Origin of the sequence: Streptomyces sp. NPDC090077 (genome assembly GCF_044747545.1) — a bacterium.
Taxonomy (GTDB): domain Bacteria; phylum Actinomycetota; class Actinomycetes; order Streptomycetales; family Streptomycetaceae; genus Streptomyces.
The window spans coordinates 1-56,504 of the sequence record NZ_JBIVEG010000024.1; the positions used below are offsets into that span (position 1 = coordinate 1).

Genomic DNA, 56,504 nt, shown 5'->3' on the forward strand with positions numbered 1-56,504 from the left:
GGAAGTGCGCTCCGCGCACTCCAGCCCCGGCCGGCAACTCCAGCCTCGCCGGCGTTTGAGGCGCGGGGGTCTGGGGGCGGAGCCCCCAGGAGGGGTCCGGGGCAACGCCCCGGGGAACGGGCGAAGGGCGGGTAGGGGACCGCCCCGCGCAGCGGCCAAGCACCCGCACCCGGCACCCGGCACCCGGCACCGGCCAACCACCCCCGCCCGGCAGGCCCTACGTCGGGGGAAGGCCGGTCCAGGCCGGGTGGTGGGGGTCGTCGGCGCGGACCAGGACGTCGGCCGCCGCGGCCGGCTCCGTGTCCCGGGCGTAGCGGGCGAACGCCGGCAGGGTCCACCGCTCACCCGACGGCGTCCGCCGCGCCAGCGCCCCCGCGGAGAGGCTGACGTGCACGCTCAGGTCGAACGGGAACCAGTGCCCCAGCAGCAGCGGCCCGTGGACGATCACCACCCCGCCCGGCGGGAGTTCGACGTAGGGGCTGCGGGTGGCCCGGTCGGTGACCGGGTCCCACAGGTCGGGCAGCACCCGCCCGGTGCCGCCGGGGTCCGTCGGGCCGAACACCTCCCGCCACAGCGCGCCCGTGTCGTACCAGCCCCCGAGGTACGCGTCCACGTCCTCGCGCCCGTACTCGAACCGCAGCGACGCGGGCCGCAGGAACCCCCCGGCGGCCACGACGAGCACCGGCCGCCCGCGCGGGCGCAGCGCCCCGGCCAGTTCCTCCGCCAGGACCCCGGTGTCGGCCGCAGGGGCCCCGTCGATGCCCACCCGCTGCCAGGCGGTGCCGTCGTCCGCGGGCCCGTCGAGGTGGGCGGCGAGCCGCTCGGCCATGCGCTGCCAGGTGATCGCTTCCAGCTTCACCAGCCCATTGTCAGTGGTGCGCCCTAACGTTTTTCACGAGGGATCACCGGTGGAAAGGAGCCGGCGGCCCTGTTCTTGGGGAGGGGTCTGTCATGGCTCGGGAGACGACGTATCTGGAGCTGTCGCAGGAGGACGGCGCGGCGCACAAGTTCTACGAGGTGACCGTGGACGGCACCGCCGTCTCGGTGCGCTACGGCCGCATCGGCGCGGCCGGCCAGCTGCAGAGCTCGTCGTTCCCGACGGCCGAGAAGGCCCGCGCGGCCGCCGCCAAGAAGATCGGCGAGAAGGTCCGCAAGGGGTACGCGCCGGCGGTGCAGGGCGCGCGCGCCGCCCGCTCGGTGACCCGGCGGCAGGTGGCGTCGGCGCCGTCCACGGCCCGCGCGGTGGCACCGGTGCTGTGGCGGTTCCGCACCGGCTCCTCGGCCTTCGGCATCCACGTGGACGAGGACCGCTGCTGGGTGGGCAACCAGGCGGGGGACGTCTACACGGTGAGCCACGGCGGCGAGGTGCTGGCCCGCTACTCCCTGCCGGACGGGGTGAAGTGCCTGGTGGCGGACGAGTTCTGGATCTACGCGGGCTGTGACGACGGCACGGTGTACGACCTGTCCTCGAAGGTGCCGTTCGCGGCGTACGGGATAGCCGCGGACGTGGACATCTACTGGCTCGACATCCACGAGGGCGTGCTGAACGTCTCCGACGCCAACGGTGGTCTGACGGTCATCGACCACGAGGACGAGCACCAGTGGTCGCGGAAGTCCTCCGGTACCGGCGCCTGGATGGTCCGGGCGGACGAGCGGGCCGTGTACCACGGGCACGCCGCGGGCGTGACGGCCTACGCGGCCGACGGCACGGGCCAGTTGTGGCACACGTCGACGCCCGGCGGGGTGCTGTTCGGCTGGCAGGAGGAGCACGCCGTGTACGCGGGGACGGTGCGCAACACCGTGCAGCGCCTGTCGAAGGCGACGGGCCGGGTCGAGGCCTCGTACCCGTGCGACGCGGCGGTGTACTCGTGCGCGACCTCTCCGGACGGCCGTCACGTCTTCGCCGGTGACTCCTCCTCCTCGGTGTACTGCTTCGACGCGGACGGGCGCCGGCTGTGGAAGCTGGGCACCGGTGGGGGTTCCGCCCTGTCGATGCAGTACCTGGACGAGCGGCTGTACCTCGTCACGACGGACGGTTCGCTGGTGTGCGTGGACGCGAGCGAGGCGGCGATCGCCGCGGCGCAGCAGGGGTCCGTGCCGACCGCGGTGGACGTGAAGTCGGCGGCTGCGCTGCCGGTGTTCACCCCGGCGGCCTCCGCTTCGGCGGTGGCGACGGTCTCGGTGGCGGCGGCGCCGGCGGGCGGTGTGGTGGTGGAGTGCGTCCAGCAGGGCGGGCGGATGCGGGTGCAGGTGGTGTCGGACGGCTTCGAGCACGGCTGGAACGTGCAGTTCCCGCGCGGGATCCGGGAGGTGGGCGCCCGGTACGTGGTGGACGGGCTGCACGCGGCGAGCGGGGGCTTCTACCGGGTGCGCGGGGAGATACGCCGGCTGGTCTGAGCGGCGCACCGGGGGTCCTCGGGACAGTTGCAGGGTACGGCGCCGGGCGGGGCCGGGGCGGCCACGGACCAGGGGTCGTCCTCGGCGAGGGCGCAGGTGATCTGGAGGACGACGGGCCGGGTCCCGAGGTTGCGGCCGAGGTGGACGTGGCCGGCGCCGGCCGGTTCGACGAAGGTGGCCCCGGCGGGGTGCACCTCCACGGTGCCGTCGGACAGGAAGCGGGTCAGGGTCCCGGACTTGACCACCGCCATCAGCGGGACGTGGTGGTAGTGCCATCCCGTGCAGCCGCCGGGGGGTATGACGACCTCCCGGCCCGCGAGGCCCGAGGGTGCGGTCCGCCTCGGCGCTCCCGCGGGTCTGGGGCGCCGTACCGTCGCCTGTCGTCCACCCATGTGCTCCTCCTTGCCGGGGGCTCACGCTAGACGGACCTGATGACATCCAGTCGGATTTTATGAAAGACCAACAACCCTTCCGCCTCAGGTGATAGAGGGGCCCGCGGGCGGTATCACAACGGCATGAGTCTCGTCGTCTTCGAGTCGCAGAAGCCGATCCACTGCGCCGCCTGCCGGCGGGGGCCGCTGCGTCACCTCGTCCGCGAATCCGGTGTGCCCCGCTGCCTGGACTGCGCCGACCTCGGCCATCTCGTCTACCTGCCGCGCGGCGACGCGGCGCTCACCCGCCGCGCCCGGGAAGGCAGTTCGCTGCACGCCGTCGTGGTGCGCCGGCACCGGGGACGCCGCCGCTACGAACGCCAGGGGCTGCTGGTGGAGGACGCCGCGCTGGCCCGCGCCGAGCGCGCCTGCCTCGCCGACGCCGATGCCCGGGCCCGCCGCCGGGATCGGGACCGGCTGCGCCGCGCGGCCGAGGACGTCCGGTTCACCGCTGCCTTCGCGGCCGAGATACGGCGGCTGTTCCCGGGGATCCCGCCCGACCGCGCCCGGGCGATCGCCGCCCACGCCTCGGTGCGCGGCAGCGGCAGGGTCGGGCGTACCGCCGCCGGCCGGGCGCTCGACGAGCAGGCGGTGTCGGTCGCGGTACGGGCCGCGGTGCGACACACCGACACCGAGTACGACGCGCTGCTGATGGCGGGTGTGCCCCGGTTCGCGGCCCGGGCCCGGCTGGCGGCGCGGATCGACGCGATCCTCGACGGCTGGCGTACGGGGTCCGTCAGCTGAGGCGGAAGCGGCGGTAGAGGAGCGCCCCGCCGAGGAGCAGGGCTCCGCTGCCGGGCACCAGGTAGCCGAGCCCGTCGGAGCCGGTACGGGCCAGGGCCGAGGGGTCCCGCGGCGGGGTCCCCGGGGCGGGCGGGGTCACCGGCCGCTGGGTGACCGGCGGCTGCACGGCGGGCGGCTGCGCGGGCTTGCCCCCGGTCGGGGTCTCGCCGTTCACGGAGGTGTTCCCGTGGGAGCCGTTGCCGACGCCGACGACGTTGACCGAGTTGCCGCTGACGTTCAGCGGGAGGTCCACGGGGAGCTGGACGCCGTTGCCGGACAGCAGCCCGGGGGAATCCTTTCCGCTCCCCGCGGCGCTCGCCCCTCCCCCGTGGCCGGACCCCGGTTTCGAGGGATGGGAGGGCCCGCCGTCCGGATTGCCCCGGTCGGCAGTGGTGTTGGTACAGCGGTTGCCCGCCGCAGAGTTGAGCACCCCGACCACGCTCACCGTGTTCCCGCACACGTTCACCGGGGCGTGCACCGGCAGCTGGACCAGATTCCCGGACAGCAGTCCCGGGGAGCGCTCGGTCTGCCCGCCCGCTTCGGCGTCGGCGTACGCGAAGCCGCCCACCCCCGCGACCGCCAGTCCGCCACCCGCGACCATCGCCGCGATCAAGCCGTTCCGACGAGTGTGACGCATGAGATTTCCTGCCTTCCGGAGGGTTTCACGGGCATCGAGCCCGTACCGGAAACAACGCGGTAAACCCGTTCGGGTTATAGAGCCGGTAGGCATTTCACTCCATCGTGTACTGGGTAGTGCCTACTTCATGACTGAACGACCGCTCCTGCTGCTCGACGTGGACGGCCCGCTCAACCCGTTCCGGTCCCTCTTCGCAGGTCTGCGCGGCTACACGAGCCACCGGATGCGCCCGGACGTCTGGCTCTCCTACCGCGACCCGGAGTCCCGCAAGGCCCGGCGCGGCGTCCGGGTGCGCCTCCACCCCTCGCACGGCGCCCGGTTGCAGGCCCTGCCCTTCGAACTGGCCTGGGCCACGGCCTGGACGCACCAGGCCAACACCCTGATCTCCCCGCACATCGGGCTCCCCGGCGACCTGCCCGTGGTGGAGTGGCCGGAGCTCTTCGCCCGCGACCCGGACGGCCTCTCCTGGAAGACCCGCCCGCTGCTCGACTGGGCGGCCGGCCGGCCCTTCGCCTGGGTCGACGACATGATCACCCCGCAGGACCGGGCCTGGGTCGGCGCCCACCACCCGGCACCGAGCCTCCTGCTGCGCATCCACCCCCGCCACGGCCTGCGCGACCGGGACTTCGCGGCCCTGTCCTCCTGGGCGGGCGAGGTCAGCGCAGCAGGGCGGTGACCGGATCCGGGGACGGGGTGGCGGTGGGCCACCAGTCGTCGGCGTCCGGGCGGGACTCGTAGGCGTACCAGAGGCCCTCGCGGCTCAGCCGGAGCTGGCGGGTGCGGGCGGTGAGCCGGTTCCGCTCGGGACGGAAGGCGCCCTGGCCCGCGGCGAGCAGCGCGGGCCGGGCCCGGTCGAAGGGCCCGGCCGGGGGGTCCCAGGGCTCGTCGAGCACGGTGAGCGCGGGCAGGCCCCCCTGGCGCCAGGCCGCCGCGGCGCGCGCCAGGTCCGTGGTGCTGCGGCCCGTGGCGCGGGCCAGGTCCCGGTAGAGGGTCCGCGCGGTGCCGGTGAGGCCCGAGGTGGGGTGCGCCGACGCCAGCCGGACGGCGTCCTGCCAGAGGGTGAGGCCCCCGACGGGGTCCTCGCCCGTGCCCAGCAGGGCCAGCGCGCGGGCGGCCGCGTCGGTGGCGAGCTGCTCCAGCGCCAGCGGGTCGGGAGCGGCCGGATCGGCGGGGTAGGCGGGCGGCGGGCCCGCGGCGGCGGGTGCGGCGAGCAGGGCCGGCAGCGGCGGCAGGACGGTCCGGGCGAGCGCCGCCCGGGCCGGCACTCCGGGGAAGTCCGGTGCGGTACCGGGCTGTTCGCGGGCCGCGTGCGCGGCGTTGCGCCGGCCCAGCTCGTCGAGGAGCTCGCGCTCGCCACGGCCGCGCAGGAGCAGCAGGACGAAGGGGTCGGTGTCCAGGAGCCGGGCCGCCCGGTAGCAGAGGGCCGCCGCGTGCTTGCAGGGCGGCCGCACCGTGTCCGGGCAGGAGCAGCGGGCCTCCAGCTCGCCCGCGCCGGGCAGCACGGTCTCCGCGAGGGACTGCGGGACCTCCCGCTCCAGCAGCGCGGCGAGGGCCGCGGGGTCGGCGGCCAGCGCCTCCAGCAGGGCGGACCACTCGGCGTCCGCGAAGGCGGGCAGGGTGAGCTCGGTGCGGTAGGGGCGGGCCCGACCGCCCCGGACGTAGGCGACGATCCGGCCGGGGGTGACCGTGACCGCGTCGACGTGGCCTTCGGCGGCGTACGCCTGCCCGCGCCGCAGCCGGGCCGGGTCCTGCGCGCGCTCCTCCAGCGCGGCCACCCAGGCCCGGCCCCACCAGGTCGCGGCCTCCACCCCGGCGGGCACGGTCTCGAAGGTGCGGCGGCGGTCGTCCCGGGCGGTGATCACGCAGGCCTCCGCAGGGAGACGAGATCGGCCAGCTCGCGGTCCGTCAGCTCGGTCAGCGCGGCCTCGCCGGAGCCGAGCACGGCATCGGCCAGCGCCCGCTTGGCCTCCAGCAGTTCGGCGATGCGGTCCTCGACGGTGCCCTCGGCGATGATGCGGTGGACCTGGACGGGCTGGGTCTGGCCGATGCGGTAGGCGCGGTCGGTGGCCTGCTCCTCGACGGCCGGGTTCCACCAGCGGTCGTAGTGGACCACGTGTCCGGCGCGGGTGAGGTTGAGGCCCGTCCCCGCGGCCTTGAGGGACAGCAGGAAGACGGGGACCTCACCGGACTGGAAGCGGTCGACGAGCTCCTCGCGGCGGGGCACCGGGGTGCCCCCGTGCAGGAGCTGCGAGCGGATGCCCCGGGCGTCGAGGTGCCGCTCCAGGAGCCGGGCCATGGTCACGTACTGGGTGAAGACCAGGACCGAGCCGTCCTCGGCCAGGATCGTGTCCAGCAGCTCGTCCAGCAGGGCGAGCTTGCCCGAGCGGTGCGCGAGGCGGGGCTCCGCCTCCTTCAGGAACTGCGCCGGGTGGTTGCAGATCTGCTTGAGCGAGGCCAGCAGCTTCATGATCATGCCGCGCCGCTCGATGCCCTCGCTGCCCTCGATCACGGCCATCGCCTCGTCCACCGCGGCCTGGTAGAGGGAGACCTGCTCCCTGGTCAGGGACACCGGATGGTCCGTCTCCGTCTTCGGGGGCAGCTCGGGGGCGATGCCGGGGTCGGACTTCTTGCGGCGCAGCAGGAACGGCCGGACGAGCGCGGCCAGCCGGGCCACCGCCGCCTCGTTGCCCCCGTCCTCCTCCTGCTGGTGCTCGACCGGGCGGGCGTGCCGGGCGCGGAAGGTGGTGAGCGGGCCCAGCAGTCCCGGCGTCGTCCAGTCGAGGAGCGCCCACAGCTCGGAGAGGTTGTTCTCGACGGGGGTCCCGGTGAGGGCCACCCTGGCCGGGGACGGGATGGTGCGCAGCGCCTTCGCCGTCGCCGAGTGCGGGTTCTTGACGTGCTGGGCCTCGTCCGCGACGACCAGGCCCCAGCTCTGCCCGGCCAGCCGGGCGGCCGCCGCGCGCATGGTCCCGTACGTGGTGAGGACGAAGCCGCCGGCCAGCCCGTCGAGGCTGCGGCCGGCGCCGTGGAAGCGGCGCACGGGGGTGCCGGGGGCGAACTTCTCGATCTCCCGCTGCCAGTTGCCCAGCAGCGACGCCGGGCAGACCACGAGGGTGGGCTCGGGCCGGTCCCGGTGCAGGTGCAGGGCGATCAGGGTGACGGTCTTGCCCAGGCCCATGTCGTCGGCGAGGCAGCCGCCCAGTCCGAGCGAGGTCATCAGGTCGAGCCAGGCCAGCCCGCGCAGCTGGTAGTCCCGCAGGGTCGCCTTCAGGGCGGCGGGCGCCGCGACCGGGGGCAGGTCCCCGGTGAGCCGGTCCCGCAGGGCGGCCAGCGCCCCCACCGGAACCGCCGGCACCGCCTCCCCGCCGACCTCGGCCTCGCCCGTGAGTACGGTGGCCAGCGCGTCCACCGGGTCCAGCAGGCCCAGCTCCCGCTTGCGCGCCTTGCGCACCAGCTCGGGATCGACCCGCACCCACTGGTCGCGCAGCCGCACCACGGGCCGGTGGGCCTGGGCGAGCGCGTCCATCTCGCCCGGGGTGAGCCGGTCCCCTCCGAGGGCCAGTTCCCAGGAGAAGGAGAACAGGGAGGCCGCGTCGAAGAAGGCGGTGCCGTCGGTCGCGGAACCGGGGGCGGCCGGCCGTACGACCGCGGTCGCCGAGAGCGTACGGGCCAGCTCGCGCGGCCAGTGCACGAGGACTCCGGCCGCCGCCAGCCGGGTCGCGGCGGTGCCCAGCAGGTCCTCCAGCTCCGGGTCCGACAGGGCGAGGGCGTCGGGCACCGGCTGGTCGAGCAGGCGCAGCAGCGGCGGCCAGACCCGCGCCGCGCGGCGCAGCGCGAGCACGGCGTCGATCCGGGCGCGCGGGCCGAACCCGGCGGCCGCCGCCCCGGCCCACAGCAGCCCCGCGTCGGTGACCAGGGTGGGATCGGCCAGGCTGTGCACCTGGACCACGGCGGCCCCGGCGCGGCGGACGTCCTCCGGCTCGGCCTCGTCGAACAGGCGGAAGGAGGACAGGTCGAGCCGGAGCGAGATCCCCACCCCGGCATCGGCGCCGGCCGCGACCTGCGCCGCCCACTCCCGTATCCCCGGCACCCGCTGCGGCTCCGGGGCAGCGAACGGCCGCCCGGAGGCGAAGGGCGCCGCCGGAGTCCGCGGCAGCACGTCGGCGACGGCGTCGAGGAAGGCCCGGACCAGGACCTCGGGCTCGGGCAGGGCCGTCGGGCGGCGTCCGGCGAGCGGGGTGGCGTACCCCTCGTGCGGCAGGGCGGCCGCGACGGCGCGCAGGTACCCGACGTCCTCGGCGTCCAGCGGACCGGCACGCCAGGCGTCGACCCCGTCGGCGGTGAGCCCCGGCAGCAGGCGGCCCCGCGCGGCGAGGGACAGCGCCTGCGCGGCGGCGGTGCCCCAGGCGCGGGTGGCGGGATGCGCGGCCGGGCTGCGGGCGGCCCGCAGCAGCACGGGCAGGGCGGCGGCCACCGGCAGCGCCACGGCGGGCACCGTACGCGTGCGGACGCCGGCCCCGTGCGGCCGGACCACCTTCAGCGGGTGCGGGGTCCCCAGCTCGGGCAGCGGGTCCCCCTCGGGGCACCAGAACGCCACCCGCCCCTCCCGGGGTACGGCGGCCGGGAGGAACACGGCGGCGCGGCGCAGCAACGACGGCTGCGGCGGCTGCGGCTGCGCGCTCACGGGGTCCCCCCTTCCCTGCTGCCCGGCTCCGCCCGGTCATGGCGGATCCACTGCCGCCGAGTCTAGGCGGGCCCACTGACAACCGGCGCTGACCTGCGGATACGCCGGGCTGCCGAGGGGGGCGGTCAGCGCGCCCAGCGGCCCAGCTCCCCCGCGAAGCCGTACTCGGGCCGGCCCGTGGCGGCGCTGGTGCGCCAGGGCACCCCGTCGTCGTCCAGGCGCAGGGTTCCGGAGCCGGCGGGCCCGCTCCAGCGCAGTTCGAGGTACCAGTCGCAGTCGCAGCCCGTCGCGGCCGCCGTCACCCGGAGCACGACCGGGTCGGCCGCCGAGACGCGCAGCGGGAAGGCCGGCGCGGGGAGCCGGGTGCCGGAGTCGTTGCCCGCGACGGGCCGGGCCAGGGGCCTCGGCGCGTCCAGGTTCACGGCGAAGCCGGCCGGGGTGAGGCCCCCGCCGCAGCCCGGGGACATCTGGTAGACGTTCCAGGCGGGCGGGGTCCGCCGGCCGGCCACCCGCACCTCCAGCCCCTGGAGCACCACGGCCTGGTCCCCGGTGCCGTGCAGGGTGACCTCGACGGTCTGGGTCCCCGCGTGCACGGCCCGCTGCGCCCGCGCCCAGGCGGGCGCGTCCGCTTCCACGGGCGGCGCGGGGACGGTCTCCGGGGCCCGCTCGGAGAGGTAGGCATGGTCGCAGCCGGCGGCCCACACGTGGGACCGGACCGCCGCCTTGAGCGGTGTCGCCACCGGCCCCGCGGAGGGCGCCGGCGGAGGCGCGGACACCGCGGTACTCGCGCTCCCGGAGGGGGTCGGGGCGGAGGCAGCCGGAGACTCCGGCGGCGCGGTCGCCGAGCCGGTGGGGCCGCCCGGTACGGCCGCCGGTGCCGGGCCGGACGGACGCCCGGCGGGCGGCCCCGCCTGCGGGGACCGCGTCTCGGGCCCGGCCGCCGCGAGCACGGCGGCGGCCACGGCGGCCGCCACCACCCCGGCCACCCCCGCCCCGACCACCCTCCGCCGCTGCCACACCCCGCCGGGCCGCCGCACCACCCGCCCGGCTCCGCCCCCGGAAGCCGGTGCCGCGGGAACGCCCCCGGCCGAACCCCCGGAAGGGACCCCCGCGCCGGACCCGGACGCGGAGCCGCCCCCGGCCCCCGAGCCGACGCCGGCCCCGGACCCTGCCGAAGCCCCGGACCCACTTCCGGCACCCGCAACCGCACCCCGCTCGAACCCAACCCCAGGCCCAGCCCCGCCCCCGATGCCGCACTCAACCCCGGACCCGGCCGAAGCCCCGGACGGGGACCCCGACCCGGCTCCGGCTCCGGACCCGGCCGCAGGGCCGCCCACGGCCCCGGAGTCGACGCCGGGCACGAACCCGGGCCCGGCCGGAGCCCCGTCCCCAGCCCCGTACCCCGTGCCCTCACCCGGCTCGACCCCGGTACCGACGCCGGGCGCAGCCCCGGCCCCGGCCGAAGCCGCGAGCCCGCTCCCGCCCCGGGTCCCCGCACCCTGCCCCGGCTCGGCCCCAGCCCCGTTCCCGGTGCCGGCCCCGACCGCAGGACCGGACCCCGTTCCGCCCCCGGCGTCGGCGCCGGAGCCGGGCGCAGCCCCCGCCCCGGCCCCCGCCCCGGCACCCGGCACCGCGCCCGGGGCGGGGGGCGGCACCGACGGGCCGCGGGAGGACGCACGGCGGCGGGCGTCCGCCAGGAGCCAGGCGCGGTGCAGGTCCACCGCCTCCTCGCGCGCGGCCCCGCAGGCCCGGGCGAAGCGGTCCACCACGGCGAACTCGGCCGGCACCGCCTCCCCCGCGCAGTACCGGTGCAGCGTCGAGGTGCTCGTGTGCAGCCGCCGCGCGAGCACCCCGTAACTCAACCCCGCGCGCTCCTTCAGCTCCCGCATCAGACGCGCGAATTCCTCGGTCTCCGGCTCGGCCACGCCGCTCCCCCGTCCCGTGACGCCGTTCCACCCCGGGGGCGTTCCCCCAGGTGACAGTGCATACGGCCGTTCCAGTGTCCCGGTTCCGCGGCGATCCGTTCCCCAACGCACCGGACCGGGGCAGGCTGTTGGAGCGGTCACCCGACGACCGCACCGCAACCACGACCGCAAGCGCACCTGTTACGGGGAGACACCGTGTTCCGACGCACCGCCCACCGCACCTCGGCCCTCGCCGCCACCGCCCTGGCGGCGGCCGCCGCCCTCGCCCTGACCGCCTCCGGCACCGCCACCGCCGCGGCCACCGCCCCCGGTTTCCTGAACGGCACCGACCTGCCCCCGCACCCGTCCTCCCCCTGGTTCGCCGGCAAGGTCACCAAGGGGCTGCCCGAGGACGCCCCGTTCTGCCTGGACGGGGTGCTCCCGGCGGCCGGCAGCTGGCACCGCACCTTCGGCACCGAGCTCGACACCGGCGCCGTCCAGATCTCCGTGCGCGCCGCCTCCGACGCCGCCGCCGCGAAGCTCGCCTCCGCCCTGGAGCGCAAGGTCGCCGGCTGCGCCGCGGACTGGCTGCGCGCGAACCCGGGCGGCACCGCCTCCTGGCAGGACTACGGGAAGCTGGCCGTCGAGGAGGGCGCGCACGTCTACGGCGTCGGCGCCTCCATCCCGGAGTCCGAGCCGGGCGTGCACCTGTACGGGATCGGACGCGACGGCTCCACCGTGACCGTCGTGAAGTGGGGCCAGATGGGCAACCTGCCCGACGCCCCGGTGCCCGCCTTCAAGAAGACGACCACGACGGCCGTGAACAAGCTCAACCCCTGAGTCCCGGCCCCCGCGGCGGGCCCTCCGGTGGGACCATGGAACCGAGGCCTCCGAACAGGGTGAGGCGATGGCCATGCGTACCGGAAACGAGCCGGTGACCGCCCGCAGTCCGCTGCGGCTGCGGTTCTGGCTGAGTCTGTGGGGGCTGCTCTGGGCCGCCGCCGGGGCGGCCGCGTTCTCGCTGGCCGGCCGTCCCGGCTGGGCGGCCGCCTGCGCGGCGCTCGCGCTGGTGGCCGCCGTGGACCTGGCCGTCGTCGTACGGCACATCCACCAGGGCCCGCACTACCAGCCGGGCCCCGGCGTCCCCCCGTACGAGCCCCCGCACCGTGCCCGCTAGGCCGTCTCTTCAGAGACGGCCTAGCTCTCGAAGCGGGCCGCCTGCACGTACTCGGGCTGCGGGTCGAGGGCGGCGGCGAGGCGGAAGTGGCGGCGGGCCTGTTCCGGGCGGCCGGCCCGCTCGTGGGTGCGGGCGAGCGCGAAGTGGGCGAAGGCGTTGTCCGGTTCCCGCTCCAGCACCAGCTCGAACTCCAGCTGGGCGGGACGCAGCTGGGCCGCCGCGAAGAAGGCGCGGGCGCGCAGCAGCCGGGCCGCGGTGTTCTCGGGGTGCGCCGCTATGACGGAGTCCAGCAGGCGGACCGCGCCGCGCGGGTCCCGGGCGGCGAGGAGCTGCTCGGCGGCGCGGTAGTCGATGACGTGCGTCTCGGGGCTCGCGGAACCCGACGGCCCGGTGGGCCCGGATCCCGGTCCGGTGGACGGCGGCGGCGGGGGCGTGGTTTCGGACACGTTGTCTTTCCTTCCCTCTACGGGCGCGTTCAACGCCCTTGCCCGCCGCGCCTATTCCGCGCCCCTGACGGGTCTACCCGGCGGCCGTGCCCGCACCGGCCCGGGTCTTCAGTTCCTCCCAGACCTTGCGCACCTGGGGCTCCAGCGCCTCCAGCGGCCCGTCGTTGTCGATCACGAGCGTGGCCACGGCCAGCCGCTGCTCGCGCGTGGCCTGGGCGGCCATCCGGGCGCGGGCCTCCTCCTCGGCCATCCCGCGCCGTGCGGTCAGCCGGGCCAGCTGCGTCTCGGGGGCCGCGTCCACGACCACGACGAGGTCGTACAGGGGCGCGAGGCCGTTCTCGGTGAGGAGCGGTACGTCGTGCACCACGATCGCGTCGGGTCCCGCCGCGCCCTCCAGCTCGGCGGACCGGGCCCCGACGAGCGGGTGCACGATGGCGTTGAGGGTCCGGAGCTTCGCCGGGTCGCCGAAGACGATCGCCCCGAGCCCGGGGCGGTCCAGCCGCCCGTCGGCGGTGAGCACGGCCTCCCCGAAGGCCTCCACCACGGCCGCGAGTCCGGGCGTGCCCGGCTCCACGACCTCCCGCGCGATCCGGTCGGCGTCGACGACGACCGCCCCGTACCCCGCCAGCAGCCGCGAGACCTCGCTCTTGCCGGCACCGATTCCGCCTGTCAGGCCCACTTTCAGCATGGTCAGCACCCTAGGCGGTGTCCCCCTCCCGAGGAACACCGCCCGCTGGACGCCGTGGACCTAGCCCTCGCCCTCGCGCTCCGCCAGGAACCGCTCGAACTCGCGGCCGATCTCGTCCGCCGACGGGATCTCGGCCGGCTCGGCGATCATGTTGCCCCGGGTCTCGGCCCCGGCCGCGGCGTCGTACTGGTGCTCCAGACCCTGGACGAGGGCGACGAGCTCCTCGTCGCCCTCGCGGATCTGCCGGTCGATCTCCGTCTGGGTGCGGTGCGCCTCGGTGCGCAGGGCGTGCGCGACGGCCGGCAGGACCAGCCCGGTGGCGGCCGTGATGGCCTCCAGGGCGGTCAGTGCCGCGTCCGGGTACGGGGAGCGGGCGACGTAGTGCGGGACGTGCGCGGCGACGCCGAGCACGTCGTGTCCGGCCTGGGCGAGGCGGAACTCGACCAGGGATTCGGCGCTGCCGGGCACCTGGGCCTCGTCGAAGGGGCTGCGGTGGCCGGGCATCAGGTCGGTGCGGTTGCCGTGCGGGGTGATGCCGACGGGCCGGGTGTGCGGTACGCCCATGGGGATGCCGTGGAAGTTGACCGAGAGGCGGACCCCGAGCCGCTCCACGATCTGCCGGACGGCGACGGCGAAGCGCTCCCATTCCACGTCCGGCTCGGGGCCGGAGAGCAGCAGGAACGGCGCGCCGGTGGCGTCCTGGACCAGGAGCACCTCCAGGCGGGGCTCCTCGAACTCGGTCCAGTGGTCGCGCTGGAACGTCAGCAGCGGGCGGCGTGCCCGGTAGTCCACCAGCCGGTCCGCGTCGAAGCGGGCCACCACCTGGTGGGGCAGGGTGTCGAGGAGGCGCTCGACGATCTGCTCGCCGGTCTCGCCGGCGTCGATGTAGCCCTCGAAGTGGTACAGCATGACCAGTCCGGCCGAGTCCTGGGTCAGCGCCAGGTCCGCCACCGCCAGACCCTTGGCGTCCCATTCGTACAGACCCTGTGGATCAAGCACCGTCACCACTCCTCCCTCGCGCCGTGTTCCCTGCGAAGAACGTCCGGGACCGCGCGGCCATTCCCAGCCGGGCGGCTTTGACACAAACGCAATGCGACGGCGGACGGACCCACGGTGCCGGACGCGGCCGGCGCCGCGCGCCCCCGCACGGTCCGGGAACGCGGCGAGGCCCGCCCCCCGAAGGGGACGGGCCTCGTCGTTCAGCTCAGCTCAGCTCACACCGGGGTGTGATGCGCTGCGATCAGCTCTGGCCGCCGGCCAGCTTCTCGCGGAGCGCGGCCAGGGCCTCGTCCGACGCCAGGGCGCCGGAGGTCTCGTCCGCACCCTCGGAGGAGTACGAACCACCGGAGACGCCCGCACCGGCGTTGCCACCGGCGGCCGGGGCGGCAGCGCCCTCGGCGGCAGCGGCCTCGTCGGCCTCGCGGCTCTTGATGACCTGGGCCTGGTGCTGCTCGAAGCGGACCTGCGCCTCGGCGTACTGGCGCTCCCACGTCTCGCGCTGGGTCTCGTAGCCCTCGAGCCAGTCGTTGGTCTCGGGGTCGAAGCCCTCGGGGTAGATGTAGTTGCCCTGGTCGTCGTAGGACGCGGCCATGCCGTACAGGGTCGGGTCGAACTCGACCGACGCCGGGTCGGCACCGAAGGACTCGTTGGCCTGCTTGAGGGACAGCGAGATCCGGCGACGCTCGAGGTCGATGTCGATGACCTTGACGAAGATCTCGTCGTTGACCTGGACGACCTGCTCCGGGATCTCCACGTGGCGCTCGGCCAGCTCGGAGATGTGGACCAGACCCTCGATGCCCTCGTCCACGCGGACGAACGCACCGAACGGAACCAGCTTCGTGACCTTACCCGGGACGACCTGGCCGATCTGGTGGGTACGGGCGAACTGCTGCCACGGGTCTTCCTGCGTCGCCTTCAGCGACAGGGAGACGCGCTCGCGGTCCATGTCGACGTCGAGGACCTCGACGGTGACTTCCTGACCGACCTCGACGACCTCGGACGGGTGGTCGATGTGCTTCCAGGACAGCTCGGAGACGTGGACGAGACCGTCGACGCCGCCCAGGTCCACGAACGCACCGAAGTTGACGATCGAGGAGACGACGCCGGAGCGGACCTGACCCTTCTGCAGGGTGGTGAGGAACGTCTGGCGAACCTCGGACTGGGTCTGCTCGAGCCAGGCGCGGCGGGACAGGACCACGTTGTTGCGGTTCTTGTCCAGCTCGATGATCTTCGCCTCGAGCTCCTTGCCCACGTAGGGCTGGAGGTCGCGGACGCGACGCATCTCGACGAGGGAGGCCGGCAGGAAGCCACGGAGGCCGATGTCGAGGATGAGACCACCCTTGACGACCTCGATGACGGTACCGGTGACGATGCCGTCTTCTTCCTTGATCTTCTCGATCGTGCCCCAGGCACGCTCGTACTGAGCGCGCTTCTTGGACAGGATCAGGCGGCCTTCCTTGTCCTCCTTCTGGAGAACCAGGGCCTCGATCTCGTCGCCGACCTTGACGACCTCGTTCGGGTCGACGTCGTGCTTGATCGAGAGCTCGCGGCTCGGGATCACGCCTTCGGTCTTGTAACCGATGTCGAGCAGGACCTCGTCCCGGTCGACCTTCACGATGACGCCGTCGACGATGTCGCCGTCGTTGAAGTACTTGATCGTCTCGTCGATCGCGGCCAGGAAGGCTTCCGCGTTACCGATGTCGTTGACCGCTACCTGCGGAGGGGTGGTGGCGGTGGTCTCGGTGCTGCTCGTCATGTGGGAAAGGGCTCCGGTTACGGACAGAAAGTCGTAGGTACTGCTACGCCGGGAGCCCTTATCGGCACCTGCCGAAGAAGCCGGACAGCCAAAGAAGCCCCAAGATCCCCTGAAAGGGGGAAGGGCCTCGAAAACCGAGGGGACATTCAACAGATGCAAGCGCAGCCTGCTAGGTCTGAGGAGCACAGGCTCGCAGCGCAACTTGTAGCATACGGGGGCAGCCGGACAGGGTCAATGCGCGAAGGCGCACACCGCGGGCAGATCACCGCATAACCGGCACAATTCGTGGGCGGGAACGCGGTGATGAGCGCTCCGCACGAGTTTTCCCGGCCCCCGGACCACCGAGCCATCCGCAGACTACGACGACGGGCCCCATGAACCAAGAGGACTACGCCCCCGAAGACGCCTCCGAGGACGAGGACGGCGCCGAGGCCACCCGGCGGGACGCCGGGGAGGCGGAGAGCAGCCGGGCCAGCCGCGGCTGGTGGGACCGCAACGCCGACGAGTACCAGAGCGAGCACGGCGCCTTCCTCGGCGACGACCGCTTCGTCTGGGGCCCCGAGGGCCTCGACGAGGCCGAGGCCGCGCTGCTGGGCCCCGCCGCCTCCCTCAAGGGCAAGGACGTCCTGGAGATCGGCGCCGGCGCCGCCCAGTGCTCGCGCTGGCTCGCCGCGCAGGGCGCCCGCCCGGTGGCCCTGGACCTCTCCCACCGCCAGCTCCAGCACGCCCTGCGCATCGGCGGGGAGGTGCCGCTCGTCGAGGCCGACGCCGGCCGGCTGCCGTTCCGGGACGGGTCCTTCGACCTCGCCTGCTCCGCGTACGGGGCCGTCCCCTTCGTCGCCGACCCGGTCAACGTCATGCGGGAGGTGCACCGCGTGCTGCGCCCCGGCGGCCGCTGGGTCTTCTCCGTGACCCACCCGATCCGCTGGGCCTTCCCCGACGAGCCGGGCGCCGAGGGGCTCTCGGTCTCCGCGTCCTACTTCGACCGGACCCCGTACGTCGAGCAGGACGAGCAGGGCCGGGCCGTGTACGTCGAGCACCACCGCACGGTCGGCGACCGGGTCCGCGACGTGGTCGCGGGCGGCTTCCGGCTGCTGGACCTGGTGGAGCCGGAGTGGCCGGAGTGGAACGGCCAGGAGTGGGGCGGCTGGTCCCCGCTGCGCGGCAACCTGATCCCGGGCACCGCGGTCTTCGTGTGCGAGAGGGACTGATCCCTTGATCCGCCAGGCCGCCCTCGACTCCCTCCCCGTGCGGGAGGCCGTGCCCGCGCTCGTCTCGGCGCTGGACGGCCGCGGCACCGCCGTGCTGTGCGCACCGCCCGGGACCGGCAAGACCACGCTCGTGCCGCTCGTGCTCGCCGGACTGGTGGGCGGGGGCCCGCGGCGGCGGGTGGTCGTCGCCGAGCCCCGGCGGATCGCCGCCAGGGCGGCGGCGCGGCGCATGGCGTGGCTGCTGGGCGAGGCCGTCGGCGGCTCGGTGGGCTTCACGGTGCGCGGGGAGCGCGTCGCGGGCCGGGACACGGCCGTGGAGGTGGTGACCACCGGGGTGCTGCTCCAGCGGCTCCAGCGGGACCAGGAGCTGGCCGGCGTGGACGTGGTGGTGCTGGACGAGTGCCACGAGCGGCACCTGGACGCCGACACCGTCGCCGCGTTCCTGCTGGACGTACGGGAGAACCTGCGCCCGGAGCTGCGGCTGGTGGCCGCCTCGGCGACGACCGACGCGGCGGGCTGGGCCCGGCTGCTGGGGGACGCCCCGGTGGTGGAGGCCGCCGGGGTCGCGTACCCGGTGGAGACGGTGTGGGCGCCGCCGGCCCGGCCGGTGCGGCCGCCGCACGGCATGAGGGTGGATCCGGCGCAGCTGGCGCACGTGGCGGCGGTGGTCCGCCGGGCCCTGGCGGAACGTTCCGGCGACGTGCTGTGCTTCCTGCCCGGCGTCGGCGAGATCGCCCGGGTCGCCGGGCAGCTGGCCGGCGTGGACGCGGAGGTGCTCCAGGTACACGGGCGGGCGCCGGCCGCGGTGCAGGACGCGGCGCTGACCGCCGCGGAGCACCGCCGGGTGATCCTGTCGACCGCCGTCGCGGAGTCGAGCCTGACCGTGCCGGGGGTGCGGGTGGTCGTGGATTCGGGGCTGGCCCGCGAGCCCCGGGTGGACCACGCCCGGGGGCTGGGCGCGCTGACGACGGTACGGGCGTCCCGTGCGGCGGGCCGCCAGCGGGCGGGCCGGGCCGGGCGGGAGGCGCCGGGCGCGGTCTACCGGTGCTGGGCCGAGGCGGAGGACGGGCGGCTGCCGGCGTTCCCCTCGCCCGAGATCCGGATCGCGGACCTGGCGCCGTTCGCGCTCCAGGCGGCTTGCTGGGGCGACCCGGACGCGGCCGGGCTGGCGCTGCTGGACCCGCCGCCGGCCGGGGCGATGGCCGCGGCGCGGGAGGTGCTGGTGGCGGTGGGCGCCGTGGACGTGGCCGGGCGGCCGACCCCGCGCGGGCTGCGGATGGCCCGGCTGGGGCTGCACCCGCGGCTGGCGCGGGCCCTGCTGGACGGTTCCGCCGCGCTGGGCGGGCGGCGGGCGGCGGAGGTGGTGGCGCTGCTGAGCGAGGAGCCTCCGCGGGAGTACGGGGACGACCTGGCCGGGGCGTGGCGCGCGGCCCGGCGGGGCGGTGACGCCTATGCGTCCCGCTGGCGTGCGGAGGTCGCCCGCCTGGAGCGCGCGCTGGGCTCCGCCGGTGCGTCGGGTACCGGGTCCGACGCCGCCGGTGCGTCCGCGGCTGGAGCGGGTGCCGGGGCTGGGGCCGCTGCGCGGGGGTCTGGGGGCGGAGCCCCCAGGGGGTCCGGGGCGCAGCCCCGGGGAACGGGCGAAGGGCGGGGCGGGGACGACGACCGTGCCGCAGCGCTGGTCGCGGCCCTGGCGTTCCCCGAGCGGGTGGCACGGGCCAAGGGCTCGGGGGCCTTCCTCATGGCCTCCGGGACCGCGGCCGAGGTCGGGGAGGGGTCGGCGCTGCGCAACGCGCCCTGGCTGGCGGTGGCCGTCGCCGACCGGGCCCCGCACGCGGCGTCCGCGCGGGTCCGGCTGGCGGCGGTCCTCGACGAGGACACCGCCCAGGCCGCGGCCGCGCACCTGTTCGCCGCCGGGGAGGAGGTCCGCTGGGACGGCGGGGACGTGGTCGCCCGTGCCGTCGAGCGGCTCGGGGCGGTCGAGCTGGTCGCGCGTCCGCTGCGCGACCCGGCGCCGGAGCCGGTGCGGGCCGCCCTGCTGGAGGGGCTGCTCGCGGAGGGGCTGGGGCTGCTGCGCTGGACCCCGGACGCGCTGGCGCTGCGGGACCGGCTCGGGTTCCTGCACCGGACGCTCGGCGGCGGCTGGCCGGACGTGTCGGACGACGCGGCGCTGCTGGAGCGGGCCGGGGAGTGGCTGGAGCCCGAGCTGTCGCGCGCCCGGCGCCGCGCCGACCTGGGGCGGATCGACGCGGGGCGGGCCCTGGAGCGGCTGCTGCCGTGGGCCACCGGGGAGGCGGCCCGGCTCGACGAGCTGGCGCCGGAGCGGATCGAGGTGCCGAGCGGGTCCCGGATCCGGGTGGACTACTCGGCCGGGCAGCCGGTGCTGGCCGTGAAGCTCCAGGAGCTGTTCGGGCTGGCCGAGACGCCCCGGGTGGCGGGGGTTCCCGTACTCGTGCACCTGCTGTCGCCGGCGGGCCGGCCGGCCGCCGTCACGGCCGACCTGGCCTCCTTCTGGCAGGGCGGCTACCGGGCGGTGCGGGCGGAGCTGCGCGGCCGGTACCCGAAGCACCCGTGGCCGGAGGACCCGGCGACCGCCGAGCCCACCCGGCACACGAACGCGCGGCTCAGGGGGCGTTGACGGGCGGGGTGCGGCGCCCCCGGGCCTCCAGCCAGAGCGCGGCGGCGAGCAGCGCCAGGCCGGTCAGGGCGAGGCCGGCCGGGGCGTAGGTGTGGAGCGCGAGGACCTTCGTGCGGTTGGCGGAGACCAGGTCGAGGGTGTGCTTCGCGTAGTCCTCGCGCAGGGTGACGTGCCCGGCGAAGGCGGTCAGCCTGCCGTCGGGGGCTCCGGCCGCGATGCCGCCGCGCATCTCCTGCTGGATGTCCTGTTCGGCGTTGACGGGCGCGCCGGTGACGGGGTCGACCCAGAAGCGGGCCTTGACCGTGTACCAGAGGGTGGTGCCGGTGGTCTGTTCGATGGTGGCGGGGTCGATGCCCTCGATCGGCATCTTCTTCGGCATGGGGACCTTGGTCCAGGGGACGGTCTGCTCGAAGTAGTAGACGTCCATGCCCCGGTAGGTGCGCGGGCCGACGTAGTGGATCGGCGAGGAGGTGCGGGTCTGCGCGTCGAAGTAGAGGTAGTCGCGCGGCTCGGTGAAGAAGGGCCACTTGAACTCGATGCCCTCGCGCTTGACCGGGTCGCCGTCGACCATCTCGCCGGTGGCGTGCACCGGGTCCTGGGTGTGGGCGTCGAAGATGTAGCGCTCGGGGATCTGCGAGACCATCTTGCCGTCCGGCCCGATGATGTAGGAGAGCGTGTCCCAGACGACGACGTCCTTGCCGGCGTCGGCCTCGATCTCCCTGGACGCCTCGACGTTGCCCTTGAGGGTCTGGACGATGGTGACCTTGTCGACCTTCTTGGGCTGCATGCCGCCCGCGTAGTCGAGGAGTGTGGCGTCCTTGGCCTCCAGGACCATCTCCTGGTACTGGCCGGCCGGGATCTTGGCGAGCCGGGGGTACGCGTACCAGCGCAGCAGTGGTGCGAGGGCTGCGCAGAACACGGCCAGGGCAAGCAGTACGAGGCTCGCTCTGCGTCGCACGGCCGGGCCTCCTCTACTTTCCGGGCGCGGCGGGCGCGGTGGTGAGCAGCGGTCTGGGCGAGGTCTCGCCCTCCGGTACCCCGGCGGCCGTCACGGCGAGGACGAGGGCGAGCGCGGCGGCCAGCCCGACGGCGGCGGCGGCGAGTGCGCGCACGGCGGAGCCTCCGTAATCTGATGGGTCGTCAGGGAGGCGTACCGTAGCAACGCGGGGGTGAGATGAGAACCGTCCGGGCGGCGGCTCGACGGCCGGCCGCCCTCGGGGAACGCGGAAGCCCGCGCCGACCGGCACGTCGACGCGGGCTGAGGGTGCAAGTGCACTCAGGTGTACTGGACGGGGGACTCGTGGAGGAAGGGGGTACCGCCGTCGACTATCACCATCACAATGGTCACGTACTCGGCCCCGGAGCGCTTGCCCGCGGCGACCTTGCCCACGTATCCGCTGGAGCAGGAGTACTGGCTGTTGATGACCTGGCGACGAAGGCCCGACCAGAGCTCGTAGATGCTCACGCTGACACTGCAGCTGGAGCCCGCCGAGCCCGCGCTCTTGCGGTAGGCGTCGGCGTACAGCTTTCCCCCGCCGCTGCTGATGCAGACGTCGTACGACCAGCCGTACGACGAGTGTCCGGAGCAGCCCCCGCCGGAGTCCGCACTGGCCGGCGAGGACAGGCCGAAGAGCGCGAGCGGGACGACCCCCGCGGCGATGGCGAGCCTGCCGAGCCGACGCTTGGCAGATGTGGTGAATCGTGACATGCGTACTACCTCCCCCGTCATGCCGAGCACCTCCCGGACGGGTGTGCGAACGGCGACGATCACGCTAGGGCGGGGCATATGCCCCGGCAACGGTTTCGTCGGGAACCGGCCAAAAGGGTGCCGGAAGCGGACCCTGCGATCAGGGCTGCCGGCTCGCCGTGGCGGAAGGGGCGGGGCTCGGCATCCGGCTCGGCGTCGGCGACTGGGTCACCGGAGGACTCGACTGCGGCGTCGGGGTGGCCGTGGGCACCGGCGTCCCGGTGGGGCTCGGCGTCGACGACGGCGTCGGGGTGGGCGTCGTCGGAGTGGTCGGCCTCGGCGTGGGGGTGGGGCTCGGCTTCGGCGTCGGCGTCGTGGACGGACTCGGCGTCGGGGTGGGCGTCGGGGTGGGGGTGGGCGTGGGCGTCGGGGTCGGTGCCGGAGTGGGGGTCGGGGTCGGCTTCGGGTCCGAGGGGCGGGGGCCCGCCGGGACGCCCGCGCCGCTGCCGCCCGCGTCCGGGACCTCGTGCGCGCCCTGGAGGTAGTACGCGAACCAGGACCGCACCGTGCGCAGGTACTCCCCGGACTGGTTGTACGACAGCACGGCCCGGTCCAGGCCCGCCCCCGTCCGCAGGTCGCGGTTGCCCGCGCACAGGTAGCGCCCGGCCGCCAGCGCGGCGTCGTGGACGTTGTTCGGATCGCGCCGCCCGTCGCCGTTCGCGTCCTGGCCCCAGGCCGCCCAGGTGGACGGGATGAACTGCATCGGCCCGACGGCCCGGTCGTAGCGGGCGTCGCCGTCGAAGGCCCCGCCGTCGGTGTCGGAGATGTTGGCGAAGCCGTTCCCGTCGAGCACGGGGCCGAGGATGGGCCGCAGGGTCGTGCCGGCGGCGTCCACCTGCCCGCCGCGCGCCTGGCCCGACTCGACCTTGCCGATCGCCGCGAGGAGCTGCCAGCGCAGTCCGCAGCCCGGGTCGTCCGCCGCGACCCGCTGCTCGGCCGCGCGGTACGCCGCGAACACGCTCGCCGGTATCCCCTGCGTGGCCTCGGCCGCCGGCCGGTCCGCCGCCGGCACCACGGCCGCCGTGGGCGTGGGCGCCGGCGCGGCCTCCGGCTGCACCGGGGCGCCCGACTGCCCGTCCGGCAGGACCACCGCGGGTGGCTGGGGGCTTATGAGGGGCGGCAGTTCGGTGAAGTAGGAGGAGTCCCCGCCGGATCCACCGGCCGGCTGCGCCGCCGCCTCCTCGCCGGCCGCCACCAGCCGCTCCTCGTCGGCGCCCGCCGGTGCCTGTGACGCCGTCATGGCGGCGGCCACCAGGGCCGAGACCAGAGCCGCGGCCGCGCCCCTGCGCAGGCCGCGTCCGAATATCCGTGCCGACATGACGGTTCCCCTCCCCTTGGACGTCCGCGTGACCCTACGTCAGCTCCCTGCACAGGGCACGCGTCGTGCCACGGACATTCACCGGATCCCCACGTTCCCTCGCAGCTCACGCATACTGTCCGGATCCCGAGCACCCCAGGAGGCCCCGTGCCGTTCACTCTCAGCCACGCGGCCGCCGTACTTCCGGCCATGCGCCGGACCGGGCGCGCCCGGGGGCCGCTGGTCGCCTCGGCGCTCGTCCTCGGGTCGTTCGCCCCGGACACCTTCTACTTCGCGGACGCGGTCGTGAACGGCGTGATGGGCTACGGCCACTTCGCGCACTCCCTGCCCGGGGTGGCCACCGTGGACGCCGTGCTGACCGCGCTCCTCGCGGCCTGCTGGCTGCTGCTGCGCGAGCCGCTGGTCGCCCTCCTGCCGCGCGGCCGGCGGGGCCGGGTGCACGCCTTCGTGCGCGGGGAGCGCTGGCGGGGACGCCCGGCGGCCCCGCTCGCCCTGTGGTTCTACCTCTCGGCGGTGGCCGGCTCCCTCACCCACGTGGGGTGGGACAGCTTCACCCACCTGGACCGCTGGGGGACGAACGCGCTGCCGTGGCTGGGCGACCCGCTCGCCTTCGGCCTGCCCGCCTACTCCTACCTCCAGTACGGCTCCTCGGCGCTGGCCGCCTGCGCGCTGCTCTGGTTCGCCGTGAGCGGCCTGCGACGGCTGCCCGACGGGCCCGCGCCCGCCTCCGTGCCGGTCCTCGGCCGCGCGGAGCTGTGGGGCGCCGCCGCCCTGATCGCCGGGTGCGCGGCCGTCGGGATCACCCTGCGGGTGGTCCGCTTCTACACCTTCTACGACCGGATCCGCAGCCCGCTCGACATCATCCCGACCGTCTGCTTCGGCGCGGGCGGCGGGCTCGCCGTCGGGCTGCTGCTGTACGGGGCCCTCGTACGGCTCCGGCAGCGCCGCGACCGGGACCGGGACCGGCCCGGCCGTCCGGACGCGGAAACGCGGACGCCCGTCCCCACCGCCTGAGGCGGGGACGGGCGTGCGGGCACTGCGCCGCGGCGGCGCGTACGGGGATCAGTGCGCGGCGGACTCCCAGTCGCCGCCGACGCCCACCGACACGTCCAGCGGGGCCCGCAGCTCGACGGCCGCGCCCATCTCCCGGCGCACCAGCTCCTCGACCCGCTCCCGCTCGCCGGGGGCGATCTCCAGGACGATTTCGTCGTGGACCTGGAGCAGCATCCGCGAGCTCAGCCCGGCCTCGGCGAGGGCCTTGTCCACGCGCAGCATGGCCACCTTGACGATGTCGGCGGCGGTGCCCTGGATCGGGGCGTTCAGCGCCATCCGCTCGGCGGCCTCGCGGCGCTGGCGGTTGTCGCTGTTGAGGTCCGGCAGGTAGCGGCGGCGGCCGAACACCGTCGCGGTGTAGCCGGTCGCCCGGGCCTCGTCCACCACGCGCTGGAGGTAGTCGCGGACCCCGCCGAACCGCTCGAAGAACGTCTCCATCAGGCCGCGCGCCTCGGCCGGCTCGATGTTCAGCTGCTGTGCCAGGCCGAAGGCGGACAGCCCGTACGCCAGGCCGTACGACATCGCCTTGATCTTGCGGCGCATCTCGGCGTCGACCTGGGAGCGCTCCACGCCGAACACCTGGGAGGCGACGGTGGTGTGCAGGTCCTCGCCGGAGGCGAAGGCCTCGATCAGGCCCTCGTCCTCGGAGAGGTGTGCCATCACGCGCAGCTCGATCTGGCTGTAGTCGGCCGTCATCAGGGACTCGTAGCCCTCGCCGACGACGAAGCCGCGGCGGATGGCGCGGCCCTCGTCGGTGCGCACCGGCACGTTCTGCAGGTTGGGGTCGGTGGAGGAGAGCCGGCCCGTGGCCGCGGTGGTCTGGCTGAAGCTGGTGTGCACCCGGCCGTCCGCGGCGATCGACTTGACCAGGCCCTCGACGGTCACCCGCAGCTTGGCCTGCTCCCGGTGCCGCAGCATGATCACCGGCAGTTCGTGGTCGGTCTGGGTGGCCAGCCAGGCCAGCGCGTCCGCGTCCGTGGTGTAGCCGGTCTTGGTCTTCTTCGTCTTCGGCAGGTCCAGCTCGCCGAAGAAGACCTCCTGGAGCTGCTTGGGCGAGCCGAGGTTGAACTCGTGGCCGACCGCCGCGTGCGCCTCCTTCACCGCCTGCTGCACGGCGCCCGCGAACTGCTGCTCCATGCCCTCCATGTGGTCGCGGTCGGCGGCGATGCCCGCGCGCTCCAGCCGGGCCAGCAGCTCGGAGGTGGGCAGCTCCATCTCGTGGAGGAGTTCGACCGCACCGACCTCGGGGAGCTTGGCGGTGAAGGCGTCGCCCAGGTCCAGGACCGCGCGGGCCTGCGCCATCAGCGCGTCGGCCTCGGCGGTGTCGTCGGCGCCGAAGGCGAGCTGGCCGTCGGCGGCCGGCGGCTGGAGCTCGCGGCCCAGGTACTCCACGGACAGCACGTCCAGCGCGAAGGACCGCCGGCCGGGCTTGACCAGGTAGGCGGCGAGCGCGGTGTCCATGGTGACGCCGGCCAGGGTCCAGCCGAGCTCGGGGAAGACCCGCATCAGGGCCTTGGCGTTGTGCACCACCTTGGGGCGCGCCGCGTCGGCGGCCCAGGCGGCGAAGGCCCGCTCGTCGGCCTCGTCGAGCGCGGAGGGCTCGAACCAGGCGGCCGCGCCGCCGGCCGCGGCCAGGGCGATCTCGCTGACGTCGCCCGTGCCCAGCGACCAGCTGTCCACGGTGGACACGCCCAGCGGGCCGTCCGCGTGCGCCTGGAGCCAGGGCGCGAGCTCGCCCGCGCCCAGCACCGAGCCGTCCAGCTCGACGCCGGCCGCCGGCGCGGGGGCCTCGGCCTCGGCCGAGCCCGGGTCCACGGCCAGCAGCCGCTCGCGCAGCGAGGCGTTGCGGATCTCCAGCACGTCCAGCACGCCGAGCATCGCGGTCCGGTCGTAGGGGGCGCGCACCAGGTCGGCCGGGTTCTTGGGCAGCTCCACGTCCTTGACCATCTCGGTCAGGACCCGGTTGAGCTTCACGGCCTCCAGGTGGTCCCGGAAGTTCTGCCCGGCCTTGCCCTTGACCTCGTCGGCCCGCTCCACCAGCTCCGCGAACGACCCGAACTGGGTGATCCACTTGGCGGCGGTCTTCTCGCCGACGCCGGGGATGCCCGGCAGGTTGTCCGACGGGTCGCCGCGCAGCGCCGCGAAGTCCGGGTACTGCTGCGGGGTCAGCCCGTACTTCTCCTCGACCTTCTCCGGCGTGAACCGGGTCAGCTCGGAGACGCCCTTCGTCGGGTACAGCACCGTGGTGTGCTCGGAGACCAGCTGGAAGGAGTCCCGGTCGCCGGTGACGATCAGCACGTCGAAGCCGAGGGCCTCCGCCTGCGTCGCCAGCGTCGCGATCACGTCGTCGGCCTCGAAGCCGTCGACCGCGAAGCGGGGCACCTTCATCGTGTCGAGCAGCTCGCCGATCAGCTCGACCTGCCCCTTGAACTCGTCCGGGGTCTTCGAACGGTTCGCCTTGTACTCGGGGAACTCCGTCGTGCGCCACGTCTTGCGGGACACGTCGAACGCCACCGCGAAGTGCGTCGGCGCCTCGTCACGCAGGGTGTTCGCCAGCATCGACGCGAAGCCGTAGACGGCATTGGTCGGCTGGCCCGTGGCCGTCGTGAAGTTCTCCGCGGGCAGCGCGAAGAACGCCCGGTAGGCCAGGGAGTGCCCGTCCATGAGCATCAGGCGGGGGCGGTCCGCTGCGGTCGGCTGGTCGGTCTTCTTCGATGCTGTCTCTGCCACGCCCCCGATCCTAGGCGCCCCCACCGACAATCCCGGCCCGCCTCCCCCGGCGCACCCGCCCCGCCGGACGCCCCCGGCGCACCCGTCCCGGGGGCCGTGAGCGCCGGGACCGCCCTCCCCCGTTCCCGTGGTCCGTGCAAGGATCGGAGGATGCGGCCACACGTGCTGCACACGTACGTACGCTCGAAGGGGAGCGCGATGGCGACCAACCCGCCCACAGGTGACCCGGTGCAGGACGCGCCGCAGATCACGCCGCCCAAGCACGCGGCCGCGGGACTCCCCGCCATCGGCCACACCCTGAAGATCGCGACCGAGCAGATGGGCCTGGCCCGCACCGCGCGGACCCTCCTCAAGGTCAACCAGAAGGACGGCTTCGACTGCCCCGGCTGCGCCTGGCCGGAGGGCGACAAGCGGCACACCGCCGAGTTCTGCGAGAACGGCGCCAAGGCCGTCGCCGAGGAGGCCACGCTGCGCCGGGTCACCCCGGACTTCTTCGCCGCCCACCCGATCGCCGAGCTCGCCGCCCGCAGCGGCTACTGGCTCGGCCAGCAGGGCCGCATCACCCAGCCGATGTACCTGCCCGAGGGCGCCGACCGGTACGAGCCCGTCAGCTGGAAGAAGGCCTTCGCGGTCATCGCGGAGGAGCTGGGGGCCCTGTCCTCCCCCGACGAGGCCCTCTTCTACACCTCGGGCCGCACCAGCAACGAGGCCGCGTTCCTCTTCCAGCTCTTCGCCCGCGAATTCGGCACCAACAACCTGCCGGACTGCTCGAACATGTGCCACGAGTCCTCCGGCTCCGCGCTGAACGAGACCATCGGCATCGGCAAGGGCAGCGTCTCCCTCGAAGACCTCCACCGCGCCGACCTGATCATCGTGGCCGGTCAGAACCCGGGCACCAACCACCCCCGCATGCTCTCCGCGCTGGAGAAGGCCAAGGAGGCCGGCGCGAAGATCATCTCGGTGAACCCGCTGCCCGAGGCCGGCATGGAGCGGTTCAAGAACCCCCAGACCCCGCTCGGCATGCTCAAGGGCACCGCCCTCAACGACCTCTTCCTGCAGATCCGCATCGGCGGCGACCAGGCCCTCTTCCGCCTCCTCAACAAGCTCGTCATCGAAACGGACGGCGCCCTGGACGAGGACTTCATCCGCGAGCACACCCACGGCTACGAGGAGCTGGCCGCCGCCGCGAAGGACGCGGACTGGGACGAGACCCTCACCGCGACCGGCCTCACCCGCCCCGAGATCGAACGCGCCCTGGCCATGGTCCTGGCCTCGGAGCGGACCATCGTCTGCTGGGCCATGGGCCTGACCCAGCACAAGCACTCCGTCGCCACCATCCGCGAGGTCGTCAACCTCCTCCTGCTGCGCGGCAACATCGGCCGCCCCGGCGCCGGCGTCTGCCCCGTGCGCGGCCACTCCAACGTCCAGGGCGACCGCACCATGGGCATCTTCGAACGGCCCGCGCCCGCCTTCCTCGACGCCCTCGACAAGGAATTCGGCATCACCTCGCCGCGCGCGCACGGCTACGACGTGGTCCGCTCCATCGAGGCCCTCCGCGACGGCAGGGCCAAGGTCCTCTTCGCCATGGGCGGCAACTTCGTCGGCGCCACCCCCGACACCGACGTCACCGAGGCCGCGATCCGCCGGGCCTCGCTCACCGTCCACGTCTCCACCAAGCTCAACCGCTCGCACGTGGTCACCGGCCGGCGCGCCCTGATCCTGCCCACCCTCGGCCGCACCGACAAGGACGTCCAGAAGGGCGGCCGCCAGTTCGTCACCGTCGAGGACTCCATGGGCATGGTCCACGCCTCCCGCGGCAACCTCCCCCCGGCCTCCCCGCACCTGCTCTCCGAGCCCGCCATCGTCGCCCGCATGGCCCGCGCCGTCCTCGGGACCGCCTCCAGGACCCCCTGGGAGGAGTTCGAGGACGACTACGCGGCCATCCGCGACCGCATCGCCCGCGTGGTCCCCGGCTTCGAGGACTTCAACGCCCGCGCCGCCCGGCCCGCCGGCTTCCGGCTGCCCCACGGCCCCCGCGACGAACGCCGCTTCCCCACGAAGACCGGCAAGGCCAACTTCACCGCCGCCCCCGTCGAGTACCCGCACCTGCCGCCGGGCCGGCTGCTCCTGCAGACCCTGCGCAGCCACGACCAGTACAACACCACCATCTACGGCCTCGACGACCGCTACCGCGGCATCACCGGCGGCCGCCGCGTCGTCATGGTCAACCCCGAGGACGCCGCCGAGCTCGGCCTCGCCGACGGCTCCTACACCGACCTCGTCGGCGAGTGGAAGGACGGCGTCGAGCGCCGCGCCCCCGGCTTCCGCGTCGTCCACTACCCCACCGCGCGCGGCTGCGCCGCCGCCTACTACCCGGAGACCAACGTCCTGGTCCCCCTCGACTCCACCGCGGACACCAGCAACACCCCCGCCAGCAAGTCCGTCGTCGTGCGCTTCGAACCGGCCTGATAGAACGAGTACCGGACACCGGTTAACGATCGTTGACGAACGGAGCAGGCCCATGGCCGACGAGCAGCAGCACGGCGTGAAGTTCCCCCAGGAAGTCCTCGACGAGTACGCGGCCCTGGGCATAGACCTGCCCGCCCTCTTCTCGGCGGGCGCCCTCGGCGAGCGCATGGAGATCCGGATCCTGGAGGCCTCCGCCGAACGCGTGGTCGCCACCATGCCGGTCAAGGGCAACACCCAGCCCTACGGACTCCTGCACGGCGGCGCCTCCGCCGTCCTCGCCGAGACCCTCGGCTCCGTCGGCGCCATGATGCACGGCGGCAGCAAGAAGATCGCCGTGGGCGTCGACCTCAACTGCACCCACCACCGGGGCGTGCGCGAGGGGCAGGTCACCGGCACCGCCACCCCCGTCCACCGCGGCCGCTCCACCGCCACCTACGAGATCGTCGTCACCGACGACCAGGACCGCCGCGTCTGCACCGCCCGCCTCACCTGCCTGCTGCGCGACACGGAGTCTTAACACCCCGTCCGGTACGAGCCGTTGTGCCGCTCCCGGCGCCGGTCTAGCGTTCCCGCATGGGATCCGGACCGGCGCCGCGCGGCGTCACGGCCGCACGCGGGACGACGGCGCTCCTCGCCGCCGCCCTGACCACCACCCTCCTGTCGGGCTGCGCCGGACCCACCCGCGCGCCCCACACCGCCCCCGCGCCCCGCACCACCCCGCCGCAGGCCCTGTGCGCCGCCCTCGTCACCCGCTGGGCCGCGGTGGTCCTCGACGCGGAGGGGGGCGGGGACGCCGTCGGACTCGACTACCAGTCCATGGGACTGTCCGGCGACCAGTACGAGATCCTGCGCGCCGCCCTCGCAGCCGCCCGGGACGCAGCGCGCGCCGGGGGCCCCGCGGCCGCCCGCGAGAGCGCCGCCCGCGCAGCGGAGGCCCGCTGCGCCGAGCGATACCGCTCGGGCACCCCGACCGGCGGGCCCTGGCAGTGAGCGCCGGCATCGGCCCGGTGGAGCCCGGGGAGGGCACCGAGGGCGGGCCGGGGTCGCTCAGGGGGCCCCGTACGCCGCCCCGCGCGGAGTGGATCCGCTCGCGCTACGCCCGCCACCGCAGGGCGGTGCTGACCGTCGCGTCGGTCTCCGTACTGGCCGCGGCGGCCGTCCGCATATACGCCACGCGGCCCGAGCCGCCCCCGCCCGAGGTGCCGCCCGCCCCCTCGCAGGCGCTGTCGCTCTCGTACGGGAGCCCGGTGGAGCCGGCTCCGGACGGCGCCGCCTTCGCCTTCACTGTGCGTGTGCGGACGGCGGTCGGGCCCGCGGTGACGGTCGAGCGCATCGGGCAGCCCTCGCAGGCACTGGACGTGACGATCCGGCCACCCCTGCCGGCCACGGTCGGTGCGGGAGAAGTGCGCGAGCTCCTCGTTCTCATTCGGGCAAAAGACTGCGTGCATGTAGCACGGAATTCCGGGCTGCCATTCCTGGAAGTGACCCTGAGTAATGGATTCCAGAAAGAGGATCACAGTTACATCCCCGGTGACCGATATGCCAGGGATCTTTCCGTCGCGCTGACCAGGGCCTGTCCCGAAGCCCGAGACACGGCCCCCACCGGGCCGTCATGAGCAAAAAGCCCCACAGTCCTGGCCCGTCAGGACTGAAACCGCCCGATGGTCCTGCCGCGTCTCAGGATGCGGACAAGACGAACCGGCCTGAATTCCCCCGTTCCACCCGCCGTGAACCGCTATGTATTACGCCGTGGCATAACAAGAGAGTCACATCATTGGCCTCAGCCCTCCATAACCGCCGATGAGCCGCCTAGAGTCACGGCCAGTTACCGCGACCGCCGGATTTCTTCAGTTCGGTTCCCCGCGTTCGACTCGACGCGTCCCACGGGGGACGCGGCGCCAGGAAAGGACTGATCGTGCGTTCTCGTCAGCTCATCGCCGTGACCGCCGCCCTCGCCGCGGGCGCTCTCACTCTCACCGCCTGCGGCTCGCGCGACGACAAGGGCGGATCCTCCGGCGACGGTGGCACCACCGTCGTCATCGGCGTCGACGCCCCGCTGACGGGCGACCTCTCCGCCCTCGGCATCGGCATCAAGAACTCCGCGGACCTCGCCGCCAAGCAGGCCAACGAGAAGAAGTACGTCAAGGGCGTCACCTTCAAGATCGAGGCCCTCGACGACCAGGCGCAGGCCTCCTCCGGCCAGCAGAACGCCACGAAGCTCACGGCCAACAAGGACGTCCTCGGCGTCGTCGGCCCGCTCAACTCCTCGGTCTCCGAGGCCATGCAGAAGGTCTTCGACGACGCCAAGCTGGCCCAGGTCTCCCCGGCCAACACCAGCCCCTCCCTGACCCAGGGCCCCAAGTGGAACGAGGGCGTCAAGAACCGCACCTACAAGAGCTACTTCCGCACCGCCACCACGGACGCCATCCAGGGCCCGTTCGCGGCGCAGTACCTCTTCAACAAGGCGGGCAAGAAGAAGGTCTTCATCATCGATGACAAGAAGACCTACGGCTCCGGCCTCGCCGGCACCTTCAAGGGCGAGTTCACCAAGCTCGGCGGCCAGGTCGCGGGCGAGGGCCACATCGACCCCGAGTCCAAGGACTTCTCGGCCATCGTCACCCAGGTGAAGTCCTCGGGCGCCGACGTCGTCTACTACGGCGGCGAGTACCCCGCGGCCGGCCCGCTCAGCAAGCAGATCAAGGCCTCCGGCACCAACATCCCGCTCGTCGGCGGCGACGGCATCTACGACAAGAAGTACGTCGAGCTGGCCGGTGAAGGCGCCACCGGCGACCTCGCCACCTCCGTCGGCGCCCCCGTCGAGAGCCTGCCGTCCGCCAAGGAGTTCGTCGAGAACTACAAGAAGGCCGGCTACAAGGACCCGTTCGCGGCCTACGGCGGCTACTCCTACGACTCCGCCTGGTCGATCATCGAGGCCGTCAAGAAGGTCGTCGACGAGAACGGCGGCAAGCTGCCGGCCGACGCCCGCGCCAAGGTCCTCGCCGCCGTCCAGAACGTCTCCTTCGAGGGCGTGACCGGCAAGGTCTCCTTCGACGAGTTCGGCGACGCCACCAACAAGCAGCTCACCGTCTACAAGGTCGAAGGCGGCGACTGGAAGTCCGTCGAGTCCGGCACCTACGGCGGCTGACCTCCACCGGCTAGCCCGCTGATCCGCTAGCCCCTCACCCCTCACCTGCCGCGCGGGGCGCGCAACAATGCGCCCCGCGCGGTGTCACATCCGTCGAAAGACTCGGAGGACCTGCGGTGCACGAACTGCCGCAACAGCTGGTCAACGGCCTGCTACTGGGATCCATGTACGGGCTCGTCGCCATCGGCTACACGATGGTCTATGGCATCGTCCAGCTCATCAACTTCGCCCACGGCGAGATCTTCATGATCGGAGGGTTCGGCGCCTTCTGGGTCTGGACGGCTCTCCCCGGCGGCACCACCATGTGGGTCGCCCTCCCCCTCATGATCATAGGCGCGATCATCGTCGCCACCCTCGTCGCCGTCGGCGCGGAACGCTTCGCCTACCGGCCCCTGCGCAACGCCCCACGGCTCGCGCCGCTCATCACCGCCATCGGCCTCTCCATCGTCCTCCAGCAGGCGGTCTGGGCCTGGTACCCCTCCTCCGTGGTGTTCCCCGAGATCGACGGCGGACCCTTCCACCTCGGCAGCATCACCATCCAGACCGGCGACATCTTCCTCCTGATCGCCGCCCCGCTCTCGATGGCCTTCCTCGGCTTCTTCGTCAAGAAGACCCGCAGCGGCCGCGGCATGCAGGCGACCGCCCAGGACCCCGACACCGCCAAGCTCATGGGCGTCAACACCGACCGCATCATCATGATGGCCTTCGCCCTCGGTGCCGCCTTCGCCGCCATCGGCGCCGTCGCCTACGGCCTCAAGTACGGCGAAGTCAACTTCAAGATGGGCTTCCTCCTCGGCCTCAAGGCGTTCACCGCGGCCGTCCTCGGCGGCATCGGCAACATCTACGGCGCCATGATCGGCGGCATCGTCCTCGGCCTCGCCGAAACCCTGACCACCGCCTACATCGCCGACGTACCGGGCATGCAGCAGCTCGGCGGCCAGTCCTGGGGCAACACCTGGGCGTTCGTACTCCTCATCCTCGTGCTCCTCTTCCGGCCCCAGGGCCTGATGGGTGAGCGCGTGGCGGACAGGGCGTGAGAACCATGACGACCACCACCACAGACACCACGCCGCAGGCCGAGCCCGCCGGCCGCCGGGGAATCGCCTTCCCCGAGAAGACCGCCCGTGCCCTGGCCACCGCCGGCGGCGCCCTCACGGTCATCTCCTGCTTCCTCGCCTGGACCTGGACCTCCAACTTCCCCGGCGACCTCACCGTCTACGGGTACCCCGGCGGCCTCCAGTGGCTCGTCCTCACCGGCGGCGCCCTCACCACCGTCTTCGGCCTCAGCTCCTACGGCGTCAAGGGCCTCCAGTGGCTCGCCCCCGCCGGAACCGACGCCGCCATCAAGCTCTGCGCCCTCGGCACCCTGCTCACCATGGCCTACACGGTCTGGGCGATCAGCAGCACCCTCGGCGGCATCGTCAACCTGGAGCCCGGCGGCTTCGTCGCCCTCGTCACCGCGCTCGTCGCCTGGCTCGGCGCCCGCGCCCTCCCCTTCGAGCGCCCCGTGACCGAGCTCGCGGACCCCGAAGACACCTGGTGGGAGCAGACCAAGCACAACATCTCCAACAGCTGGGCCGTCACCAAGGCCGCCCACGCCAGCGGCACCCCCAAGCCGGCCCGCGAACTCCCGGCCTACGCCGAGATCCTGCTCATCACCGCGGTCCTCGCCGTTGCCCTCGGCGTCTTCACCTACGGCGTGACCACCCCGTACCAGGAACTCTTCATCGGCTTCCTGATCACCGCCGGCTTCGGCTTCACCGCCCTCAACAAGGCCGGCCTGGTCACCCGCTTCACCGCGCTCACCGCCAAGCACCGCAACGTCGCCCTCGTCGGCGCCTTCGTCGCGGCCGCCGCCTTCCCCCTCACCCAGTCCGACGACCAGTACGCGACCCTCGGCGTCAACATCCTCATCTTCGCCACCGTCGCCCTCGGCCTGAACATCGTCGTCGGCCTCACCGGCCTCCTCGACCTCGGCTACGTCGCCTTCCTCGGCGTCGGCGCCTACACCGCGGCCCTGGTCTCCGGCAGCCCCAACTCCCCCTTCGGCGTGCACCTCCCCTTCTGGGCCGCACTCCTGGTCGGCGCCCTCGCCTCCATGGTCTTCGGCGTCCTCATCGGCGCCCCGACCCTGCGGCTGCGCGGCGACTACCTCGCCATCGTCACCCTCGGCTTCGGTGAGATCTTCCGCATCACCATGAACAACCTCGACGGCGTCTCGGGCCCCGACATCACCAACGGCCCGAACGGCATCGCCGGCGTCCCCAACGTCGTCCTCTTCGGATTCGACTTCGGCGCCTCCCACAGCATCGCGGGAATCACGGTCGGCCGCTTCGCCAACTACTTCTTCCTGATGCTCCTGATCACCCTCATCGTGGTCATGGTCTTCCGCCGCAGCGCCGAATCCCGCATCGGCCGCGCCTGGGTCGCCATCCGCGAGGACGAGACCGCCGCCGAGGCCATGGGCATCAACGGCTTCCGCGTCAAGCTCATCGCCTTCGCCCTCGGCGCCACCCTCGCCGGCCTCGCCGGCGCCGTACAGGCCCACGTGAACTACACCGTCACCCCGGACCAGTACGTCTTCGCCAACGCCGTCCCCCCGAACTCCGCCTTCCTCCTCGCGGCGGTCGTCCTCGGCGGCATGGGCACCATCGCCGGCCCCCTCGTCGGCGGCGCCCTCCTCTTCCTCATCCCCAACAAGCTCCAGGGCATGGAGGACCTCCAGCTCCTCGCCTTCGGCGTCGCACTCGTCATCCTCATGCGCCTGCGCCCCGAAGGCCTCATCCCCAACCGGCGCAACCAGCTCGAACTCCACAAGGACCTCGAAGCGCCCGCAGTCCTCGGCAAGGCAGGGGCCTGATCCATGACCACCACCACGACCGAAACGGCCACCGCCGAGACCGTCCTCGACGCCCGCGGTGTGACGATGCGCTTCGGCGGCCTCACCGCCGTCAAGAACGTCGACCTCACCGTCCGCAGCGGCGAGATCGTCGGCCTCATCGGCCCCAACGGCGCCGGCAAGACCACCTTCTTCAACTGCCTCACCGGCCTCTACGTCCCCACCGAGGGCGAAGTCCGGTACAAGGGCACGGTCCTGCCCCCCAAGTCCTTCAAGGTCACCGCGGCCGGCATCGCCCGCACCTTCCAGAACATCCGTCTCTTCAACAACATGACGGTCCTGGAGAACGTCCTCGTCGGACGCCACACCCGCACCAAGGAAGGGCTCTGGTCCGCCCTCCTGCGCCTGCCCAGCTTCGGCCGGGAGGAGCAGGCCAGCCGCGAGCGCGCGATGGAACTCCTGGAGTTCATCGGCCTGGAGCACAAGGCCGACCACCTCGCCCGCAACCTCCCCTACGGCGAGCAGCGCAAGCTGGAGATCGCCCGCGCCCTCGCCAGCGACCCCGGCCTCATCCTCCTGGACGAGCCCACCGCCGGCATGAACCCGCAGGAGACCCGGGCCGCCGAAGAGCTCATCTTCGCCATCCGGGACAAGGGCATCGCCGTCCTCGTCATCGAGCACGACATGCGCTTCATCTTCAACCTCTGCGACCGCGTCGCCTGCCTCGTCCAGGGCGAGAAGCTCATCGAAGGCACCGCGGGCGAGGTCCAGAGCGACGAGCGCGTCGTCGCCGCCTACCTCGGCGAACCCTTCGAAGGCGCCCCCGGCGCCGAGGAGGCGGCCGAGGTCGAGGCCGCGGAGGCCGCGGCGGAGGCCGAGGTCGTCGCCGAGGCCGAGGCCGCCGTCGAGGCGGCCGAGGAAGAGGCCGCCGCCGCCGGCGAGACCGGCGCGGCGGACAGCACCACCAGCACGGACGGAGAAGCCAAGTGACCGCACTCCTGGAGGTCGAGGACCTCAGCGTCGCCTACGGCAAGATCGAAGCCGTCAAGGGCATCTCCTTCAGCGTCAACGAGGGCGAGATCGTCACCCTCATCGGCACCAACGGCGCCGGCAAGACGACCACCCTGCGGACCCTGTCCGGCCTGATCAAGCCCAAGGGCGGCCAGATCAAGTTCCAGGGCAAGTCGCTGAAGAAGGTCCCCGCGCACGACATCGTCGCGCTCGGGCTCGCCCACTCCCCCGAGGGGCGGCACATCTTCCCGCGCATGTCGATCGAGGACAACCTCCTCCTCGGCGCCTTCCTGCGCAACGACAAGGAAGGCATCCAGAAGGACGTCCAGCGCGCCTACGACCTCTTCCCCATCCTGGGAGAGCGCCGCAAGCAGGCCGCCGGCACCCTCTCGGGCGGTGAGCAGCAGATGCTCGCCATGGGCCGCGCGCTCATGTCGCAGCCGAAGCTGCTCATGCTGGACGAGCCCTCGATGGGCCTCTCCCCGCTGATGATGCAGAAGATCATGGCGACCATCGCCGAGCTCAAGGCGGCCGGCACCACGATCCTGCTCGTCGAGCAGAACGCCCAGGCCGCGCTGTCGCTGGCCGACCAGGGCCACGTCATGGAGATCGGCAAGATCGTCCTGTCGGGCCCGGGCCGCGAGCTCCTCGTCAACGAGGACGTCCGCAAGGCCTACCTCGGCGAGGACTGACCCCCGCCGGCTCCGCCGCACAGCCGTGAGGCCCGTCTCCCCTCGGGGGGAGACGGGCCTCACGCGTTCCCGCGCCTTGCGACGTGCTACTTGCCGGCGTTCTGCTTCTTCTCCTCGGCGTCCTCGATGACCGCCTCGGCGACCTGCTGCATGGACATGCGGCGGTCCATGGAGGTCTTCTGGATCCACCGGAACGCGGCCGGCTCGGACAGCTTGTACTCGGTCTGCAGGATGCTCTTGGCCCGGTCGACGAGCTTGCGGGTCTCCAGGCGCGCGGAGAGGTCCGCGACCTCCTTCTCCAGCGCCTTCAGCTCGGCGAACCGGGAGACGGCCATCTCGATGGCCGGGACGACGTCGCTCTTGCTGAAGGGCTTGACCAGGTACGCCATGGCCCCGGCGTCCCGCGCCCGCTCGACGAGGTCGCGCTGCGAGAACGCGGTGAGCATGAGCACGGGGGCGATGGACTCCTCCGCGATCTTCTCGGCGGCGGAGATCCCGTCGAGGACGGGCATCTTCACGTCGAGGATCACCAGGTCGGGCCGGTGCTCCCGGGCGAGCTCCACGGCCGCCTGCCCGTCCCCGGCCTCGCCGACGACGGAGTAGCCCTCCTCTTCGAGCATCTCTTTCAGGTCGAGACGGATGAGCGCCTCGTCCTCGGCGATGACGACGCGGGTCGTCAGCGGCGGAACGTGCGACTGGTCGGCGTCGGGCGTGGGCGTCGACTCGTGCTCGGCGGTCACGGGGGCTCCTCTTTGCGGGGCATAACAAGCTCCCCCGAGCCTACCTAGCTCCTGTAAGGTGGTGCCACGCAGGGATCCTGTTTCCCTTCGTTTCTTAGGCCCCAGTACTCCAACTGGTCAGAGAGGCCGCTCTCAAACAGCGGACAGTGTGGGTTCGAATCCCACCTGGGGCACCTTTCCTTTAATTCCAAGGTCACGATAAATCGACAGGCCTTACCCCCTTCAGGGAATTCCGGCAGAAACGCACTCACGGCCGCGGAATTCTCCCCAACGTCGCCCGTATGTACGATCCGGCGGCTCTCCGCGCCCGGCGAACCCGCATCGACCCGCCAGGCCCTCACGGACGCCCACGTCGGCCCGAAGTACTGAGCCCCGTCCAGGTCCGGGACGCGTGGAGCTAGGTTGAGGGGGTCAACGGTGGACGTGGTTGGAGGGACGTTTCGGTGAGCGAGAAGGCTCGGAAGCTGTTCGATGCGCTGGATCTGAACCATGACGGTGAGCTGACCCGGGCCGAGGTGATCTCGGCACTGCGCGACAAGGGGCCGACGCTGGCGGCGCGCGGGGACCTGCCGTTCTGGGGGCTGGGGGACGGGGACGCGTCGTCGGCGTTGTTCGACGCGGCCGACAAGAACGGTGACGCGGTGTTGTCGTTCGAGGAGTTCGAGGCCGAGGTGGACCGCCGGTTCGGCTGGTCGTAGGGGGTCGGTCTCACTCGCGGCGTTCGAGGCCCTGCAGGACGGTTCTGACGTGGGCTTCGGCGTCGGCGGGGTCGAGGGGGGCGTGTTCGACGAGGAGGCGGTACCAGAAGGGGCCGAAGACCAGGTCCGTGGCGTGGGTCAGGTCGGTGCCGGCGGGGATTTCCCGGCGGGCGAGGGCGCGGGTGAGGAGACGTCCGACGAGTTCGCGGCGGGTCCGTACCCATGCGCGGAAGGCTTCGGCGAAGGCGGAGTCTAGTTGGGCTTCGGCCATGAGGCCGGTGAGGGCCTTGGCGCGGACGGGGTCGCGGCCGATGGCGTAGAGGTCGGCGGCGAAGGCGGTGAGGTCGCCTTCGAGGGTGCCGGTGTCGGGTTCGGGGACGCGGGTGGCGGTTTCGTGGGCGTAGGCGTCCATGACGAGGGCGGGCTTGGACTTCCACCAGCGGTAGACGGTGCTCTTGGCGACGTTGGCGCGTTTGGCGACCCCTTCGATGGTGAGGGCGCCGTAGCCGTTCTCGACGAGTAGGGCTGCGGTGGCTTCGAGGACGGAGTGGTGGGCGTCTTCGTTGCGGATGCGTCCGCCGGTGCGGGGCGGCTGCGGGTTCTGGGGAGTGGTTGACACGGCATCACGATAGCCCTACCGTTTATCGAAACGCTGCGTAGCGTTTCGATAAGTCGCCCGGCCATCGGGCGGGACTTCAGGGGGATGGGCATGAGCAGGATCGTGATCGTGCACGGGTACGGGATGGGCAGCGGCGAGCACTGGTACCCGTCGGTGGCGCGGGAGCTGTCGGGTGAGGGGCACGAGGTGCGGGTGCCGGACTTCCCGGAGCCCTTCGCGCCGGATGCCGGCTCGTGGCTGAAGGAGCTGGCGGGGCAGGTGGAGGGCGTGCCGGCGGGTGAGGCGGTGCTGGTGGGGCACAGCCTGGGAGGGGTGAACGTGCTGCGTCTGCTTCAGGAGCACGACACCGCGGCCGAGGGGCCGTTCGCGGGGGTGGTGTTCGTGGCGTCGATGGCCGGCGAGGTGGGGTACGACGCGTTGGCGCCGTTCTTCTCTCCGGAGTTCGACTGGGCGCGGATCCGTGGGGCGGCTCGGGAGTTCCGGGTGCTGCACGCGGCGGATGATCCGGTGACGGGTGCGGCGACCTCTGAGCATGTGATGCGGTTCGTGACGGAGTTGGGGGCGACGGCGACCGTGACCGCGTCGGGCGGGCATTTTCCCAGTACGGGTGAGAGCCGGTTGGAGCTGCCCGACGCGGTGCGGTTGATACGCGAGGTGCTGTAGCGGCCGTGGTGGCCGGGGTCAGCGGACCGGGTCGCCGATGTGGTGGATGCGGACGAGGTTGGTCTTGCCGGTGACGCCGGGGGGCGAGCCGGCGGTGATGACGACGACGTCGCCGGGGACGCAGCGTCCGATGCGCAGGAGTTCCTCTTCGACCTGGGCGACCATGGCGTCGGTGGAGTCGACGTGGGGGCCGAGGAAGGTTTCGACGCCCCAGGTGAGGTTGAGCTGGGAACGGGTGGCCGGGTCGGGGGTGAAGGCGAGGAGGGGGATGGGGCTGCGGTAGCGGGAGAGGCGGCGGACGGTGTCGCCGCTCTGGGTGAAGGCGACGAGGAACTTGGCGTCGAGGAAGTCGCCCATCTCGGCGGCCGCGCGGGCGACGGCGCCGCCCTGGGTGCGGGGCTTGTTGCGGTCGGTGAGGGGCGGGAGGCCCTTGGCGAGGATGTCCTCTTCGGCCGCTTCGACGATGCGGGACATGGTGCGGACGGTCTCGACGGGGTATTTGCCGACGCTGGTCTCGCCGGAGAGCATGACGGCGTCGGTGCCGTCGATGACGGCGTTGGCGACGTCGGAGGCCTCGGCGCGGGTGGGGCGGCTGTTGTCGATCATCGAGTCGAGCATCTGGGTGGCGACGATGACCGGCTTGGCGTTGCGCTTGGCGAGCTTGATGGCGCGCTTCTGGACGATCGGGACCTGTTCCAGGGGCATTTCGACGCCGAGGTCGCCGCGGGCGACCATGATGCCGTCGAAGGCGGCGACGATGTCGTCGATGCTCTCGACCGCCTGGGGCTTCTCGATCTTCGCGATGACGGGGAGGCGCCGGCCTTCCTCGTCCATGATGCGGTGGACGTCCTCGATGTCGCGGCCGGTGCGGACGAAGGAGAGGGCGATGACGTCGGCACCGGTGCGCAGGGCCCAGCGGAGGTCTTCGATGTCCTTCTCGGAGAGCGCGGGGACGGAGACGGCGACGCCGGGGAGGTTGAGGCCCTTGTGGTCGGAGACCATGCCGCCTTCGATGACGCGGGTGCGGACCCGGGGGCCGTCGACGGCGGTGACCTCCAGGGTGACGCGGCCGTCGTCGACGAGGATGCGTTCGCCGGTCGTGACGTCGGCGGCGAGGCCCTTGTAGGTGGTGCCGCAGGTGTGGCGGTCGCCCTGGTGCTCGTCGACGGTGATGGTGAACTCGTCGCCGCGTTCAAGGAGTACGGGGCCTTCGCGGAAGCGGCCGAGGCGGATCTTCGGGCCTTGAAGGTCGGCGAGGATGCCGACGCTGCGGCCCGTCTCGTCGGCGGCCTTCCGTACGCGCTGGTAGCGCTCCTCGTGTTCGGCGTAGGTGCCGTGGCTGAGGTTGAGGCGGGCGATGTCCATTCCGGCTTCGACCAGGGCTTTGATCTGGTCGTACGAGTCGGTGGCGGGGCCCAGGGTACATACGATTTTCGCTCGGCGCATGGGGCGAGCGTATGCCCTACCGGGGGGTAGGAAATGAGGTCCGGGCGTCTCCTCAACAACCTTTGGGCAAAAGCTTGTTGACATTATTTGAATGTGCGTGGGGGTGCTCCGATGAGCACCCCCCGTGGGGGTGCTCAGAGTCGGGGCGGGGTCATCGTGAAGCGGGCGTTGACCTGGGCGAAGACGGTCTGGCGCTGGGGTTCGAGGTCGAGGGGCGGGGCGCCGGCGTCCTCGGCGGGTGCGGCGAAGGCCATGGCGCGCATGCCGCCGCCGGGGTGGGGGTAGGGGGCGGCTTCCTCGGCGCCGAGGTCGGCGAGTTCGACGAGTGCGGCGAGTTCGGAGCCGAGGGCGCGGGCGTATTCGCGGGCGCGCTGGACGGCTTCGAGCACGGCCTGGCGGCGGGCTTCGCCGTGGGCGGGCGAGCTGGGGCGCAGGGCCCACCAGGGGCCGTCGACCTGGGTGAGTTCGAGGTCGGCGAGGCGGGTGGTGAGTTCGCCGAGGGTGGTGAAGTCGCTCAGTTCGGCGTTGATGTGGACGCGGCCGTGGTAGGCGCGGACGCGCTCGCCGCGGCCGTGGCGGGTGAGTTCGGGGGTGATGGAGAAGGAACCGGTCTCGATCTTCTCGACGGGTTCGCCGTAGCTCTTGAGGAGTTCGAGGACGGCGTTGTTGCGGCGGGTGAGGTCGTCGAGGGCGGTGCGGCGGTCGGTGCCGCGGGCGCCGACGGTGATGCCGATGCGGGCGATTTCGGGGTCGACTTCGAGGCGGGCTTCTCCGCGGACGGCGACGCGGGGGACCTCGGGGGTTCCGTAGGGCTGGTGGGCGGCGTTCGGTGCGTCCTGGGTCATGGTTTCACTCTCGCACCGCCGCCCGTACGGGTGTGGTCATCGGATCGAAACCTGAGGGGGGTGTTGCTGCTTGTTACCGGTGAGTCAGAATCTACGCGCGTCGTTCACGCTTCGTAACACGCCTCACAAGGGGAGATGGCAATGGCGTTTGACCGTAGGACGTTCATGGGGGCTTCGGCCGCCACGGGTGCGGCTGTGGCGATGGCGGGGGCCACGAGCTCTCCGGCCGCCGCCGCGGCCGCGCCCTCGAAGGGGTCCAAGACCTACGCGTTCACCGTGATGGGCACGACCGACCTGCACGGGAACGTCTTCAACTGGGACTACTTCACGGACAAGGAGTTCGACGACAAGGCCCACAACGACGTCGGCCTGGCGAAGATCTCGACGCTGGTGGAGCAGGTCCGCAAGGAGAAGGGGCGCTGCAACACGCTGCTGATCGACGCGGGTGACACGATCCAGGGGACGCAGCTCTCGTACTACTACGCGAAGGTGGACCCGATCACCGCGCGGCGGGGTCCGGTGCACCCGATGGCGCAGGCGATGAACGCGATCGGGTACGACGCGGCGGCGCTGGGCAACCACGAGTTCAACTACGGCATCCCGGTGCTGCGCAAGTTCGAGGAGCAGTGCCGCTTCCCGCTGCTGGGGGCGAACGCGCTGGACGCGAAGACGCTGAAGCCGGCGTTCCCTCCGTACAGCATGCACCGGCTGCGGACCCCGCACGGGCGGGACGTAAAGGTGGCGGTGCTGGGGCTGACGAACCCGGGGATCGCGATCTGGGACAAGGCCAACGTGCAGGGGAAGATGACGTTCCCGGGCCTGGAGGAGCAGGCGGCGAAGTACGTGCCGAAGCTGCGGTCGATGGGCGCGGACGTGGTGATCGTGTCGGCGCACTCGGGGTCGAGCGGTACGTCCTCGTACGGTGACCAGCTGCCGTACGTCGAGAACGCGGCGGGTCTGGTGGCCGAGCAGGTGGCGGGGATCGACGCGATCCTGGTGGGGCACGCGCACACGGAGATCCCCGAGTACCGGGTGAAGAACAAGGCGACCGGCAAGGACGTGGTGCTGTCGGAGCCGCTGAAGTGGGGCCAGCGGCTGACGCTGTTCGACTTCGAGCTGACCTGGGACAAGGGCCGCTGGTCGGTGGCGAAGGTGTCGGCGAAGGTGCTGAACTCGAACACGGCCGCCGAGGACCCGAAGATCACGCGCCTGCTGTCGGACGAGCACGCCAAGGTGGTGGCGTACGTCAACCAGGTGATCGGGACCTCGACGCAGGCGATGTCCTCGGCCGAGGGGCCGGTGAAGGACGTGCCGATCATCGACCTGATCAACCACGTGCAGGCGGAGACGGTGAAGGCGGCGCTGGCCGGTACCGAGTGGGGCTCGCTGCCGGTGCTGTCGCAGGCGTCCTGCTTCTCCCGGACGGCGGCGATACCGGCGGGCCGGGTGACGATCCGGGACGCGGCGGGACTGTACCCGTTCGAGAACACCCTGGAGGCGCGTCTGCTGACGGGTGCGCAGCTGAAGGACTACCTGGAGTACTCGGCGCGGTACTACGTGCAGACGGCTCCGGGCGGTGCGGTGGATCCGGCGAAGCTGACGAACGCGGAGAGCATCCCGGACTACAACTACGACGCGGTGTACGGGCTGACGTACGACATCGACATCGCGCAGCCGGTGGGTTCGCGGATCACGGGGCTGTCGTTCGCGGGCAAGCCGGTGGATCCGGCCGGGCAGTTCGTGTTCGCGGTGAACAACTACCGGGCTTCGGGCGGCGGGGCGTTCCCGCACGTGCCGAAGGCGAAGCAGCTGTGGGCGAACTCGGACGAGATCCGCAACACGATCATCCAGTGGGTGAAGGCGAAGGGCACGGTGGATCCGACGCAGTTCGCCTCGGTCGACTGGAGGCTGACGCGGGCGGGCGTGCCGGTGTTCTAGTCCCCTTCGTGGTGCGTGCGGCCGGGTCCTGCTGTGGCGGGGCCCGGCCGTTCGTGTCAGGGGTGGTCGACGAGCGGGCGGAGTTCGACCGGGGGGCGGGGCCGGGCGGGGGCGCGCTGTTCGAGGCCGAAGGTGGTGAAGGCGGTGCGGTGGGGCTGGGGGTAGGGCTCCTTGCCGGTGAGGGTGTTGAGGATGGCGGCGCTGCGCCAGGCGGCGAGGCCGAGGTCGGGGGTGCCGACGCCGTGGGTGTGGCGTTCGCCGTTCTGGACGAAGACGGTGCCGCTGACGGAGGGGTCGAGGACCATGCGGTAGCGGTCGTCGATGCGGGGGCGGCCGGAGGAGTCCTTGCGCATGTAGGGGTCGAGGCCGGCGAAGAGGCTGGTGAGGGGGCGGTCCCGGTAGCCGGTGGCGAGGACGACGGCGTCGGTGGTGAGGCGGGAGCGGGTGCCCTGCTGGGTGTGTTCGAGGTGGAGTTCGACCTTGGTGGTGGCGACGCGGCCGGCGGTGCGGACGGTGACTCCGGGGGTGAGGACGGTGTCGGGCCAGCCGCCGTGGAGGGTGCGCCGGTAGAGCTCCTCGTGGATGGCGGCGATGGTGGCGGTGTCGATGCCCTTGTGGAGCTGCCACTGGGCGGGGACGAGCCGGTCGCGGACGGGTTCGGGGAGGTCGTGGAAGTAGCGGGTGTAGTCGGGGGTGAAGTGTTCCAGGCCGAGCTTGGAGTACTCCATGGGGGCGAAGGAGGGGGTGCGGGCGAGCCAGGAGAGGCGTTCGCGGCCGGCCGGGCGGCTGCGGAGCAGGTCGAGGAAGACTTCGGCGCCCGACTGGCCCGAGCCGATGACGGTGACGTGTTCGGCGCCGAGGATGCGCTGCCGGTTGTCGAGGTAGTCGGCGGAGTGGATGACGGGGACGGTGGGGGCGTCGGCGAGGGGCCGCAGGGGTTCGGGGACGTAGGGGGCGGTGCCGATGCCGAGGACGAGGTTGCGGGTGTAGGTGCGGCCGAGGGCTTCGGCTTCCCCGTCGGGGTCGAGCTGGGTGTAGTCGACTTCGAAGAGGTCGCGTTCGGGGTTCCAGCGGACGGCGTCGACCTGGTGGCCGAAGTGGAGTCCGGGGAGGCGTCCGGCGACCCAGCGGCAGTAGGCGTCGTATTCGGCGCGCTGGATGTGGAACTGCTCGGCGAAGTAGAAGGGGAAGAGCCGTTCCTTGTGCTTGAGGTAGCTGAGGAAGGTCCAGGGGCTGGCCGGGTCGGCGAGGGTGACGAGGTCGGCGAGGAAGGGGACCTGGAGGGTGGCTCCGTCGAGGAGGAGTCCGGGGTGCCAGCGGAAGTCGCGGCGCTGGTCGTAGAAGACGGTGGCGAGCCGGTCGGCGCCCTGGGCGGGGAGGCCGTGGGCGAGGGCGGCGAGGGAGAGGTTGAAGGGTCCGATGCCGATTCCGACGAGGTCGTGGGGTGCATCGAGCTGGGCGGTCATCGGTGGGTGCTGCCTTCCAGGAGGGCGACGAGGGTGTCCAGGTCCCGCGCGGTGGTGTGGGGGTTGAGCAGGGTCGCCTTGAGCCAGAGCCGGCCGTCGGCGGTGGCGCGGCCGAGGACGGCGGTGCCGTCGTGGAGGAGGGTGCGGCGCAGGGCGGCGATGCGGTCGTCGTCGGCGGGGGTGGGCCGGAAGAGGACCGTGGTGAGGGTGGGGTGCGCGTGGAGTTCGAAGCCGGGGTGTGCGTCGAGGAGTTCGGCGAGCCGGTGGGCGGTGGCGCAGGTGTGGTCGATGAGCCGGGCGAGGCCGTCGCGGCCGAGTGAGCGGAGGGTGGCGGCGATCTTGAAGGCGTCGGGGCGGCGGGTGGTGCGCAGGGAGCGGCCGAGGAGGTCGGGCAGGCCCGCTTCGGTGTCGTCGGCGGCGTTGAGGTAGTCGGCCTGGTGGGCGAGGGGGGCCAGGAGGTCGCTGTCGGGGACGGCGAGGAGGCCGGCGGCGACGGGCTGCCAGCCGAGCTTGTGGAGGTCGACGGTGACCGAGCGGGCGCGGTGCAGGCCGGTCAGCTTGGCGCGGTGGCGGGGGCTGAATACGAGGGCTCCGCCGTAGGCGGCGTCGACGTGGAGTTCGGCGCGGTGGCGGGCGCAGACGTCGGCGAGGGCGTCGAGGGGGTCGATGAGCCCCGCGTCGGTGGTGCCTGCGGTGGCGGTGACGAGGGCGGGGCCGGGGGTGTGGGCGAGGGCCGCGTCGAGGGTGGCGGGGTCGAGGGTGCCGGTGGGGGTGGGGAGGGCGGTGGCGGGCGGGAGGCCGAGGAGCCAGGCGGCGCGGGGGACGGAGTGGTGGGCGTTCGCCCCGTGCAGGACGGTGAGGCGGGGGCCGTGGCGTTCGCGGGCGAGGAGCAGGGCCAGCTGGTTGGCTTCGGTGCCGCCGGTGGTGAGGAGGGCGTCCGCGCGGGGGCCGGCGTAGAACTCGGCGGCCAGGGCGCGGGTGAGGAGCGCCTCGACGGCGGAGGCGGCGGGGGCCTGGTCCCAGGAGTCGAGGGAGGGGTTCAGCGCGCTGACGGCGAGGTCGGCGGCGACCGCGACGGCGAGCGGGGGGCAGTGCAGGTGGGCCGCGCAGAGCGGGTCGGCGGGGTCTGCGGCGCCGGCGGCGAGGGTGTGCACGAGGGTGGCCAGGGCTTCGTGGTCGCCGGTGCCGTGGGCGGGGAGTACGTCGCCCAGTGCGGCCCGGACGCGGGCCGTGACGGTGTCGGGGCCGCCGGCGGGGAGGGGGCCCTTGCGTTCCTCGGCGCCGGTGCGGAGGGCGGTGAGGACGGTGTCGAGGAGGGGGCGGAGGGCGTCTGCCGCGTGGGGGCCGCCGGCCAGGGGCGCTGGCGCTGGCTCGGTCATCGGTCCTCCTGCTGTCACCGGGGTGGGCGGGACACCCGGCCGGTACAACGATCAGACCCGAATGGGGTAACCGGTGGGGGACGACGAGTTGCCGGTGCGGTGTGCCGGTGCCGTGTGCCGGTGCGCGGGGCGAGGTCCCCTGCCCTCCCCCGGACCCCGTGCCTCAAAGGCCGGCGGGGCCGGATTCGGACATGGCTGAGCGCCGCAGTTGCCAGGTCAGTACCAACTGCGGCGCTCGGTATGGGGGGGGGCTGGGGTCAGCCGGCGAGGAGGGTGAGGGTGTCGATCACGCGGTTCGAGAAGCCCCACTCGTTGTCGTACCAGGCGACGACCTTGACGTGGCGGCCCTCGACGCGGGTGAGCTCGGAGTCGAAGATCGAGGAGGCCGGGTTGCCCGTGATGTCGGAGGACACCAGCGGGTCGTCCGAGTACTCCAGTACGCCGGCCAGCGGGCCCGCGGCGGCGGTGCGGTAGGCCTCCAGGACCTGCTCGCGGGTCACGTCGCGGGAGACGGTGGTGTTGAGCTCGACGATGGAGCCCACCGGTACGGGTACGCGGATGGAGTCGCCGGACAGCTTGCCGTCGAGCTGCGGCAGGACCAGGCCGATGGCCTTCGCGGCGCCCGTCGAGGTCGGGACGATGTTGACGCCGGCGGCGCGGGCGCGGCGCGGGTCGCGGTGCGGGCCGTCCTGGAGGTTCTGCTCCTGGGTGTAGGCGTGCACCGTGGTCATGAAGCCGTGCTCGATGCCGGCGAGGTCGTCCAGGACGGCGGCCAGCGGCGCGAGGGCGTTGGTCGTGCAGGAGGCGTTCGAGACGACCGTGTGCAGTTCCGCGTCGTAGGCGTCGGTGTTGACGCCGTAGGCGAGGGTGACGTCGGCGCCGTCGGAGGGGGCGCTGACGAGGACCTTGCGGGCGCCGGCCTTGATGTGGGCGCGGGCGGCCTCGGCGGAGGTGAAGCGGCCGGTGGCTTCCAGGACGAGGTCGACCTCGAGGTCGGCCCACGGCAGCTGGGCGGGCTCGCGCTCGGCGAGGACCTTGATGCGGTGGCCGTCGACGACGAGGACGTCGCCTTCGACGGTGACCGGGCGGCCGAGGCGGCCGGAGGTGGTGTCGTAGGCGAGCAGGCGGGCCAGGGTCTTCGGCTCGGTGAGGTCGTTGATGGCGACGACCTGGAGGTCCGTGTCGCGTTCGAGGAGCGCACGCAGCACGTTGCGTCCGATGCGGCCGAATCCGTTGATGGCGATGCGAGTCATGTGAGCGTGTCCCTTCCGTTCGCACCATCAGGTTCGCCGGTGGGGAGCGCACGTGACAGGGGCGAGATCGCCATGGTTCGCAAGGATCCCGCCAGGGGGCGTCAGTCGCCCTGCGTGAAGGTGCGGCGGTACTCGGTGGGGGTGGTGTCGAGGATGCGCTGGAAGTGGAGGCGCAGGTTGGCGCCGGTACCGAGGCCGACGTCGGCGGCGATCTGCTCGACTCCGCGTTCGGAGCGTTCGAGGAGTTCGCGGGCGAGGTCGATGCGGGCGCGCATGACCCATTGCATGGGGGTGTAGCCGGTGTCCTCGACGAAGCGGCGGGAGAAGGTGCGGGCGGAGACGGCGGCGTGCTGGGCGAGGGTTTCGAGGGTGAGGGGTTCGGCGAGGCGGTGCAGGGCCCATTCGCGGGTGGCGGCGAAGCGTTCGCCGAGCGGTTCGGGGACGCTGCGCGGTACGTACTGGGCCTGGCCGCCGCTGCGGTAGGGGGCGGCGACGAGCCGGCGGGCGGCGTGGTTGGAGGCGGCGATGCCGAGGTCGCGGCGCAGGATGTGCAGGCAGAGGTCGATGCCGGAGGCGGCGCCGGCGGAGGTGAGGACGCTGCCTTCGTCGACGAAGAGGACGTTCTCGTCGACGTGCACGAGGGGGTGTTTGGCGGCGAGGGCACGCGCGTAATGCCAGTGGGTGGTGGCGCGCTTGCCGTCGAGGAGGCCGGTGGCGGCGAGGGCGAAGGCGCCGGTGGAGATCGCGGCGAGGCGGGCGCCGCGCCGGTGGGCGGCGGTGAGGGCGTCGAGGACGGCCGGGGGCGGGTCGTCGCGGTCGGGGAAGCGGTAGCCGGGGACGAAGACGATGTCGGCCCAGGCGAGGGCGTCGAGTCCGTGGGTGACGTAGTAGGAGAGTCCGTCGCCGCCGGTGACGAGGCCGGGTGCGGCGCCGCAGACGCGGACCTCGTACGGCATGCTCGCGCGGGTCGTGAAGACCTGTGCGGGGATGCCGACGTCGAGCGGTTTGGCCCCTTCGAGGACGAGAACGGCGACGCGGTGCAGGGGGGAGGGCGGCACAGGACGAAGCGTACGCGGGCGGGCGGGGCCCGTCGGGCGGCCGGGGCGGTGGCGCGGCCGCCCGACGGGCGGGGTGCGTACGGGGTCAGGCGCCGCGGACGCGCAGGGCGCGGGCGAGGTCGTCGAGCTGGTCGACGAGGACGCGGCGCATCATCGGGATGATCTCGGGGTCTTCGAGGCAGGTGTGGCCGGCCTCCAGGTTGGCGGGGTCGATGGCGTGGGCGGGGAAGGCCCAGCGGCCGGCGGCGTCCGCGATGGCGGGGCCGCGGCGGGTGGCGAGGGCGACGGCCTCGGGGTAGTAGCGGGGTACGTACTCGCTGAGGAGGCCGGCCTGTTCGGGCTGCCAGAAGCCGTGGGCGGTGGCGGTGAAGAGGTAGTTGGACAGGGTGTCGTCGTGGAAGAGGCGCTGCCAGGCGGCGGCCTTGGCCTCGGGGGTGGGCAGGGAGGCGTGGCAGCGGGCGGCGCCCTGCGCTCCGGTGGCGCTGGGGTCCTCGGCGAGGGCGGCGTCGATGGCGGCCGCGTCGACGGCGCCGAGGACGGAGAGGCGGGCGAGGATGCGCCAGCGGAGTTCGGGGTCGAGTGCGGGGCCGCCGGGGACGGTGCCGTCGGCGAGCCAGGCGGCGAGGGTGTCGGGCTGGGTGGCGCTGTCGATGAAGGTGCGTACGGCGGCGAGGCGCAGGCCGGGGTCGCTGCCGTCCTCGGTGCGGCGCAGCAGGTCGCGGGTGGCGGAGGTGATGAGGCCGAGGGCGGTGTCGCGGTCGGCGGGGGCGGCGTAGCGGTCGGCGACCTGGGTGCGGGCGAAGCCGAGGACGCCCTGGACGACGGCGAGGTCGGATTCCTCGGGGATGTGGGCGTCGAGGGTGTGGAGGAAGTCGAAGGGGTCGAGTTCGCCGTCGCGGACCATGTCGCGCAGGGAGCCCCAGACGACGGCGCGGGTGAGCGGGTCGGGGATGCGGGAGAGGCCGCGGAGGGCGGTTTCGAGGGAGGTCTCGTCGAGGCGGATCTTGGCGTAGGTGAGGTCGCCGTCGTTGAGGACGAGGAGGTCGGGGCGGGGGCCGGCGGCGGAGAGGACCTCGTCGGTGGGGACGTCGAGGTCGAGGAGTGCGGTGCGTTCGAGGGCGCCGTCGGCGGCGCCGGTGTAGGTGCCGGCCTGGATGCGGTGGGGGCGGCTGCCGTTGCGGTCGACGGTGAGGGTCCAGCCGTCGGCGCCGTCCTGGATGCGGGGGGTGAGGGTGTCGATGCCGGTGGTGCGCAGCCAGCTCCGGGCCCAGGTGTGGACGTCGCGGTCGGTGTGGGCGGCGAGGGAGTCCACGAAGTCGGCGAGGGAGGCGTTGGCGAACTTGTGGCGGGCGAAGTGGGTGTTGATGCCGGCGAGGAAGTCCTTCTCGCCGAGCCAGGCGACGAGCTGGCGCAGGGCGGAGGCGCCCTTGGCGTAGGAGATGCCGTCGAAGTTGAGGAGGGCGGAGGCGGTGTCGGGGACGTCGTCGGGGCCGGGGGCGACGGGGTGGGTGGAGGGGCGCTGGTCGGCGGCGTAGCCCCAGGGCTTGCGCTCCATGCCGAACTCGGTCCAGGTGCCGGTGAAGCGGGTGGCTTCGGTGAGGGTCTGGTAGCCCATGTACTCGGCGAAGGACTCGTTGAGCCAGATGTCGTCGAACCAGGCGAGGGTGACGAGGTCGCCGAACCACATGTGGGCCATCTCGTGGGCGATGACCATGGCGCGGCGCTGGCGTTCGGTGTCGGTGACGGCGGAGCGGAAGACGAACTCGTCGCGGAAGGTGACGAGGCCGGGGTTCTCCATGGCGCCGGCGTTGAACTCGGGGACGAACGCCTGGTCGTAGGAGTCGAAGGGGTAGGGCTCGGTGAACTTCTCGTGGTAGCGGTCGAAGCAGTCGGTGGTGACGGAGAGGATCTCGTCGGCGTCGGCGTCGAGGTGGGGGGCGAGGGACTTGCGGCAGTGGATGCCGAAGGGCAGTCCGGCGTGGGTGGTGGTGACGCTGTGCCAGGGGCCTGCGGCGACGGCGGCGAGGTAGGTGGAGATGACGGGGGTGGCGGCCGACTGCCAGAGGCCGGCGCCGTCGCCTTCGCGGTCGCCGGTGCGGGTGGTGATGCCGTTGGTGAGGACGGTCCAGTGTGCGGGGGCGGCGATGGTGAACGCGAAGACGGCCTTCAGGTCGGGCTGGTCGAAGGCGGGGAAGACGCGCTGGACGTCGTCCATGAACATCTGGGAGTAGACGTACGTCTCCCCGTCCGCGGGGTCGGTGAAGCGGTGCAGTCCCTCGCCGGTGCGGGAGTAGCGCATGGAGGCGTCGATGCGCAGCTCGTGGGGGCCGGGGGTGAGGCCGGTGAGCGGGAGGCGGTTGCCGTCGAGGGCGGCGGTGTCGAGGGGGGTGCCGTCGAGGGTGGCGGTGCGCAGCTCTTCCGGCTTGAGTTCGACGAAGGTGTCTCCGGCGGTGCGGGCGGTGAACCGGATGACGGTGGCGGAGTCGAAGGTCTCGTCGCCGGTGGTGAGGTCGAGGCTGACGACGTAGTCGTGGACGTCGAGGAGCTGGGCTCGGAGCTGCGCTTCGTTGCGCGTCAGTGCGGACATGCGGCCCATGCTGCCGGATGGCCGCGCCCGCTCCCAGGGGGTGTGGCGGGCGGGGCCGGGCGGGTTGCCCGGCCCGGGGGTCCGCTACTCCTCGCCGGCGGCGATGGTCTCGTGGTGGCGGATGACTTCGGCGATGATGAAGTTGAGGAGCTTCTCGGCGAAGGCCGGGTCGAGTTTGGCGCTTTCGGCGAGCTGGCGGAGGCGGGCGATCTGGCTGGCCTCGCGGCCCGGGTCGGCCGGGGGAAGCTGGTGCTTGGCCTTGAGGTGGCCGACCTGCTGGGTGCACTTGAAGCGCTCGGCGAGCATGTGGACCACGGCCGCGTCGATGTTGTCGATGCTGTCGCGCAGGCGGGACAGTTCGGCGGTGACGTTCTCGTCGATCTCGTCGATGTCGCTGTTGTTCATGGTTCCCGAGCTTACGTGGCGGGCGGCGTCGGCACCTCTGTCAGTCGGTCCGTGAGACGGGGGGCGGGGCGGCCGGTTCACAGGGGCAGGTGGGCGGTGACGAGCCAGCCGCCTTCGGGGGTGGGGCCGGCGGTGAGGGAGCCGCCGAGGGCTTCGGCGCGTTCGGCCATTCCGGCGAGGCCGTAGCCGCCGCCGCGGGCGTTCTCGGAGAGCCGGGCGGGGTGTCCGCCGTCGTCGGCGATGCGTACTTCGAGGCCGGTGGGGACGGTGCGGAGGCCGATGCGGACGGCGGTGGCGGTGGCGGCGTGTTTGGCGATGTTGGTGAGGGCTTCGAGGACGATGCGGTGGGCGGTCGCGGCGGCGGGGGCGGAGAGGCGGGTTTCGAGTCCCTGTTCGACGTAGAGGACGACGGGCGGGCCGGTGGCGGAGAAGCGTTCGGTGAGTGCGCGGATGTCGGCGAGGCCGGCGACGGGGGCGGTGGCGGGCCGGGCGGCGGGGGCTTCGTCCTCGCGGAGGATCTTGACGAGGCGGCGCATGGAGGCGAGGGCCGCGTCGCCGGCGGTTTCGATGCGGCCGAGGACCTCGGCGGCGCGGGCGGCGTCGACGCGGGTGAAGCGGGCGGCGCGGGCCTCGACGACGATGCCGGTGACGTGGTGGGCGACGAGGTCGTGGAGTTCGCGGGCGAGTTCCAGGCGTTCGGCGGTGCGTACGGCGTGCAGTTCGCGGACGCGCTGGACGGACTGGAGGCGCAGGAGGAGGGAGTAGGCGGTCACGACGACGGCGAGGACGGAGAAGAGGAGGGTGAACCGGCCGGGGGTGGTGTCGCGGACGGGGGCGGCCATGCAGCCGAGGCCGAGGAGGGGGCCGAGTACGGCGGCGGTGCGGGCGGGGGCGCGCAGCAGGACCTGGGAGAGCAGGACGAGCAGGGCGAGTGCTTCGCCGGCGCCCCAGACGACGACGGGGCGGTTGCCGAAGATCAGCAGGAGGGTGACGGTCCAGGTGGTGGCGGCGGCGAACCAGGCGCGGGCCAGGAGGGGGATGCCGGGCCAGGGGGCGGCGCTGAGGCAGACGAGGATCCCGGAGACCCAGACGGCGGCGTGCGGCGGGCTGGGCTGGCGGGCGAGGGCGATGCCTTCGAAGGTGACGAGGGCGAGCAGGAGCAGGCAGAGCAGCAGCCGGATCCAGCCGGCGGCGCGGGGGTGGCGGCGCGCCCAGGAGGCGAGGGGGCTCACGCCCGCTCCCGGGGTCCCGTCCTGTCGGCCGGGGGGCCGGGTGTCCGTGCCGGGTGGGCGCGGTGGTGGGGGCGGGTCACGCGGCCGTGGCGGCGAGGCCGCTCTCCCAGGCCCAGGCGGCGATCTCGACGCGGTTGCGGGCGTCGAGTTTGGCCTGGACGTTGGCGAGGTGGGTCTTGACGGTGGAGAGGGAGACGTACAGTTCGGCGGCGATCTCGGCGTTGGTGAGTCCGCGGGCGAGGCAGCGCACGACGTCCCGTTCGCGTTCGGTGAGGGGCTCGGCGGGGCGGCGGGCGCTCTGGGCGGCGGGGGTGCGGGGGGCCATCTCGCGCAGCAGGCGCACGGTGATGGCGGGTGAGACGAGGGCGTCGCCGACGGCCGCGGCGCGGACGGCTTCGACGAGCATGGCCGGGCTGGCGTCCTTGAGGAGGAAGCCGGAGGCTCCGCCGTGCAGGGCCGCGTGGACGTACTCGTCGAGGTCGAAGGTGGTGACGATGACGATGCGGGGGGCGTCCTGGCCGGCGAGGCGGCGGGTGACTTCGAGTCCGTCGAGCCGGGGCATGCGGATGTCGAGGAGGAGGACGTCGGGCCGGTGCTCGGCGACGGCCGCGAGGGCCGCTTCGCCGTCGACGACGTCGGCGACGACCTCGATGTCGGGCACGCTTTCGAGGATCATGCGGAATCCGGTCCTGACCATCTCCTGGTCGTCCGCGATGACCACTCTGATCGTCATGCGCCGCCTGCCCCACTGTCGCCCGCCGATGCCGCTGGATTCCTCCCATGGGACCCGCGCGCGCCGGGGCCCGCAACCCGGGGGCGGCGGACGGCGCGGATGTCGACCTTAGGGGCGTCCGGGGCGTTGCGCCTCGTCCTTCCGGCCGGTTCGGGTCCGGCCGGAAGGACGAGGGCGGTGGTGCGGGAGGGGTTACAGGGTGGCGGCCGCCGACTTGATGGCGGAGGCGAAGGTGGAGACCTCGGTGTAGACGCCGGGGTAGTTCGGGCGGGCGCAGCCCTGGCCCCAGCTGACGATGCCGACCTGGATCCAGGCGTTGTTGTTGTCGCGGCGGAACATGGGGCCGCCGGAGTCGCCCTGGCAGGTGTCGACGCCGCCCTGGGGGAGGCCGGCGCAGATCTCCTCGGACGGGACGAGGTCGCTGCCGTAGGAGCTCTGGCAGGAGGCGTCCGAGACGAAGGGGACCTGGGCCTTGAGCAGGTAGCGCTGCTGGGCGCCGCCTTCGCGGGCGGCGCCCCAGCCCGCGACGGTGAAGGTGCCGTTGTCGTAGGCCTTGGTGTCGGCGATCTTGAGGGTGGGCAGGTTGATCGGCTGGGCGAGCTTGATCAGGGCCCAGTCCTTGCCCTGGCCGTTGTAGCCGGGGGCCTGGAGCACCTTGGTGGACTTGACCTTGATGGCGCTGCTGCTCTGGAGGTCGACGACGCCGGCGGTGGCGGTGATGGAGGTGTTGTTGCCGGAGCCGCTGACGCAGTGGGCGGCGGTGAGGACGATCTGCTGGGTGTAGAGGGCCCCGCCGCATCCCATGGAGAGGCGGACCATGAAGGGGAACTCGCCCTGCGCGGCGCGGGTTCCGCCGACGACGGGGGCGGGTGAGGCGCTGGCGCCCGAGGGCTGGAGGCTGACGGTCGCGAGGGCGACGGCTCCGACGGCGAGGGAACGCTTGACGATGCTGCCGAGGGTGGTCACGGTCAACACACTGCCTTTCGTGGGGGGTTGGGCCGTGCGCGTCATCGGGTGAATGACGCGTCCATGACACATCCCTCCCCGCGCCGCCATCAAGGGCGCCTTTTCGGACAGATTCCGCCCGCCACGGGAAGAATGAAGATCATTCACCAATCGGCCACGAAAAGTTCCCTACCGGCCAGTAGACATGGGTGGGGATCTGGCCAACTCTGGTCACGTACATGCCAAGCCATGCCCGCCCAGCCGTGACCGAGGAGCGCCCCCACATGCGCATCAGCCGCCGCACCCGCACGTCCCGCACCACCGCCGCCGGCGTGGCCGTCGCCGCCGCCGCGCTGGCCCTGCTCCCGGCCACCGCCGCCGGAGCCGCCCCCGCCGCCCCCGCGCCGGTCCCGGCGCCGGTCACCGCCGCCGCCATCACCTCCGCGCCCGGCGGCAACGCCGCGATCCTGGGCATCGACTACGCCACCTGGCAGCGCGACGTGGCCGCCGTCGTCGACGCCGCCCGCCCCGCCATCGAGCAGCGCATCGCCGCCTCCCCGGCCGGCGAGAAGCCCGCGATCGTGCTCGACATCGACAACTCGTCGCTGGAGACGGACTTCCACTGGTTCTGGACCTTCCCGACGCCCGCCATCGACAAGGTCCGCGCACTGACCCGGTACGCGGACCAGCGCGGCGTGGCAATCTTCTTCGTCACCGCCCGTCCCGGGATCGTGTACTCGATGACCGAACGGAACCTGAAGCAGGTCGGCTACCCCGTCAGCGGGCTGTACGTGCGTGACCTGCCTGCACTGTTCGAGCAGGTCAGCGCGTACAAGACGGCCAAGCGCGCCGAGATCGAGGCGCGCGGCTACACGATCATCGCCAACATCGGGAACAACGAGAGCGACCTGGTCGGCGGCCACGCCGAGCGCACCGTCAAGCTCCCGGACTACGGCGGCAAGCTGTCCTGACCGGCGCCCGTCAGAGGCCGCCGCCGCAGCCTCCGCCGCACCCGCCGCCGCAGCCCCCTCCGTCCCCGCAGCCGCCCGGCCCGGCACCGCCGTCACTGCCGCTGTAGCCGGAACCGCTGCTGTGTCCGCCGCCCTGGCCCTCGTGGAAGACCGCCGCGGCCAGGGCGGCGAGCAGGAGGGGCGCGGCGGCGATGGCGGCCGCCCACCAGCCGAGCCGCCCCTGCGTGTCCTGGAGGTCCGGATCCAGCAGGATCCAGCCCAGCACCCCCCACACCCCCGCGCACAGCACGGCCACGACCCAGCATCCGAACCGGCTCATCCCCCACCACCCCGTCCGTCGTATCCGGTGTTGTGGCGTGGTGCCCGGAATGCGGCAGCGGAACACCCGGCTCCGTCAGGAGTCGTCCCGCTCCGCCGCGATGGCGTTGGCCGCCGCCCAGGCGAAGGCCATCGCCGGGCCGATGGTCGCGCCCGGGCCGGGGTAGGTGTCCCCCATCACCGCCGCCGAGCAGTTCCCCGCGGCGTACAGGCCCGGGACCGGCGTGGAGTCCTCGCGCAGCACCCGGCCGTCCCCGTCGGTGACCAGGCCGCCCTTGGTACCGATGTCCCCCGGGTGCACGGGGACGGCGTAGAAGGGGCCCTTGTCGATCGGCGCCAGGTTCGGATGGGGCAGCGTGGGATCGCCGTAGTAGCGGTCGTAGACGCTCCGGCCCCGCCCGAAGTCCTCGTCGACGCCCCGCTCGGCGAAGCCGTTGAACCGGCGCACCGTCGCCG

The 56,504-nt window shown here is 73.0% G+C and carries 51 protein-coding genes, 1 tRNA gene and 1 pseudogene (1 of these 53 running past the window's edge); 21 read left to right on the plus strand and 32 right to left on the minus strand.

What is annotated here, in order from left to right:
- Positions 1-217: 217 nt before the first annotated feature.
- The gene (locus ACIPW5_RS30025; RefSeq protein WP_401251485.1) at positions 218-859 is read right to left on the minus strand and encodes a uridine kinase; all 642 of its coding nucleotides are present in this window, start codon (positions 857-859) and stop codon (positions 218-220) included.
- A 92-nt stretch (positions 860-951) separates the two neighbouring features.
- Here ACIPW5_RS30025 and ACIPW5_RS30030 point away from each other — a divergent pair, with 92 nt between their 5' ends.
- Positions 952-2,397 (plus strand): WGR domain-containing protein, encoded by a 1,446-nt coding sequence (locus ACIPW5_RS30030; protein WP_401251488.1) that lies wholly within the window; start codon positions 952-954, stop codon positions 2,395-2,397.
- Here the strand turns inward: ACIPW5_RS30030 and ACIPW5_RS30035 are convergent.
- The gene (locus tag ACIPW5_RS30035; protein ID WP_401251491.1) at positions 2,361-2,789 is read right to left on the minus strand and encodes a cupin domain-containing protein; all 429 of its coding nucleotides are present in this window, start codon (positions 2,787-2,789) and stop codon (positions 2,361-2,363) included. The genes ACIPW5_RS30030 and ACIPW5_RS30035 overlap by 37 nt on opposite strands.
- Before the next feature lie 123 nt (positions 2,790-2,912).
- Here ACIPW5_RS30035 and ACIPW5_RS30040 point away from each other — a divergent pair, with 123 nt between their 5' ends.
- The gene (locus ACIPW5_RS30040; protein ID WP_401251493.1) at positions 2,913-3,572 is read left to right on the plus strand and encodes a DUF2293 domain-containing protein; all 660 of its coding nucleotides are present in this window, start codon (positions 2,913-2,915) and stop codon (positions 3,570-3,572) included.
- Here the strand turns inward: ACIPW5_RS30040 and ACIPW5_RS30045 are convergent.
- Positions 3,565-4,248, minus strand: a complete 684-nt coding sequence (locus tag ACIPW5_RS30045) for a chaplin (protein WP_401251496.1) — start codon at positions 4,246-4,248, stop codon at positions 3,565-3,567. The genes ACIPW5_RS30040 and ACIPW5_RS30045 overlap by 8 nt on opposite strands.
- Positions 4,249-4,375: 127 nt before the next feature.
- On the opposite strand from ACIPW5_RS30045, the gene ACIPW5_RS30050 reads away from it, so the two are divergent.
- On the plus strand, positions 4,376-4,924 hold the full coding sequence (locus ACIPW5_RS30050; RefSeq protein WP_401251499.1) for a hypothetical protein: 549 nt from the start codon (positions 4,376-4,378) through the stop codon (positions 4,922-4,924).
- Here the strand turns inward: ACIPW5_RS30050 and ACIPW5_RS30055 are convergent.
- The 4 genes and pseudogenes from ACIPW5_RS30055 to ACIPW5_RS30070 all read right to left on the minus strand — a co-directional run.
- A complete protein-coding gene (locus ACIPW5_RS30055) occupies positions 4,905-6,110 on the minus strand; it encodes an SWIM zinc finger family protein (protein WP_401251502.1) in 1,206 nt (401 codons plus the stop codon). The two genes, ACIPW5_RS30050 and ACIPW5_RS30055, sit on opposite strands and share 20 nt — an antisense overlap.
- Positions 6,107-8,932 carry a DEAD/DEAH box helicase gene (locus tag ACIPW5_RS30060; RefSeq protein WP_401251505.1) on the minus strand — a complete coding sequence of 942 codons (2,826 nt, stop codon included), beginning with the start codon at positions 8,930-8,932 and terminating at the stop codon, positions 6,107-6,109. The genes ACIPW5_RS30055 and ACIPW5_RS30060 overlap by 4 nt, the downstream gene beginning before the upstream one ends.
- Before the next feature lie 125 nt (positions 8,933-9,057).
- Positions 9,058-9,972 (minus strand): hypothetical protein, encoded by a 915-nt coding sequence (locus tag ACIPW5_RS30065; protein ID WP_401251759.1) that lies wholly within the window; start codon positions 9,970-9,972, stop codon positions 9,058-9,060.
- 693 nt (positions 9,973-10,665) lie between these two features.
- Positions 10,666-11,034: pseudogene (locus tag ACIPW5_RS30070) on the minus strand (helix-turn-helix domain-containing protein); the annotation flags it as partial.
- A gap of 18 nt (positions 11,035-11,052) precedes the next feature.
- Here ACIPW5_RS30070 and ACIPW5_RS30075 point away from each other — a divergent pair.
- Positions 11,053-11,676: a hypothetical protein gene (locus tag ACIPW5_RS30075; RefSeq protein WP_401251508.1), complete on the plus strand. Its 624-nt coding sequence runs from the start codon at positions 11,053-11,055 to the stop codon at positions 11,674-11,676.
- A gap of 73 nt (positions 11,677-11,749) precedes the next feature.
- Complete coding sequence (locus tag ACIPW5_RS30080; protein WP_401251511.1) at positions 11,750-12,013, plus strand: DUF6343 family protein; 264 nt, start codon at positions 11,750-11,752, stop codon at positions 12,011-12,013.
- Positions 12,014-12,033: 20 nt separating this feature from the next.
- Here ACIPW5_RS30080 and ACIPW5_RS30085 read toward each other — a convergent pair whose 3' ends face one another.
- The 4 genes from ACIPW5_RS30085 to rpsA form a co-directional block, all read right to left on the minus strand.
- Positions 12,034-12,366, minus strand: a complete 333-nt coding sequence (locus ACIPW5_RS30085; RefSeq protein WP_401251749.1) for a tetratricopeptide repeat protein — start codon at positions 12,364-12,366, stop codon at positions 12,034-12,036.
- 166 nt (positions 12,367-12,532) lie between these two features.
- Entirely contained in the window at positions 12,533-13,147 is a 615-nt protein-coding gene (coaE, locus tag ACIPW5_RS30090) for a dephospho-CoA kinase (protein WP_401251514.1), read from the minus strand.
- A 60-nt stretch (positions 13,148-13,207) separates the two neighbouring features.
- A complete protein-coding gene (locus tag ACIPW5_RS30095; RefSeq protein WP_401251516.1) occupies positions 13,208-14,146 on the minus strand; it encodes a PAC2 family protein in 939 nt (312 codons plus the stop codon).
- A 241-nt stretch (positions 14,147-14,387) separates the two neighbouring features.
- Entirely contained in the window at positions 14,388-15,902 is a 1,515-nt protein-coding gene (gene rpsA, locus ACIPW5_RS30100; RefSeq protein WP_007263497.1) for a 30S ribosomal protein S1, read from the minus strand.
- Positions 15,903-16,276: 374 nt separating this feature from the next.
- Between rpsA and ACIPW5_RS30105 the strand changes: the two genes are divergently transcribed.
- Positions 16,277-17,113 carry a class I SAM-dependent methyltransferase gene (locus tag ACIPW5_RS30105; protein WP_401251520.1) on the plus strand — a complete coding sequence of 279 codons (837 nt, stop codon included), beginning with the start codon at positions 16,277-16,279 and terminating at the stop codon, positions 17,111-17,113.
- 4 nt (positions 17,114-17,117) lie between these two features.
- Positions 17,118-19,748, plus strand: a complete 2,631-nt coding sequence (locus ACIPW5_RS30110) for an ATP-dependent RNA helicase (RefSeq protein ID WP_401251523.1) — start codon at positions 17,118-17,120, stop codon at positions 19,746-19,748.
- On the opposite strand, the gene ACIPW5_RS30115 is transcribed toward ACIPW5_RS30110, so the two are convergent.
- From ACIPW5_RS30115 to ACIPW5_RS30130, 4 genes are all read right to left on the minus strand, one after another.
- Positions 19,735-20,706 (minus strand): DUF3068 domain-containing protein, encoded by a 972-nt coding sequence (locus ACIPW5_RS30115; RefSeq protein WP_401251526.1) that lies wholly within the window; start codon positions 20,704-20,706, stop codon positions 19,735-19,737. The two genes, ACIPW5_RS30110 and ACIPW5_RS30115, sit on opposite strands and share 14 nt — an antisense overlap.
- A 13-nt stretch (positions 20,707-20,719) precedes the next feature.
- A complete protein-coding gene (locus ACIPW5_RS30120; RefSeq protein WP_401251529.1) occupies positions 20,720-20,860 on the minus strand; it encodes an SPW_0924 family protein in 141 nt (46 codons plus the stop codon).
- Positions 20,861-21,024: 164 nt separating this feature from the next.
- Entirely contained in the window at positions 21,025-21,456 is a 432-nt protein-coding gene (locus ACIPW5_RS30125) for a hypothetical protein (protein ID WP_401251531.1), read from the minus strand.
- Between the two features lie 139 nt (positions 21,457-21,595).
- Entirely contained in the window at positions 21,596-22,813 is a 1,218-nt protein-coding gene (locus tag ACIPW5_RS30130) for a lytic transglycosylase domain-containing protein (protein ID WP_401251534.1), read from the minus strand.
- A 147-nt stretch (positions 22,814-22,960) separates the two neighbouring features.
- On the opposite strand from ACIPW5_RS30130, the gene ACIPW5_RS30135 reads away from it, so the two are divergent.
- Positions 22,961-23,827, plus strand: coding sequence for a DUF4184 family protein (locus ACIPW5_RS30135; RefSeq protein ID WP_401251537.1), 867 nt, complete (start codon positions 22,961-22,963; stop codon positions 23,825-23,827).
- Positions 23,828-23,875: 48 nt separating this feature from the next.
- On the opposite strand, the gene polA is transcribed toward ACIPW5_RS30135, so the two are convergent.
- Positions 23,876-26,596 carry a DNA polymerase I gene (polA, locus tag ACIPW5_RS30140; RefSeq protein WP_401251540.1) on the minus strand — a complete coding sequence of 907 codons (2,721 nt, stop codon included), beginning with the start codon at positions 26,594-26,596 and terminating at the stop codon, positions 23,876-23,878.
- A 198-nt stretch (positions 26,597-26,794) separates the two neighbouring features.
- Between polA and ACIPW5_RS30145 the strand changes: the two genes are divergently transcribed.
- Genes ACIPW5_RS30145 through ACIPW5_RS30155 form a run of 3 tightly spaced genes read left to right on the plus strand, consistent with a single transcriptional unit; the run spans position 26,795 to position 30,055 of the window.
- Positions 26,795-29,065 (plus strand): FdhF/YdeP family oxidoreductase, encoded by a 2,271-nt coding sequence (locus ACIPW5_RS30145; RefSeq protein ID WP_401251752.1) that lies wholly within the window; start codon positions 26,795-26,797, stop codon positions 29,063-29,065.
- Positions 29,066-29,117: 52 nt separating this feature from the next.
- Positions 29,118-29,582 carry a PaaI family thioesterase gene (locus ACIPW5_RS30150; protein WP_401251543.1) on the plus strand — a complete coding sequence of 155 codons (465 nt, stop codon included), beginning with the start codon at positions 29,118-29,120 and terminating at the stop codon, positions 29,580-29,582.
- Between the two features lie 56 nt (positions 29,583-29,638).
- On the plus strand, positions 29,639-30,055 hold the full coding sequence (locus ACIPW5_RS30155) for a hypothetical protein (RefSeq protein WP_401251546.1): 417 nt from the start codon (positions 29,639-29,641) through the stop codon (positions 30,053-30,055).
- 103 nt (positions 30,056-30,158) lie between these two features.
- On the opposite strand, the gene ACIPW5_RS30160 is transcribed toward ACIPW5_RS30155, so the two are convergent.
- Complete coding sequence (locus ACIPW5_RS30160) at positions 30,159-30,398, minus strand: hypothetical protein (RefSeq protein ID WP_401251548.1); 240 nt, start codon at positions 30,396-30,398, stop codon at positions 30,159-30,161.
- Between the two features lie 582 nt (positions 30,399-30,980).
- Between ACIPW5_RS30160 and ACIPW5_RS30165 the strand changes: the two genes are divergently transcribed.
- From ACIPW5_RS30165 to ACIPW5_RS30185, 5 genes are all read left to right on the plus strand, one after another.
- The gene (locus tag ACIPW5_RS30165) at positions 30,981-32,210 is read left to right on the plus strand and encodes a branched-chain amino acid ABC transporter substrate-binding protein (protein ID WP_401251551.1); all 1,230 of its coding nucleotides are present in this window, start codon (positions 30,981-30,983) and stop codon (positions 32,208-32,210) included.
- Positions 32,211-32,326: 116 nt separating this feature from the next.
- Positions 32,327-33,247, plus strand: a complete 921-nt coding sequence (locus tag ACIPW5_RS30170; RefSeq protein WP_401251554.1) for a branched-chain amino acid ABC transporter permease — start codon at positions 32,327-32,329, stop codon at positions 33,245-33,247.
- Positions 33,244-35,070 (plus strand): branched-chain amino acid ABC transporter permease, encoded by a 1,827-nt coding sequence (locus tag ACIPW5_RS30175; protein WP_401251557.1) that lies wholly within the window; start codon positions 33,244-33,246, stop codon positions 35,068-35,070. The genes ACIPW5_RS30170 and ACIPW5_RS30175 overlap by 4 nt, the downstream gene beginning before the upstream one ends.
- Before the next feature lie 3 nt (positions 35,071-35,073).
- The gene (locus ACIPW5_RS30180; RefSeq protein ID WP_401251560.1) at positions 35,074-36,039 is read left to right on the plus strand and encodes an ABC transporter ATP-binding protein; all 966 of its coding nucleotides are present in this window, start codon (positions 35,074-35,076) and stop codon (positions 36,037-36,039) included.
- Complete coding sequence (locus tag ACIPW5_RS30185; protein ID WP_401251563.1) at positions 36,036-36,752, plus strand: ABC transporter ATP-binding protein; 717 nt, start codon at positions 36,036-36,038, stop codon at positions 36,750-36,752. Before ACIPW5_RS30180 ends, ACIPW5_RS30185 begins: the two co-directional genes overlap by 4 nt.
- 86 nt (positions 36,753-36,838) lie before the next feature.
- On the opposite strand, the gene ACIPW5_RS30190 is transcribed toward ACIPW5_RS30185, so the two are convergent.
- Positions 36,839-37,492, minus strand: a complete 654-nt coding sequence (locus ACIPW5_RS30190) for an ANTAR domain-containing response regulator (RefSeq protein WP_401251566.1) — start codon at positions 37,490-37,492, stop codon at positions 36,839-36,841.
- A 98-nt stretch (positions 37,493-37,590) separates the two neighbouring features.
- Here ACIPW5_RS30190 and ACIPW5_RS30195 point away from each other — a divergent pair.
- Together ACIPW5_RS30195 and ACIPW5_RS30200 are read left to right on the plus strand one after the other, a co-directional pair.
- Positions 37,591-37,665: transfer RNA gene (locus ACIPW5_RS30195), tRNA-Leu, on the plus strand.
- A 270-nt stretch (positions 37,666-37,935) separates the two neighbouring features.
- Positions 37,936-38,190, plus strand: coding sequence for an EF-hand domain-containing protein (locus ACIPW5_RS30200; protein ID WP_401251569.1), 255 nt, complete (start codon positions 37,936-37,938; stop codon positions 38,188-38,190).
- A gap of 10 nt (positions 38,191-38,200) precedes the next feature.
- Here the strand turns inward: ACIPW5_RS30200 and ACIPW5_RS30205 are convergent, their stop codons facing one another.
- Positions 38,201-38,809 (minus strand): TetR/AcrR family transcriptional regulator, encoded by a 609-nt coding sequence (locus ACIPW5_RS30205; protein WP_401251572.1) that lies wholly within the window; start codon positions 38,807-38,809, stop codon positions 38,201-38,203.
- A 90-nt stretch (positions 38,810-38,899) separates the two neighbouring features.
- On the opposite strand from ACIPW5_RS30205, the gene ACIPW5_RS30210 reads away from it, so the two are divergent.
- Positions 38,900-39,472, plus strand: a complete 573-nt coding sequence (locus ACIPW5_RS30210; RefSeq protein WP_401251575.1) for an RBBP9/YdeN family alpha/beta hydrolase — start codon at positions 38,900-38,902, stop codon at positions 39,470-39,472.
- Positions 39,473-39,490: 18 nt separating this feature from the next.
- On the opposite strand, the gene pyk is transcribed toward ACIPW5_RS30210, so the two are convergent.
- Both pyk and ACIPW5_RS30220 read right to left on the minus strand, forming a co-directional pair.
- Complete coding sequence (pyk, locus tag ACIPW5_RS30215; protein WP_401251578.1) at positions 39,491-40,918, minus strand: pyruvate kinase; 1,428 nt, start codon at positions 40,916-40,918, stop codon at positions 39,491-39,493.
- A 134-nt stretch (positions 40,919-41,052) separates the two neighbouring features.
- Positions 41,053-41,763, minus strand: coding sequence for an SIMPL domain-containing protein (locus tag ACIPW5_RS30220; protein WP_401251581.1), 711 nt, complete (start codon positions 41,761-41,763; stop codon positions 41,053-41,055).
- A gap of 141 nt (positions 41,764-41,904) precedes the next feature.
- Between ACIPW5_RS30220 and ACIPW5_RS30225 the strand changes: the two genes are divergently transcribed.
- Positions 41,905-43,701 (plus strand): bifunctional metallophosphatase/5'-nucleotidase, encoded by a 1,797-nt coding sequence (locus ACIPW5_RS30225; protein WP_401251583.1) that lies wholly within the window; start codon positions 41,905-41,907, stop codon positions 43,699-43,701.
- A 56-nt stretch (positions 43,702-43,757) separates the two neighbouring features.
- Here the strand turns inward: ACIPW5_RS30225 and ACIPW5_RS30230 are convergent, their stop codons facing one another.
- The 9 genes from ACIPW5_RS30230 to ACIPW5_RS30270 form a co-directional block, all read right to left on the minus strand.
- Positions 43,758-45,167, minus strand: a complete 1,410-nt coding sequence (locus tag ACIPW5_RS30230; RefSeq protein WP_401251586.1) for a lysine N(6)-hydroxylase/L-ornithine N(5)-oxygenase family protein — start codon at positions 45,165-45,167, stop codon at positions 43,758-43,760.
- Entirely contained in the window at positions 45,164-46,546 is a 1,383-nt protein-coding gene (locus tag ACIPW5_RS30235) for a pyridoxal phosphate-dependent decarboxylase family protein (RefSeq protein ID WP_401251589.1), read from the minus strand. Before ACIPW5_RS30235 ends, ACIPW5_RS30230 begins: the two co-directional genes overlap by 4 nt.
- Positions 46,547-46,803: 257 nt before the next feature.
- Positions 46,804-47,799 carry a type I glyceraldehyde-3-phosphate dehydrogenase gene (gene gap / locus ACIPW5_RS30240; protein ID WP_401251592.1) on the minus strand — a complete coding sequence of 332 codons (996 nt, stop codon included), beginning with the start codon at positions 47,797-47,799 and terminating at the stop codon, positions 46,804-46,806.
- A gap of 101 nt (positions 47,800-47,900) precedes the next feature.
- Entirely contained in the window at positions 47,901-48,857 is a 957-nt protein-coding gene (locus tag ACIPW5_RS30245; RefSeq protein WP_401251595.1) for a GlxA family transcriptional regulator, read from the minus strand.
- A gap of 85 nt (positions 48,858-48,942) precedes the next feature.
- Complete coding sequence (gene pepN / locus ACIPW5_RS30250) at positions 48,943-51,444, minus strand: aminopeptidase N (RefSeq protein WP_401251598.1); 2,502 nt, start codon at positions 51,442-51,444, stop codon at positions 48,943-48,945.
- Positions 51,445-51,528: 84 nt separating this feature from the next.
- On the minus strand, positions 51,529-51,849 hold the full coding sequence (locus ACIPW5_RS30255; protein WP_125817182.1) for a chorismate mutase: 321 nt from the start codon (positions 51,847-51,849) through the stop codon (positions 51,529-51,531).
- Positions 51,850-51,926: 77 nt separating this feature from the next.
- Positions 51,927-53,081, minus strand: coding sequence for a sensor histidine kinase (locus tag ACIPW5_RS30260; protein WP_401251602.1), 1,155 nt, complete (start codon positions 53,079-53,081; stop codon positions 51,927-51,929).
- 76 nt (positions 53,082-53,157) lie between these two features.
- Positions 53,158-53,814 (minus strand): response regulator, encoded by a 657-nt coding sequence (locus ACIPW5_RS30265; RefSeq protein ID WP_401251605.1) that lies wholly within the window; start codon positions 53,812-53,814, stop codon positions 53,158-53,160.
- Between the two features lie 192 nt (positions 53,815-54,006).
- Entirely contained in the window at positions 54,007-54,789 is a 783-nt protein-coding gene (locus ACIPW5_RS30270; RefSeq protein ID WP_401251608.1) for a S1 family peptidase, read from the minus strand.
- A gap of 254 nt (positions 54,790-55,043) precedes the next feature.
- On the opposite strand from ACIPW5_RS30270, the gene ACIPW5_RS30275 reads away from it, so the two are divergent.
- Complete coding sequence (locus ACIPW5_RS30275) at positions 55,044-55,730, plus strand: HAD family acid phosphatase (RefSeq protein WP_401251611.1); 687 nt, start codon at positions 55,044-55,046, stop codon at positions 55,728-55,730.
- Between the two features lie 10 nt (positions 55,731-55,740).
- Here ACIPW5_RS30275 and ACIPW5_RS30280 read toward each other — a convergent pair whose 3' ends face one another.
- Both ACIPW5_RS30280 and ACIPW5_RS30285 read right to left on the minus strand, forming a co-directional pair.
- Complete coding sequence (locus tag ACIPW5_RS30280; protein WP_401251614.1) at positions 55,741-56,049, minus strand: hypothetical protein; 309 nt, start codon at positions 56,047-56,049, stop codon at positions 55,741-55,743.
- A 75-nt stretch (positions 56,050-56,124) separates the two neighbouring features.
- Positions 56,125-56,504, minus strand: partial view of an FAD-dependent oxidoreductase gene (locus ACIPW5_RS30285; RefSeq protein ID WP_401251617.1) — the end only. It continues 1,294 nt past the right edge of the window; the window shows 380 of its 1,674 coding nt (coding positions 1,295-1,674); the start codon falls outside the window, past its right edge — the gene reads right to left on this strand; its stop codon occupies positions 56,125-56,127.

Bases quoted from the DNA above. Each gene is read 5' to 3' on its own strand.
- ACIPW5_RS30080 (WP_401251511.1), top strand. From the start codon at position 11,750: ATGCGTACCGGAAACGAGCCGGTGACCGCCCGCAGTCCGCTGCGGCTG.
- ACIPW5_RS30050 (WP_401251499.1), top strand. From the start codon at position 4,376: ATGACTGAACGACCGCTCCTGCTGCTCGACGTGGACGGCCCGCTCAAC.
- coaE (WP_401251514.1), bottom strand. From the start codon at position 13,147: ATGCTGAAAGTGGGCCTGACAGGCGGAATCGGTGCCGGCAAGAGCGAG.
- ACIPW5_RS30155 (WP_401251546.1), top strand. From the start codon at position 29,639: ATGGGATCCGGACCGGCGCCGCGCGGCGTCACGGCCGCACGCGGGACG.
- ACIPW5_RS30255 (WP_125817182.1), bottom strand. From the start codon at position 51,849: ATGAACAACAGCGACATCGACGAGATCGACGAGAACGTCACCGCCGAA.
- ACIPW5_RS30105 (WP_401251520.1), top strand. From the start codon at position 16,277: ATGAACCAAGAGGACTACGCCCCCGAAGACGCCTCCGAGGACGAGGAC.
- gap (WP_401251592.1), bottom strand. From the start codon at position 47,799: ATGACTCGCATCGCCATCAACGGATTCGGCCGCATCGGACGCAACGTG.
- ACIPW5_RS30125 (WP_401251531.1), bottom strand. From the start codon at position 21,456: ATGTCACGATTCACCACATCTGCCAAGCGTCGGCTCGGCAGGCTCGCC.
- ACIPW5_RS30030 (WP_401251488.1), top strand. From the start codon at position 952: ATGGCTCGGGAGACGACGTATCTGGAGCTGTCGCAGGAGGACGGCGCG.
- ACIPW5_RS30130 (WP_401251534.1), bottom strand. From the start codon at position 22,813: ATGTCGGCACGGATATTCGGACGCGGCCTGCGCAGGGGCGCGGCCGCG.
- ACIPW5_RS30220 (WP_401251581.1), bottom strand. From the start codon at position 41,763: ATGACCCAGGACGCACCGAACGCCGCCCACCAGCCCTACGGAACCCCC.
- ACIPW5_RS30150 (WP_401251543.1), top strand. From the start codon at position 29,118: ATGGCCGACGAGCAGCAGCACGGCGTGAAGTTCCCCCAGGAAGTCCTC.
- rpsA (WP_007263497.1), bottom strand. From the start codon at position 15,902: ATGACGAGCAGCACCGAGACCACCGCCACCACCCCTCCGCAGGTAGCG.
- ACIPW5_RS30160 (WP_401251548.1), bottom strand. From the start codon at position 30,398: ATGCGCTCGACCGTCACCGCGGGCCCGACCGCCGTCCGCACACGCACA.
- ACIPW5_RS30235 (WP_401251589.1), bottom strand. From the start codon at position 46,546: ATGACCGAGCCAGCGCCAGCGCCCCTGGCCGGCGGCCCCCACGCGGCA.
- ACIPW5_RS30035 (WP_401251491.1), bottom strand. From the start codon at position 2,789: ATGGGTGGACGACAGGCGACGGTACGGCGCCCCAGACCCGCGGGAGCG.
- ACIPW5_RS30210 (WP_401251575.1), top strand. From the start codon at position 38,900: ATGAGCAGGATCGTGATCGTGCACGGGTACGGGATGGGCAGCGGCGAG.
- pyk (WP_401251578.1), bottom strand. From the start codon at position 40,918: ATGCGCCGAGCGAAAATCGTATGTACCCTGGGCCCCGCCACCGACTCG.
- ACIPW5_RS30040 (WP_401251493.1), top strand. From the start codon at position 2,913: ATGAGTCTCGTCGTCTTCGAGTCGCAGAAGCCGATCCACTGCGCCGCC.
- ACIPW5_RS30265 (WP_401251605.1), bottom strand. From the start codon at position 53,814: ATGACGATCAGAGTGGTCATCGCGGACGACCAGGAGATGGTCAGGACC.
- pepN (WP_401251598.1), bottom strand. From the start codon at position 51,444: ATGTCCGCACTGACGCGCAACGAAGCGCAGCTCCGAGCCCAGCTCCTC.
- ACIPW5_RS30225 (WP_401251583.1), top strand. From the start codon at position 41,905: ATGGCGTTTGACCGTAGGACGTTCATGGGGGCTTCGGCCGCCACGGGT.
- ACIPW5_RS30280 (WP_401251614.1), bottom strand. From the start codon at position 56,049: ATGAGCCGGTTCGGATGCTGGGTCGTGGCCGTGCTGTGCGCGGGGGTG.
- ACIPW5_RS30180 (WP_401251560.1), top strand. From the start codon at position 35,074: ATGACCACCACCACGACCGAAACGGCCACCGCCGAGACCGTCCTCGAC.
- ACIPW5_RS30045 (WP_401251496.1), bottom strand. From the start codon at position 4,248: ATGCGTCACACTCGTCGGAACGGCTTGATCGCGGCGATGGTCGCGGGT.
- ACIPW5_RS30230 (WP_401251586.1), bottom strand. From the start codon at position 45,167: ATGACCGCCCAGCTCGATGCACCCCACGACCTCGTCGGAATCGGCATC.
- ACIPW5_RS30275 (WP_401251611.1), top strand. From the start codon at position 55,044: ATGCGCATCAGCCGCCGCACCCGCACGTCCCGCACCACCGCCGCCGGC.
- ACIPW5_RS30145 (WP_401251752.1), top strand. From the start codon at position 26,795: ATGGCGACCAACCCGCCCACAGGTGACCCGGTGCAGGACGCGCCGCAG.